Genomic DNA, 57,671 nt, shown 5'->3' on the forward strand with positions numbered 1-57,671 from the left:
ATTACAGCTAAAAGAAATACAATCCCTTTATAAGAACGGGGTGATTTTAAAGAGCGATGTTCTTCGGACAGAACTCGATTTATCCAAAAGGGAAATGACGTTAATAACGATTGAAAACGATATATTAATTGCCACGCAGAAGCTTAATGTTATCATGGGAGTTCCTGATGAAACAATTATTGTTCCTGAAGATACGGATATAAAAGAGGAAAAGAATATCACCTATGATCAGTACCTGGAGCAGGCATTCAGATATTCGTTTGACTATCATATCTCCGGACAGCAGACAGAACTGAGCAAACTTCATCTGAAGGAAGTTAAGGCCAATGTCAGACCGCAAGTAGGTTTATATGGAGAGTTTTATTTTGCAAACCCACAGATTTTTCTTTATCCGTATAATCCCAACTGGTATTCGTTAGGAATTATCGGTTTGAAAGCTTCATTTTCTCTTTCTTCTCTTTATCACAATACTCAGAAAACAGAGGCCGCGAAGCTCGAGTTAGAAAAAGAAGAAATCGCACATAAAAATACTGAAGATAAAATCCGTCAGGATGTAAAAGAGGCTTATTTAAGATATACTGAAGCTCTGGAGCAGATAAAGCTGGCAGAAATTAATGTTTCTCAGGCAAAAGAAAATGCAAGGATTATTAAAAATACTTACTTCAGCCAAACCTCTCTTATTACTGATCTTTTAGATGCCAATATTCAGCTTCTTCAGACCCGGTTTGAACTCGAAAGTTCAAAAATTATAGCTCAGAACAAATATTACTTATTACAAAACGTTACAGGAACTTTATAATACAATGAAAAAGAAATATACCGCCACCGATAAGCTTATCACAAAAATCACTGGTTGGATTACCATACTTGTAGTCCTGATATTAGCAGTTTGGGGAGGAGTAAGCCTCTTTAATTATTACAAATATGAGCAAACTAACGATGCACAGGTTCAGGAATATGTAAATCCTGTAATTGCCAGAGCGGGAGGTTTTATTGTAGCTGTAAAATTTGAAGAAAATCAGAATGTAAAAAAAGGTGATACACTTTTAGTTATAGATAACAGAGAATATATTTTGCAGCAGGAACAGACCAGAGCCCAGCTTATAAAAGCACGGGCTCAGTTGAAAGTTCTTGAAAGTACTATTCATACGATGAGTAAAGAATCTTCGGCATCCAGAGAGCAGATTATGGCAAACAGTGCCAAGGTAAAAAAGCAGGAACTGGATTATAACCGGTACAAAAAACTTTATGATGAAGAATCTGCGACAAGACAGAAATTGGAAGATGTTGAAGCAACATTGGAAGTGAACAAAAGTGATTATAAGTCTTCGCAGGATGCTTATGCAGCTTCTGTTTCGAAAATAGATGACGTAAGAGCAGAAAAAGAAGTTGTAAAGGCGGAAATTGTAAGATTGGAAGCTTTGCTTGGAAGACATAAACTGGAAACCAGTTATACTGTTGTTACGGCTCCTTATAACGGAAGAATGGGGAAACGAAGCGTAGAGGTAGGACAGATGATAGATGCGGGGGAGCCTTTGGCTTTTATCGTCAATGACCAAACTGATAAATGGGTGGTTGCCAATTATAAAGAAACTCAGATTAGCGGAATGCATATTGGGGACAAGGTGAAGATCATTGCGGATTCCTATCCGGATAAAGAATTTAAAGGAACTATTATATCGCTTTCTCCGGCTACAGGCTCTAGTTTTTCTTTATTACCGCCGGATAATTCTACAGGTAACTATGTAAAGATTGTTCAGCGTATACCTGTGAGAATTAGAATCGACGGACAGAGATCTGAAACAGAGATCTTAAAAGTGGGAATGAATGTGAATGTATATGCTCCAAAAAAGCACAGTAATGGTTAGAAGGAAAATTCCTTTTTTTAAAAGCTGGGCACCGGACTGGTTTGTGAAGTTTTTTCTTTTTCTGATGACACTTCCGGGGATTGCAATTTTCTTTTTGCCTCTAACCAATATTGAAGCAGCACGTGGATATTACGGATGTGAAACAGGGGATATTCAGTTTTCCGTGATTTTGTTTTATGCAGGTTATGTAGGGTTTTATAGTCTTGAAAGAAGGTTCTTTAGTTTTTTGGCAGCCAGAGAATATCTTTTATTATTTGTAAGCCTGCAAATATTCAATTCTCTCATCTGTTATCTTACCCATGATATTTATATTCTTTTTCCTGTTCGGTTTATTCAAGGTGTTTTGTTTGCCTGTAATGTAAATCTATCTCTTACCTTATTCTTTTCAAGGCTTAGCAGTGAGCGGGGAAGAGAAATCAGCTTTTCAATTTTTTTCGGGCTTTTAATTTGTGCTGTACCCGTCAATAATCTTTTAACAGCAGGAATAATAGACGCTTATAATTTTAATATTATCTATAAAGGGGCCATATTCTCCTATGTACCTTGCCTTATTTTTCTGGCATTTGCCATGAATCATTACCGGAGTGGCAAGAGATTTCCTCTTTATAAATTAGACATTCAGAGCTTTATGTTGCTCAGTGGGTGTCTTGTACTCTTTGGTTATATTATGATTTTTGGACAGGAATATTACTGGCTGGAAGATCAGAGAATTCTTCTGAGCGTTGTAGGGATTTTTATACTTTCAATATTAATGCTTATCCGCTTTAGGGCGATGAAGCATCCCTATATTGATCTCAGAGTTTTTAAGTACAGAAACTTTACTATAGGTCTTGTATTTCTATTTATTCTCTATATCTGCAGGTTTGCTTCGGGAATTACCAATACCTATTTTACTGCAGCCCTGCATTTTGACCCTTTTTATCTTTCTTATATCAATATATTTAACCTTCTGGGTATTGTTGCTGGTGTTATTTTGGCCTGCTGTATGGTTATAAAGAAGGTCGGAATACGCTATATCTGGTTTTTAGGTTTTTCATTGCTCCTTATTTTTCATGTAGTGATGTATTTTTCATTTGATATCGAGGCTAATCCTTTTAATTATTTTATGCCTTTGGCGCTTCAGGGGCTGGGAGTGGGAATACTAATGGTACCCACTATTATTTATATTATATCTGCTGTTCCTTTTTTTATAGGTCATTCAGCTGCAGCTACAGCCCTTACCATACGCTATCTGGGATTTTGCACCAGCATTGCTGTCATTAATTTTTTTCAGCTTCTCGGAAAAAGCAGGCATTATAATGCTTTTCAGGATCACCTGACTGTATTGGATCCAACGGTAAAAAGTATTTTGAGTAAACAGGCAGGGGGACTAAGTGCTAAAGGGATGAATAAAGATCAAATCATAAAAGCATCCGATAAATTACTGTTAAAGAAAGTAGAAACGCAGAGCCTTTTAAGATTTAGTATGGATTATTATGAAATGATGAGTTGGCTCCTTTTTGCCACGCTTCTATTAATCCTTCTTTTTCCTTATTTAAATAAAACTATTCTGCATCTGAAATCCAGAAGACTTTCTCCGGCTTAAATTCTATGAAGGCTACAACGAATATTTCTGAAGAGGCAACGAATATTGACAGAACTGTTTCAAATATTAATTCCCATACTTGTGAAAGATAATAATTGGTCAAATTTGAAATGTAAAAAAAATGTGAAATATATTCCTCATCTAGTTATATTCCTATTCACCAAATCCTTAATTTTAACTAGAAAAGCAAAGGGAGGCTAATGGCCTCCCTTTCTTTTTTACTTAAGGGACTTCTGAAAAAAATATATTATAGATATAGCATATAAAATTACTTTTTCAGAATGATTCGTATTTAAATTATCACAAGACTTACTTATCTTGGTCTAACTAAAATCAACAAATGCCAGATTGTTTAAAATTTAGAATTCTATCTATAGTATCTGCTCTATTATTTATAGTTAGCTGCAATAAAAAGACTAAAGAACAAGTAACGGTAAGTGCATCAAATACAGATAAGAATTTTATCAGTTTTGCTATAAAAACAGATGTTGCTCCACGACAAAAGAAAGAAAAACTCTTTAAAAATCTCGATAGTATAACTAATGGTCTTGGTGCAAAAGACAAAGCCTTGTACCATAGCTATATGAAATATGTCCTTAGTAAAAAAGACAGCTCAGATTACTATTTAAATAAAGTAGACACTGTTGGAAGATCACAAGACATAAGAGATTTGGTAGATCTCTGTAGTTTCAAAGATGGATTTAAGTCGGATGCAATCGGACCCAAGATTACGGAAGCCATTTTTAGAAAGATTAATAGTGAAGAAAAGAGGAAAAGCCCTCTTCTTTTTAAATATTATGATCTAATGGCTCAGGCATTTTATATCAATAAGAATATGGCGAAATCAACCGAGTTTTTTAAGCTTAGTTTTGAGAATAACCCGGAAAAAAATATGGCTTCTGAGAAACTGAAATACTATGAAGTCTTATTTCTGTATGCCATGGAAAGCTCTGATATAAAGGAGATGGAGGTTAACCAGAAGATAGCAGAGGATATAGCCAGAATGAACAAAAATGAATATGAGCTTTCCAGAACCATGGATTATAAAGCTATTATTTATGGGCTCAAGAAAATGCCGGATAGTGGTGTCTATTATTCTAAGAAATCCTTTGATTATCTGGAATCTATTGACAGATTAAATCCTGTGGCCTTTATTAATCTTGCCATAAATTATAAGGGAAATAAGGAATTTGATAACGCCATAAAGTATAGTGATGAGGGTATAAAATGGTCCGTGAAAAATAAGGATTCAAGTGGAATGGCAGAATTTTATGCTGTTTTATCTGATGCCTATAAAGGGAAAGGTGATTACAAGAGTTCCTTAAAATATATTGATACATATTATAAGCTGAAGCTGAAGAATATCAATGATATACAAAGAGATAAAGTTTATGAGATTGAACAAAAATTTAAATCTGAAAACAAAGATTTAACGATTAACAGTCTAAAGACTAAAAATAAGCTTAATAACAGGATTATACTACAGCAGAAATGGCTGATGTTTATTCTCGGGGCTACATTCTTACTGGTAGGATTTGTTCTTTACAACTTTCTTAAAAGAAAAAATTTGCAATCCCGGACAGAGAGGCTTTTAGTAGAAAATGACAAACTAAAACTCGAACAAAAGACTTTCCAACTAAAAATAAGTCCGCATTTTATATTCAATACCGTAAGTAACCTCCAGGGATTAATTAGCGAAAAAGAGACGACTAAGTCCATTAGCTATCTCACCAAATTTGCCAGACTGATGCGGAATATCCTGGAATATGAAAAAGAAGATTTTATTTCTATAGAAGATGAGATCAGACTTCTGGAAGATTACATGCAGCTCCAGCAAATGCGTTTTAAAACAAGCTTTGAATATAGCATAACAGTAGATAACAATATAGAGCTTTACCTTCAATTAATTCCCCCTATGCTCTTGCAACCTTTTGTTGAAAATTCCATCATACATGGGTTTGGTAATATTGATTATATAGGAAAAATTAATATTATATTTGAAAATAAGACGGATTATATGGAAATCATCATCGAAGACAATGGCAGAGGAAAAGCAGCCCAATACACAGATGTAAACAAACAGTCTTTGTCGACATCAATTACCGAACAAAGACTGAATGTTCTTTTTCCCAAAACCAATTCTTTTGTTAAAACCAGTGCTATAGATAATGGTTTTAGAGTAGAGATTAATATTCCAATTTTAACAGAAGACTAATGAGAGTATACGTACTTGAAGATGAAGAGAATATCCGTAATTATATATTGAGTATTCTTAGAGAAATTCCAGATATTGAAGTTGTTGGGTATACAGATCAGGTTAAAACAGCACTTGAAGAAATTCCAAAACTGGAGCCGCACTTAATTTTGGCAGATATTCAGCTAAAAGATACGATAAGCTTTAGATTGTTTGATACACTTGATATAGAGAAGTATAAAGTTATTTTTATCACTGCTTTTAGTCATTATTCTATTCAGGCACTCAATTTAGGAGCAATAGGTTACTTGCTAAAACCTATAGCAGACGACGAATTAAAGGCTGTAATCCAAAAAGTTATTGATAAAAACGAAGCCTATTTAGTTCAGCAGTCTCAGCTTCAGTTGGCTAATAACTATATTGAAAAGCCCAAAGAAGTAAACAGAATTGTTTTAAAAAACCGCGATTATCTTCAAATTATACTTTGTGATGATATTGTATACTGTGAAGGAGATAAGGGTTATACAACATTTTTTCTGAACAATGAACCGGGAGTTTTGGTTTCTAAAGTTTTGAAAGAGTATGAAACTTTATTATCTCCTGCCCATTTCATAAGATGTCACCAATCTTATCTTGTGAATATGAACTATGTTACCCGATACTTTAAAGAAGGCTATTTACAATTAAAAACAGGAATTAAAATTCCTGTATCAGCAAGAAAGAAAGACGATGTCCTGAAGTATTTAGAACAGTATCTATAACTTTTATATACAGCAAAAACTACCTATGATGGTAGTTTTTTATTTTTATAACATAATCTTATCGGGGTTGCTGCTGCGTAACACAGTGTACCATACCACCATTGGCAAAGAGATTTCGACAATCGATTCCGACAACCTTTTTGTCCGGATACAGTTGTTGGATGATGTTGTTTGCAACTGCATCATTAGGGTCGTTATAATTGGGTACCAATACCCGGTTGTTGGCAATATAATAGTTGATATAGGATGCACGTCCAACTTTCTTTCCATAGGTAGTTGTTACTTCATTTTTGGTTAAAGGGACTTTTACAAACCGATAAGCCGAACCATTTTTTCCTGTAGCATTGTACAGACTATTAATATCATTATCAGGAACCTGCCAGTAAGAAAGGTCATTAGAATTCATTGTAATAATAGTAGACGAATTGGCAAATCTGGCAAATCCATCAATATGCATGTCGGTAATATCAAGGCCAGCTTTCCCTTCCAGCCATATAAATTTTGTAACACCCAAATTCTTTGTAAATATTTCTTCTGCCTGCTGCTGAGACATTCCGGGATTTCTGTTGCTATTAAGAATAGAGCTTTTACAAGCCATTAATACTCCGTTTCCGTCAATTTCAACACTTCCGCCTTCGTTTACCATTACCGAGTTGAGGTCAATTTTCGGAACATTAGTATCTGTAGCAATTTTGGAAGGAACAGCGTCACAATTGTTGTACTGAGCCTTTTTACCCCAGCTGTTAAAACCCCAGTCCTGAATAAATAGTTTACCATTGTTATCTTTTACATAAATAGGTCCGTTGTCTCTTACCCAGAAATCATCTGTTGGATAGATTTTAAAATCTATGTTGCTTAGTGATATTCCGGCATCATTCAATAGTGCGGTTATACGATCCTTTTCTGTATTGTCATAAGCGATAATATGAACTTTCTCACTCTGCACCAACTCTTTGGTCATGGCTATCCATGCAGGATCAAGGCGGTCGCGGTAAGTAGGTCCATATTGATATTCGTGTGGCCACTGAAGCCATGTTCCTTCATGCGGAGCGGATTCTTCAGGCATTTTATAGAGAACAGTAGACGGATCGGGAGTACCTGATGGCTTATCGGTCTTCTCATCGCGGCTGCATGATAACAGAATAAAGGGTAGTAATAAGGGTACTAATTTTCTTCTTTGCATAATTGATCTTTTTTTGACAGGGCAAAATTAGATCGCTAAATATTGTCAGACTTGTCCAAAACGGACAACTTTTCTGTACAGTTTTAATTTCGGAGATTTTATCCTGTACAAGCGATGTGTAAGTGTAATTGGTTGATTTAAAGTTTATAATTGAATCTTGTATCCAGAATCATGCATTGAATTATTTGGTAACTTTGAATATAAAACCATCAAAAATATTAAAAATGAAAAGCGATCTTTTTTTTGATTTTTCTATAGATAAGGAAAACAATACTATTGTTATCAAGCGTGAATTCAATGCGAAGTTGGAGCAAGTGTGGCAAGCCTGGACAAAAACGGAATTCCTGGACAGATGGTGGGCTCCAAAACCTTATAGGGTTGAGACAAAGACTTTAAATTTTGCTGAAGGAGGAATATGGCTATATGCTATGGTAAGTCCAGAGAATGAAAAACTATGGTGTAAGGCTGACTATCAGAAAATAGAATTCAAAAAGCTTATCGAGTGGAAGGATGCTTTTTGTGATGAAAACGGAAATGAAAATACTGAAAAACCACGTTCTGACTGGAGTATTAATTTTTCTACAGATGACCATCTTACAACGCTGCATATAATTCTTAAGCATGATAGCTATAAAGATGTAGAAACCATGTTGGAGATGGGCTTTAAAGAAGGTTTTACTATGTGTATGGGAAACCTTGATGAATTATTACTGGAAGTAAACAAGTAAAGATTTTATGATAAAACTAAAAAGCTCCTCAAAATAGAGGAGCTTAAATTTTTATGCTTCGTTAATTAGCGGAATTACTTTTTTACCGATCAGTTCTATTGATTTATAAACCTGTTCTTGTGTAAGCCCCGGATTATCCATCTGGAAAGTAAATCTTGAAATACCTCCCAATGCTTTACTATGACGAAGTATTTTTGCTGCTACTTCTTCAGGACTTCCTACGACATAGGCTCCGGTTAATCCGGCTTGTGCCTCGAACTGAGATCGGGTAGGTATAGGCCATCCTCGTTCTTTACCTATTTTGCCCATCATCTCCTGATATCCGGGGAAGTATTCATCTTTTGCCTGAGCTGTATCTTCTGCGACATAACCCAGAGAGTGTAATCCTACTTTTAGTTTTTCACGGGGATGTCCTGCTTTTTCTCCTGCCTCGTAATATAGATCAATCAAAGGTCTGAAATTATGAGTCTCACCTCCGATAACAGCAACCATTAACGGAAGTCCAAGTTTTCCTGCACGTATAAAAGATTCTGGCGTACCGCCAACACCAATCCACACCGGAAGAGATTCCTGATATGGACGAGGATATATAGGCTGTTCGTGTAAAGGTGCGCGAAACTTACCTTTCCACGATACTGTTTCGTTGTCTCGAATAGCCAGTAATAATTCTATTTTTTCTTCAAAAAGATGATCATAATCCTGAAGATTAAGCCCGAATAAGGGATATGCATCAATAAAAGAACCTCTGCCAGCAACAATCTCTGCCCGGCCTTTTGATATAAGGTCAAGAGTAGCATATTCCTGAAAAACTCTTACAGGATCAGCAGCACTTAGTACCGTAACTGCACTGGTAAGCTTAATGTTTCGAGTACGAGCGGCAGCCGCTGCAAGAATAACAGCCGGAGCTTCATCTAAGAACTCTTTTCGGTGGTGTTCCCCAAGTCCAAAGACATGAAGTCCCATTTTGTCAGCATGTTCAATTTTACTAAGCAAAGCTTCTATGGCTTCTATGTTTTGCTGAGGATTTAAAGCCCCTTCATAAGCACCGGTTGCAATAAAGCTGTCTATTCCTATTTCCATAATGTGTATTGTTTTTGGGAATTTCTAATACAAATATCGCGTGTTTAGCTTTGGTTTTCCTTGATATAGGATAAGAAATAGAATCCCCAAAAAGAATAACGTATTAAAAAATATTAGGCTGAAATCTGAGATTTAAAGCTTTTGATTTTATTATTTAATTCTTCCAACATTTCAGTATTAATCACGCCATTCTCCAGATCGAAGTTTTCATAAAATTTTGGAAGCGAGAAATTTTCCATAACAAGAGCTCCAAACTGTGGAAAGAAGGTTTTTGCTGTATTCATTACATTTCCACCACCATAACCACCGGGAGAAGTACTCATCAGTAACATAGGTTTGTTTTGAAAAATCTTCACATTTATTCTTGACGACCAGTCGAAGACATTCTTAAAGGCTGCGCTATAAGACCTGTTGTGCTCGGCCAGTGAGCAGATAATAATATCACTCTCTTCAATTTGTTTTAGAAAACCGTGTGCCTGATCAGGAAAGCCTTGTTTCTCAAGATCTACTGAAAATACGGGCATAGAATAATCATTAAGGTCAATCAGGTTAATCTCATGATCCTGAAAACTCTTTAAAACAAATTTCACTAATTCTCGGTTAATAGAAGTGGAAGAGGTACTTCCTGCAAATGCTAATATTTTCATATTGTTTGTTTTTCTGTTTTAAAATTAAGACATAAACTATAAGGTGTGGAAGATTATTTGAAAACTTATCTTTATGGACAACTTAATTAAATATAAGAAATATTACATTAGTTTTTTTACAGTTGTAATGTAATATCATCTGTAATTGGATAATCTGAAAAATTAAAAAACTATTATACTAGTTTATAAAGAAAGAAAATATAGTGTACTTATAATCAGGTGTTCTGTACAGCTTAGCTTGTTTATAAACTTATATAGTAACTATTTAAATATTTTGCTGAAAACCAAAATGTCTTTGTAGTATTTTTACCTGCAAAACTTTTTACATTTTATTATTTATAACAGATTTATCTCTAAAATAGTATAAATGTAAAAATCTGAACTTCATTTAGCACTCAACATTCCACTTTACAAAACTATTGTGTGTAACTTTTGCTTTTTTAATTTCCCCTTACAATCTTTTCAGATAGTAAAAGAATCTCTTTATTTATGATGTCAGCATTTTCTTTTTTGGTAATGATAGTACCATGGCTTGCATTCATAATAATTTGTTTTCCGTTGGAAGAGAGCTCTTTTAGTTCTTTTTGCATATCAAACCATAATTGAACCTGTTTTTCAGGGTCAATTCCATCTTTTCTGTATTTCTCTTTTTGGGATTCTTTATACTGTTCTGTAGCAGTAAATACCATAACCGGTAATGAACCTAAATCCTTTGTCTTATTTGCTCGCTGCAATACTCTGTTGGTTACTTCATTTTCTCGTAAAAACATACGATAAACATCTCCTGAATTGGACATTAATGATCTTGAACGGCTGTATAATTCTTTTGGTAAACCATCACCTTGATATACTGGCTTACCAATGGTATTATCATAAATACCCAAAATACCTAAATCTGCAAATACAGATCCTATTTTTAAAAGCTTTGCTTGTCGTTTAGGAATCAATTCTTTTTGAGATAATCGTTTCCATTGTTCAGGATGGCTTGAGTCTATGAAAACGATTCCTTCAACTTCATTTGGATAAAGATCTCTGAATATCCTGCTGTAAGGTCCTCCCATAGAATGACCTACCAGAATGTAAGGTGGTTTTTCACCAATTTTTTTTAATAATTCATGAAGCTGATGTGCATAAAATTCAGGAGATATACTATCTCTATTACTCGATTCGCTAAACCATTTTCCATCTCTGTCATAGCGTATAACTCTTGTTTTATTTTTCAAACCCTCTGCCAGCCAGTGCAACATATCTGTGTTACTTTGTGCTCCTGCTTCAATAATAACAGTAGGTAAAGATTTCTTTTCACCTTCTGCCCTTACATGAATATTAGTACCATTAATATTAACTAATTTGCCCGGTGGAATTGGTTTTGGTGCAAATAACCGGTAGCACAGCCCCGAGAACAATAATAATATTAGAACTCCTAATATAAGCTTACCAGTAAACTTAAATATTTTTAAAATTAATTTCATATATAACATCTTAGGGCCGGACAAACGATGGAGGGAATTCAGAAGATGAATTTTTCAACTAAAAAAGTTTTCTGTCATTGTCTAAATTATCGGTCAAAGTTTTTTAGCGTGTATATTTGTAATAATACTACTAACAGGCAAATTTAAGCTTTGTGTTAATATAATTTGAGTTTAAATGTATATAAATGTAAAATAATTAATATTTAACAATTTAGTCATAATTATATTTAAGAAATTTAGAAAGAATTTCAGATGGTATTTTGCTTTTTATTCAGAATTTTAGATTGGCAAATACAATAATAATATATTTATTAATATGCTTTACAACTCAGAGCTTGTTATAAAATAATACTAAAGATCATCATCCAGTTTACGCATGAGCTTGCGCATAATGTAATGATGCTGATTCACCTTTTTATATTCTGTAGAAAGCAAAATTGCAGCAATGCCAATGCTAATAAAATATAGAGCTGTGATAAAGTTAATTGGGATACCAGCTGAGGCAGGATTTAAAATTAGTAATGCTGAGAAAATAATTCCTGCAGCACTCCATGTGGCAATACGTCCCCAATGATAATGTTCATGTCTTTTCAAGTCTATTGCTGTTCCCAGCATGGTGATTGAACGTAATAAAGCAGTTAGACCAATAATAAGGATAGATGATTTTCCGGAATAAATTGTTAAATAAATTCCCAAATCCAAGATCAGCATTCCGTAAATCAGATACCAACCCCAGCCGTTAATTATTCTTCGGTTTTGAAAAGAAAATATAAGACGAAGCAGTCCCGCAATAATAAAAACTATTCCATAAAACAGAATGTACTGAGCATAGTTTGACTGCGGTATTATAAATAAAAATACTCCCGTTATTACAGAGAGAATGCCTGCTATTACAGGAAAATACCAATCTTTCAGAGAGCCTCTGATAGTGGTGTTAAAAGAATCATTCATGTTATTTTAATCAAGTGCGTTTATTGCAATGCAAATAACGGACAAAAGTGTTTGGAGGAGAGTTAATTAATGATTAATTATGAAACTTTAAGACCTATTTATTTTTTTTTAAAATATTCCTGACAAGTTATTTTTATTTTACAGATTATTAATGAAATACTGAGTTATAATTAGCTTTTGTTAGAATTTCTTTTATAAGTTAGGCTGTAGATTAAAAACGCTCCGGTGGTGTTGGTAATTTCACTAAAAGAAAGGGATCTTATCATCATTTGTGTTTACCGGAGCGTATAATTTAATAGATAGTAGTTTAGAGTGAATTTTATTTCACAAGACAAAAGTAATGTTCCAAAAATGACAGATCGAAAAAATAATCTTTTGATTTTTATCAGAGATACATACGATTTCTTACGAAAATATTGAAAACAACATAAGTTACTGATAAACAGTGTTGTTTATTTGTAAATAGTACTTTGACTGTATTGTGATAGCTGATATGAAATGACTTTTTAAAAAAATATGAGTAACCGAAAAGAGAATGTTAACTTATTTCATATCAATAAGACAAAATGATAATTACATATCACATGTTGCTTCATCAGTGTCTGATGAATTTTTTTCTTCGGTAAAGGAAGAGTTATTGGGAAAAGAGCCTGTTTTAGAATAAAGTGGATCTGTTTTTTCCTTTTGTTTTAAAAAGATAACATTTAATTTGGGTGGTAAATAACCCTTTTTAGTTTTTTTATCAGATAAGGATTCTTCAGGGGCAGGTTCGGAAGGATTGGTATTAGTTGTATCCATAATTTGATCTTATTTTATTGGTTATTCGGGCTCTATTTTATATATGATCTACTTTAATTCCCTACTCAGTATTTTTATTGATTTGTAATGTTTGTTAAGCTTTTTAAACTCCGATACAAGTAATATATAGCTGAGTGCGATCATAATAAATACTCCTCCAATAATGAAGCTTGTTGGAATCAAATCAAATACCGAATGAGCAATGAGTATAATTGAAAAGAGAATAGCTAAACCGCTTGATCTGGCTGGTATTGCCCAATGAACCGAATCATGATTTCTAAGATCTGTTGCCAGGCTTAATAATAAAAAGCCTTGACATAAAGAAATAAGTCCTAATATGGAAGTCGTATAATTTTCATGAGTGTATGGATAAGATATGGTGATAATTATTGCTATAGACAAAGTATAATATAGATACCAATTCCAAGCTTTTATACTTTTGCTGTTTTGCAGGAAAAATAAAGCTTCAATAATTGATGATAAGCTAAAAGCGATTCCTAATGGTATATAAATAGATTTGTATGATATTATAAAACTTAAAATTGCAGCTGTTATAAATATAAAACTATTTAATATCAGTAGTGTAGAACCTTTTACAGTAGATCTTATTGATATATTAAGAGAGTGTAAATTCATATAATTATTTTAGAAATAAATAACCAGTTCGTTTCATATATATTGACAAAATCCTGTTAATTCTTAATGGAAGAATTATTTTATAAAAAGAGCGGGGAAACCCCGCTCTCCAACTGTTTCCAGTTTTCACAAACAAATAACAAATAAATGATGATCATGTTATTTTCTTTAATTCCCTTTATTGTATAATAATGGCTAATAGTATTGTTCTTCTCATTCAGTATTTGAATTGTATTGCTATCATAGTTTCTGATTGAGTTTTAATAATTTATAGTAATATTTATTTTCTGTTTGTAAAAGTATATATCATTATAACGGAAGGAAATAGCACGAATCTGTCATTTTTAATATTAAGTTGTCGATATTATTTAAGCCGGAAGTATACAATTGTTTATACTAAAGGCTATAAGCTCTGTAGAAGTTTTTGTCTTTGTTTTTTTTCTCAGGTTACGTTTATGGTTTTCAACTGTATGATAAGATATAAACAAATGCTCTGCTATTTTTGGACTGTTCAGTCCCTGAGCCATTAGCCTCAATATTTCTTTTTCGCGTTGTGTAACATAAGGTTTGGATTCATCCTGCTTTGTATTATTTGAGGTCATGTGTTTAGAATATTGAATTTCTTTACCCTCATCATCTAATATTGAAAGCAATGGCATCTCATTTATTGGAAAATGGGATAGATCATAAATAACAATTAATGAGCTTTGTATCTGGTTGTATTTATTAAAACATTGTTTAGGAGCCTGAATGAGCACCCAACGATAATTGTTTTCATGATTAAGCATTCGGACATAAAAATTAAAACGCAGATTATTTTTCTCCGATTTACGCATATTCTTATATATTCTTGCTGAAGAGACTAAAGCAGAAAGCAGGTATTGAGCATCTTCCGGATGTATCAAATCTATAAAATGCTGTATGTGCTGGTTATTTAACTCTTTTTGATTATATGGAGTATGAAGCTCTATATTAGAACTTACAACTTTTGTTTCCATATTGATGCAATCAACTATAAACCAGAAATAATGACCAACAGCAAAGTTTTTAATGCTTTCTGTAATACCGGAATACATTACAGAGCTGTCTTTTTCATCTGCTTTATTGTAGATTGAAAAATACTCATGGAATTGTTCTGTAGTGATAGGTATAATCTTTTTCTCAGCCATAATTTTTTATTTTATCTGTTACTTATACTTACTTATTTGTAAATGAACATTCATTAATCAGCTTCATTTTAATTAAACTGCCCCGTTAACTGTTCTTTATGCTAAAACTATTATGGGGGACCATTTCATCAGGTGTGTTCTGATTCGGGGCAGTTATGCAATTATTTAATTTTGATTAAAATGGATGTTATATTGATATACAACAAGCAATTTTGTTTGATGGGACAAAAGTATCATGGCATGAGCATGCGATTCCACAAATGCTTATTCTGATTTGTTTCGGAGTAGCATTCGTTTTCTTACGAAAAAGTTAAAACCACATAAAAAGCTATGTTTTATGTGGTTTTTTGTTAAAATATTTTTAAAGACTATTTTTATTTATCTATTAACCAGATGTAAATATTTTCTTCAGATGTTATATTCAATTTTTTCCTGATCCGGTGTTTTTTGCTCTCCACTGCACCCACGGAAGTCTTTTTAATAATAGCTATTTTTTTTGTATCAAAGTTTAGCTTCATCATAGCACAATATTCCAGATCGGATTGTGTAAGTCTCGGATTAATATTTAAAAGTTTTTGATTGAAATCCGGAAATATCTCCTGAAATTTTAAATAAAATGCAGTATTGTTGTTTTCTGCAAGTTCTATAACGTGATCTAGTTTTTTGTGATCTTCATAGCCTCCATAGTCTAATTCAGTATTGTAATCGATAACTGAACCGGATATTTTTTGCTTTTTAAAACGCTTGTAAATTGTATAGATGACAATTATTGATAAAATAATAAATGGCACTATATAATACCAGTTGATGGGATTCTCCCATATCTTATCAGGTACTTTAGTTTCAAGCTCTTTCTTTAATATATAGCTGTTGGTTTGTTTTTCTGCTTTAGAAAGGCTGTCACTTAGTTTTTTATTCTGAGCCAGATAATAGGATTCATTTTTATAGTCTTGTAATTCATGATAGCTTTCAGCGAGAAGAGAATACATCAGTTTCTGGTCATATACCAATTTATAGGATTTTGTAAGATCAAGTGCTATCTTAAAGTGTTCTGCCGCTTTGGAAAAATTTTTTCTTTTTGTTTCCATTTCTCCAAGAAGAACATTGCGGGTTAAAGGCCAGGTAGACTCTGTGCTCTCATTAATTTTATCTCCTTCAGCAAGATATGCTTCGGCTTTATTTAACTCCCCCCAATCTGTATAAGCTGATATAAGACTTTGAAGGCTTTTGGTCATAATGTAAGCTTTTTGTTTGTAATCCGGAGAAATCTGGCAGGCTTCTTTATAGGCACTTTGAATATAGAATTCTGTTTCTTTTTTATCTAATGGCGCATTGCGATCGCGTTCGTATAGAAGTCTGATAAGAAAATAGGTGAGAGATTTATTGTAATGTTTGATATTGTTATCTTCAGGTGGAGCCTTGTCTGCTGCATCAAGAGCTTCCTTAAAAGTACGGATTGCTTTGTCGAAATAACCCAGCTTAGAAAGAGCCGCCCCTTTTGCTATTAGTAAATTCGATTTGTCGATTGTATATTTTTTATTATTTCCGGCAAGTGCTATACCTTCATCGGCTTTTGCCAGAGCCATTTTTGTATTCCCTGTATTAGTATAGATCTCAGTCATATAGCTTAATGCATCTATTTGACCATCTATGTAATTTATTTCCCGGGATTTGTAATAAACTTCTGTGGAAACTTTCAGTATTTTATCTGTTTCTTTTTTTACATAAGGATTGTTTGCCTTGGATTTTATTGTACTGAAAAGACTGTCTATTTCTTTCTCTTTTTTACTCTGAGCAGAAATAGAGATATATAAAGAGGCTAAAAATAATAATAACAGTTTGCTTTGCATATTTAAAGGTTGCTTGTTGGTTGCATTATCAATTTTCGGTGTTTTTTGTTGAATAAATTTTTATATTTAATTATTATGTAATAAAAGGCTTTTACAGAAATAGAAAATATGAGATTATTCCTGTTGTTTTGAAATGGCTAAACTATAAACTTGACATTGAATTCTCTATTTTATTTTCTTACGATTTCTTGCGATTTCATGCTAAAGCATACAATTTGTGAGTTTTATATATTGTGTTTAGTTTTTAATGAATGCTTCTTTATGGGCATAAAAAGCAGCACATTTAATTTTACTTAAAAATATTGCTACTATAATTTTGTGACTTTGTAAAAGAACCGTTAATTTTTATTCCTCTTTAATGAGTTTGAGATTAGTTTCGCCCAATTGTTCTGCAATCCATTTTTTTAGTTTGTCTTCGTCTGTTTTTTTGTCAGCTTTATAAAGCAATACAGTTGATGTACTAACGGAGTCATTGGAATAATAATTGTTCATTTTCCCCAATGATACTTCAGAAATTTCAGGAAATAATATTCCAATTTCCTTAATAAGCTTTGGATTTTCAATTTTATATTTCTTCAATTCAGAACTTAGTGCATTCAATTGTAAATCTTTTTCGGAAAGATTAGCATTTTGCCTGTTAATTTCAGACAAAATTTCAGTTTTAAGATCTGAGGTATTTTGTTTTATAACAAGTTTTGTATTGTTTAATCCGTAGTCTGCAAGATCTTTGTTCAGTGTATTGATTTCTATACTGTCAAATTTTTTAGACAAAAAAGCCAGCTCTATACTTTTGGGATTAGAGTTATAGCTGATTTTCTTATATATAGCTATATAGCCATTATTGTAGAATTTATCCTTGAGAAAACGTTCTGCATTCTGAGAGAATTTCTTTTCACTCAGTAGATTATATGCGAGATAGGAGCTGGGGATAATCATTAGTAGCATAAGTACTGTAATGGTGATTCTTAGTTTTTTATCAAAAGCAGAATTTCCAGATGTTACCGGACTATACTTCATATACTTAATGATAAGAAAAGTAGAAATGCCTATAAAAAAACAGTTGATACTATAAAGATACAGCGCTCCTGCTAAAAATTTTAAATTTAAAGTTGCGAGCCCAAACCCTGCTGTACATAAAGGCGGCATAAGAGCCGTTGCTATAGCAACACCCGGAATAGGATTTCCTTTTTCTGCTCTTGTAATGGAAACAGCACCAACAATGCCTCCAAAGAATGCAATGAGTACATCATAAATAGTGGGAGAGGTTCTGGCTAAAAGCTCAGATTGTACCTCTTTAAAGGGGCTCAAGTAGAAATATATAGAGGAAACAAAAAGACTTACTCCGGTTGCAATGATAAGATTTTTAAAAGATTTCTTCAGCAAAATAAAATCATAAGTAGCAAGGGCGAAGCCTGCGCCTACAATAGGTCCCATAAGCGGCGAGATAAGCATAGCACCAATAATAACGGCTGTTGAATTTACATTCAGTCCAATAGAAGCAATCAGAATAGCACAGGCTAATATCCAGAGATTGGCACCTCTGAATGAAATGTTTTTGAGTACACCCTCCTGAACTTTTGTACGGTCTTCTTCTCCGTGATGAAGACCAAATAAATTACTGAAATATTTCATGTTATGTTTTGATAACAAAATAATGAAATATTTACTTAAGAATGTAGTTACAAACTCTTTTTAACAGGGATATTGTCATATAAATGAGTATTGCAGAAAAATCTTTATTTCGGTATTTATTTTATATTAAATTTCATTTATGTGCTTTTATTTTATGAATGTGTGAATAAATTATGTTATATTTAACCGAAAATTAATTAAATTCTACCAAATCATGAAAACAAAACTATTCAAACCCTTATTGGGCGCATTTTTGCTTGCCTTTATGTTAAACTCCTGTAAAAGGGATATAACCTCCGAAGGGGAAACGAATCCTCAGGCCAGGGCCGGGATTACAACTACAACGATTACGAATGCTTGGCGTAACAATCCTTACAAACTTAATGTCATCTATTTTGTACCCAACGATATAGATACTATTCCTAACTACCGTAAAAGACTTAGCAACATCATGCTTCAGTTGCAAAAATTTTATGGAGACAATCTGCAAAGAGCAGGTTATGGTTATACCTCTTTTGGGCTGGATCTTTTATCAGATACTCAGGTAAATATTATTACGATTAAGGGAACAAAAGGTAATGCTTCCTATCCCTATGATGGTGGCGGAGGAGTTGTGCTGGATGAAGTAAGACAATATTTTACACAAAATCCTACACAAAAAAAGAGTGACCATAACCTCATTATTATGCCTTCTTATAATTCAGATCCTAATAATCCGGGCGGACCTCCGTTTTATGGGTTAGGAAGAGATTGCTTTGCGCTGGATTATCCCGGAATGGATACCGACAAGTTAGGAGTGCCCGGAGCAACAGGAGATCTGGCTACAAAATGGATTGGTGGCCTTGCCCATGAACTTGGACATGGACTGAATGCTCCTCACAACAAAGAACATAAAACAGATAAACCTACTCTGGGGACTGCATTAATGGGAGCCGGAAACTATTCGTATGGAAAAACTCCTACTTATATTACCAATGCAACATCAGCACTATTTTCACTTTCCCAGACATTTGCAACAACAACGAGAAGCGACTGGTATGCTTCTGTGCAGAATAACCTGGTAAAGCTGAAAGGTGAGGTTAAGGACAATAAGATTATTATCAGCGGTAAATATACTTCAAGTTTACCGGTGAAAATCGTAAATGTGTATCATGATCCTTTTCCTGCTGGTGGTAATAAAGATTATGATGCTTTGGCGTGGGATACACGCCCGACAGGTGGGGATTCATTCTCTATAGAATGTCCGCTGGATGATTTTTATACATTATCCGGGCAGTATGAATTGAAGCTTAATTTCTATCATGAAAATGGAACACTTGTAACCTACAAATACCAATATGAGTTTGTAAACGGGGTACCAAATATCTCAGTAATCAATACAAAAGACTTACTGGACAGAACAGGATGGCAGGCTCTTTCTGCAGACAGTCAGGAAACCAGTGACGGTATAATCGCAAACATTCTGGATGGTAACTCGGCAACGGTATGGCATACCAAGTGGAGAGGAGGTGAAGCGCCACTCCCGCACCAGTTTGTTGTTGATATGGGAACTGCAACTACAGTTAATGGATTTGCTTTTGCTAACCGAAGCAATTTAAACGGTGCTATGAAGGATATCGAAATTTTCAAAAGCAATGATAATTCTAACTGGACAAGTATAGGTACATTCTCACTAAAAGCGCAGCAAAGCTGGCAATATGTAGATCTGACGCAGGCTCAGTCTATGAGGTATGTAAAAGTGAAAGTAACTTCTACAAACGGCGGATTTCAGTATGCACATCTGGCAGAATTTGCAGCTTATTAATCTGATGTATTCATTTTTAAATAAACTAAAACCTCCCATTTTGGGAGGTTTTTATTCTTCAGAAAGATCTTATATTATAGGTGGATACCTCCTGAAACTTCTATTCTCTGGCCATTAACCCATTTTGACTCATCAGAGCAAAGGAAAGCAACCACCGGACCTATGTCATCCGGAAGACCGACTCTGCCCAAAGCAGTTCCGCCTGCAATATTTTTATTGATTTCAGCATTATCCCGTACAGCACCGCCACCAAAATCTGTTTCAATAGCACCCGGGGCTACAGCATTTACTCTTATTTTTCTGTTACCCAGCTCCATTGCCCAGTATCTGGTCATGGTTTCCATAGCAGATTTTAATCCTGCATATACAGAATAGCCAATCATGGAAAATCGGGTAAGTCCAGTCCCTATATTTACAATCCCTCCGCCATCATTCATAAAATTTATGGCACTCTGAACAAGAAAATAAGGGCTTTTAAGATGAATATTCATAAGAGTGTCAAATGATTTTTCGTCTGTATGTCCCAAAAGAGTTGGAAGGCCTATTCCGGCATTATTTACCCAATAATCGATTTTATGACCATCGAATTTATCATTAAGCACACTGGATAACTGATCAAAGAAAAGATCGAAACTGCTTTGTCTTTCTACATTAAGCTGAATTGCTGCAGCTTTTCTGCCTAGTGCCTCAACTTCTTTTATAACCTCGTTGGCCTCATCTTCTTTACTGTTGAATGTAAAGATAATGTCTTTTCCTCCCTTAGCCAGGTTAAGTACCATATCTCTTCCTAGTCCGCGGTTTCCACCGGTTACGACTGCTATTTTACTCATAATTAATGTTTTTATTGATTCGACTATCAAAGTTATTATAAAATAAATCATCAAAAAATGGGTGACAGTTAGTTTTAACTATGTATCGTATTTAAAATATTTATATAAGTGTAGCTAATCTTATAAATTAGATCAGATAGGGTTTTCGGAAATTCAGGATATTGTTTATTAATAATTTCATGTTATGTTAAATGACTATCCTACACATATCATACATTTATTATTTTTCAAATTCTTTATTTGCGTTATTCTATATTTTTGATGTGAAAAATAAAGTGAGAGCTGTTTTTCAGAAGTAAAAAAACTAACCAATCAAAAATATTAATAATATGAATTTTCAAATTAAAAGAATACTATTGGGTATTATTGCAATAGTGATGCTTGGATTTATGTTTAACTGTTCAAGTGATCTGAGAGAAGAATCGGTTGTCAGTGACAAAAAAGCATTAGCTTTAAATGCAGCTGTAGGAGGAAGTGCAGAGTTCGCAAATCTGATAGCTTATAAAAACAGTCCGCACCAGCTTCATGGAGCTTATTACAGAACATGGCGGGATATAGCAACGGAATCAACAAATAAAACTGCAATGACCGCTTTACCGGACAGTCTCGATTTCGTTATGGTTTTTAATGCTGATACGCCGCCATCCAGTGCATATTGGCAGACACTAAAAAACACTTATATTCCTTATCTCCATGCCAGAGGAACAAAAGTTATTTATACATTAGGAATTGATGGAATCAAGTCAAGTTTTAATAATAATAAATATTCTCGTGATAAAAATGGATACGCTCAGTTTGCAAAAGATGTAATGAGAGATTATGTTGATCTTTATAATTATGACGGAATAGATATTGACTTTGAAACCAGCTTTCCTAATCAGCAGGAAATAAATCTTTTACAGGGAGTTTATAATGCGTTGTCAGTTTATTTAGGGCCTCAGTCCGGAACTTCTAAATGGTTGATTTTGGATACTAATCAAAGTCATAAATCTTATTTTACAAGTCTTTATCCAAAAATTAATTATTTATTTTTACAGGTATACGGCCAGAGTACATCGTCTATTCAGAATTACTATACAGCTTATAATGGTGGAGGACTTACTTCGAATAAAATATTACCTGGTTTTTCTTTTAGAGAAGAAAGAGGATCAAATTGGGGAGATGTTAGTTATCCTGATGTAAACTCTGATTACTGCTATAAAATGGCAAAATGGAATCCAACACAGGGTCAAAAAGGCGGAACTTTTTCTTATGCTGTGGACAGAGACTTTAGTGGAAGTTATACAGATAATCTTGTGACGCCGGATTATCACGTGACCAGGAAAATTATCTCTATACTTAATCCATTACTGACAAGCTCTGCCATTACTTCCGGAGCTACATATCAGTTGGTTTCAGCGGTAAATAATACAAGTGTTTTGGATGTGGAAGGCGGAGCAACGGCTAACAGTACAAAAACATTACTCTGGGGCAATGCTGGTTCTGATAATCAGAAGTGGATTATTACCAGTACAGGAAATGGCTATTATAGGCTGTCTCCTAAACATGCTCCTAATCTGGCGTTAGATGTTGCAGGAGGAGCGGCAAGTAATGGTACACAGGTACAGATTTATCAGAGTAATGGAACCAATGCTCAGAAATGGAAAATAACCAGTGTTGGTAATGGTTATTTTACACTTTCTCCGGCGAATGCTGCTTCATCTAATCTTGATGTGAACGAAGGCAGCTCTTCAAATGGGACTAAAATACAGATTTATACTGCTAACAGTGGTAATGCTCAGAAGTGGAAACTGGTGAAATTATAGCAGTCATCATAGCTAGATTCCGGTATCAAGAAATCATGGGCATATCTTTTTACCGTCTTTTCCTTTAATGCTATCTAGCCTCTGATAAGAAAATCCTATAAAGTTTTGTTTTCCACTTATATATAGTACTGCACCGGGTTCAGGATCTGGGGCAGTACTGCATTTATATCCTGTTTCCGTATTGGCAGCCGCGTAAACCCAGAAAACTTCTTTTTTTCTGTTACTAAGCTTCATATTCCAGTAACGATGCCAATAATATTTCCCCCTGGTAGATCCAGTGCTGGTAACTTCTGCAGTATAATGAGCTTCTTTTTGTGGCAAATAGTAGGCAGCAGTACATATAATCTGGTTAATAATCCACCAGGTAGCTCCTACAAAAAGGAAGACAGCCAAAACGGATATTATTTTTTCATACAACGGTTCAGGTTTTTGTTTCAATTCTTCAATCAGGGATTTTATTCTGATTTTGTTGCTATGAAATAATACTACAATGAAAAACAATATTATAAGAGTATTAATACTGTAAATAACCAGATAATTCTTATTCCATAATAATCTTCTCTGCCATACGCTGTCGGATCCCATAAATAAAGTAAACATAACGAGTGGTAGTGCCCATGACATTGTAAACTTATTAGGAGACCGGAAAAGAGATAAAATAAATACAATAAGGGTGAGGCAAAAATAAATTAGCAGCATTACTGTAAGCTTCATTTTCTCCGGAATAGAAGGAATTATAAAACTAAGTCCGAAGAGAAGCAGTGCTACAAGAGAAGGAATAATCCCCATGAGTATTTCTCTTTTGTTATTTTTTTTCTCAGTGATTTGCGGCTGTATTTTCTTTTTCATCTCTCGCAATTTATCCAGACGTCAGGATTTTTTAATTTTATATTTTCGGCAGCAAATACTGATTGAACTTCCTGAGTAAAGTTGAATGTATATTCTGCATGCTCTTCTGTATCTATTTGTAATCTGTATTTAAATGAAACGCCCGGGATTTTTATTGTTTTGGTACTGATACGTATAATCTGTTGATATGGGATTGTCTTATTGCCAAATGTTCTTAGGATTGTAAATCCGTCTTTTACAAATAGGTAAGGCGGAATACCAGCCCAGACACGGACAATTTTTGAGATATAAAGCTGATACAATATTATATATTCTTTATCCAGATTTCTTAAAATAACAATAAATGTTTTGAACCTTTTGTAGGTAATATAAATGAGTGGGCCTATAGCCAGTAATAATATTGCCTGAATAGATAATACAGTGGAAAGAATATACGGAATAAAAGAAGGTTTTGTGATGTTTCTATTCGTGTAAGCTATATGAAAATTGTAGATAAAGAAAAATAAAATGCCACAGTCTAATCCAATGAGAGCAATGTAAATAGTATTTCTAAACTGTTTTAGCTTTTTAATTTCTGTCTGTCTGAAATCTTCATAAGAAATTTGCGAAGTCAAATGCTGATGTTTTTTGTTGCTGTCAAATATAATAAAAGCTATTGATTATTCATTTTTCAGAGAAATATTATTTTGGAGATGAGAGATGTAAATAAAAAACTTGTCCGAATTTACAATGCTAAATATAAATTCGGACAAGATTAAAGTTTACTTAATATGAGGCTAATCTTTCTTAATCTGATTCATAATCTCCACAAAGTTATCTTCGTTCGGTGATGGTGCATTCATATTGTAGATTTTGCCTTCAGGGTCCAGAATAATAAATCTCGGGATTCCCTGTATACCGTATTCCATAACAAACTTATTAGAATCAGCCAGATGCCATTGCAGTGTTTTTGATGGTTTGGTTTTTAAGAAATTTTTCCATCTTTGCTGATCCTGATCTACACTAATAGAGATGAATTTGATATTCTGATAATATTTGTAGCTCCTTTCTCTGGCTTCAAATGCAGGACGTATTTCCAGACAAGGCTGGCACCAGGTAGCCCATAAGTCGATAATGACATATTTTCCACGGAACTGAGAAAGTTTTTGAGCTTTCCCGGCATGATCCGTAAAGCTGAGATCCGGGAATAGCATACCTTTCTGGCTCTGATTTAGTGCCGTTAATTTGTTTTTAAGATATTGCTTTACCTCCTTATCTTCTATATAGCCAATTTCAGAACGGAACAGGTTATTTCGCGAAGCACTATCAGATTTTAGTTCCAGCGATTTGTAAAGTTGTGTGCCCACAAGTCTGTCTTTTTCTATTCCGGCCGGCAGGGCATTGAGTTTATTAAAAATAAGGCTGTCATTGCCCTCAGCATTAGCTTGTCCTGCCATCAGCTGATTCAGTCTGTAATCCAGATAATTGTCGTTTTTCTTCAGAAGACGTACCGGATTTTTTACCGTATTCTGCAATTCATTCATGAGTTCCTCCGGAGCCGCAGCAGCATCGGATATTTTTCTGTAATTCTCGATATTACTAATGAATTTTATGGCTAAAAGCTGTTTCCTGTATTCTTTAAATTCATTGGAAAGACCAAAGTTTTCGGATGTGGAGAATTTGCTAAGGTACTTCTTACTGTCATCCCATTCCTTTTGTATTTTGTTATAGAATTCCTGTGGATTTTTAAATTCTTTATTGTCCAGTTGATATTGGAAGTTTCCGGCAAAATCTTCTTCTGTATCAAGATAATTTTGTTCTGCTTTTCGGTTGCTTTTTACATAGCTTAGCATTTTTGTGGCATTCAGACGGAAGAATAAATCAAACCAGTCTCCTTTACCAAATACTAATGGATATTTCTTATTTCCGAATTCCAGAACATATTCATCCATTGGGAGATTTTCTTTTGTTTCCCATTTAAACTGATTGTTTGTAACAGGTATTGCTGCTATTTTTTTATGAAAATCTTTTGTGAAAACACGTACAGAATCTATTTTCACATCAGTTTCAAATTTCCCGGTAATGCTTGTAAGCGCCGGATTAACTTTAGGAATAACAGGTTTTGTCATTGTAAAAAAAATACCTCCAAAAATGATGACAGCAAAAATGCTTATAAAAAGAGATTTTTTGTCACTGATAAAAGCACTGTGAAAGCCTTTTTTTGCATACCAGAAATATCCGGCAATAAGAAAAACCAGCATCCAGAATAAGCTCAGATATTCTGAATAAGAAACAAGATGATTAAGGCTTCTTACATTATTGTTTTTACTCATAATGTAGAAAACATTATATGGCGAATATTCTATGTTTATCCTTTGAACCAGAGAGAAAATATTAAGAATAAGACCTAAAATACCCAATAAGAAAGGCCAAATAAATCCGGAAATTATAACAGAGATCATAAGCTGTAAGGCGATAATCCCTAATGCTGATACCATAATCCTGAACAGAGTTTCGGCTGACCATATAAAATTAAGGTCTAATATTTTAGCCGGATCGGGATATATATAATATTGGGCGACAGCAACAAGAGCTGTCACCAACAAAAAGCTTACCGCACAGATAAAAGACATAATAACCAGGTTGATATACTTGGCCATATAAATGTTCAGCTTGCTTACAGGCTGGGTCTCCATCAGCAGCCATCCGCCATTTTTGTGATCGGTTTGGGCAATTCTGTTTGCTGAAATAATAATATACAGCAAAAAGAAAAACATAACAAAACCTTTTAAAGAGTCTTGTATAGCCGTTTCAATAACCGGATATTTTAGCGTAGCCGCGTCAGGATTATGATCCCGGAAAAAGTCTGAGATAAATCCTAAAACTGGCATAACGGCACCTATGGCTATAGCAAGGTATACCAATCCTAAACCTTTGGTTTTTAACCATTCTACTTGTGTTGCAATCAATAGTTTTTTCATCGGTTTAGTTTTTAGTTAATTCTATAAACCAGTCTTCAAGACCAGTATTACTCTTTAATTCAAATATTTCGGCTTGTTGAGAAACGAGAAGGCTGTTTAGCGCTATCACTTCTTCCTTACTGCCTACAGCACATTCCAAGGTATTTTCATTAATGATTTTTGGATTGTATACAGATGGTATCTTATCTATAAACTGATGTGCATTGTTGATACCGACTTTTACACTGCTATATTGGTAAAGCGTATTCAACTCTTCCTTACTTCCCATAAATTTTATTTCACCATGAGAAATAATAGCCAGGTGTGTAATCATTTTTTCGATTTCCTGAAGCAGGTGGCTGGATATGAAAATAGTGATTCCTTTCTCACGATTTAGCTTCAGAAGCAGTTCCCGGATCTCTATCATTCCGTTAGGATCCAGTCCGTTTACAGGTTCATCCAGAATCAAAAGCTCAGGATTTCCTAATAGAGACATGGCAATGGCAAGCCGTTGCTTCATTCCCAGAGAATATTTTTTCATTTTAATATTCCGCGTATCCCATAATCCCACAAGATGTAAAACCTCTTCGGCATTTTGTTTGGGAAGTTGTCTTAGCTGTGAAAGAACCATAAGGTTGTCCCAGCCTGATAGATGATCGTAGAATGCGGGATAGTCTATAAGCGAGCCAATTTTATTGAACCCATCGGGATAAAATGTGTCCAGATTTTCACCGAAAAGTTTAATGGTTTTATTGGTGTCCGTAAGTGCCCCAATAATAAATCTCATAGTTGTTGATTTCCCGGCACCGTTTGCGCCAAGAAATCCAAAAATGCTTCCCTTCGGGACGTTAATGGTCAGATCCTTTAATATGGGTTTCCCTTTATTGAAAGAGAAGCTTAAATCTTTAATATCAATTGTGTTCTCCATAGCTTATAATGTGATTTCTTTTATTTTATCAGTCTTGGGTAAAACAGAATTGTTACAAAAAAATCAAAATCAATAATCTAATGTGGAGATATAAAAATGCAGAAAACCCCTTATTAAAAGGGATTTGTGAGGTTCAATGAAAAAAAGCTTTCTCAGAAGCTGTCATGTAGCTTGGGCGAAACATATGGATTGATATAGCATTGATAGCTAAAAAAAATCCTTCGATAGTTCGTCAGGCTCACTACTGGCTCTGCTCAGGATGACAAAGTGAAATACTTTTTACTTCTGAGAAAGCTTCAATATTAATAAAAGAAACTGAATGCTCCTTACTATTCATTCATTCGGTACCCTAATGCACCGGTTGGACATTTTTCAATCTGATTTTTTAATTCTTCAACACTAGCCTCTGCAGGCGTAATCCATGGTTTATCTTTTGGGTGATATACCCTTGGTAGTGTTTTCACACATACTCCGGCATGTTTACACTTTGAGGGAGTCCATAGAACTGTAATCCCTTTGTTTTCTGAATATTCTTTCGTTTCCATCTTATATGTTACTTATTGTTCAGTTATAAAGTTAAACTAAAAAGTAGAAATAATAAAATCCGGATTAATGCAAAACCGTGAAATGCAGAAATAGATATCAGATTGAGCTTTTCTGAATGGGTATCGTTGATTTAGTATATACAGTGTATAAACCTCACAGGTTTCTAAAACCTATGTGGTTCGATTATCAATTATTTAAAGTCAAAACTATTTGTCATATTTATGGATGTCAATTTTAAATTAACAATATCTCTGAAAGAAATAAGTCGAAATCTAATCTATTTACAGGGAGTCTCTTTTCTCCACTGACTTTATCCATTTCAGCAATTCCTGCTTCTGCGGTTCAGATAACTTCGCATTCTGATGAAGTATCAGGTAGGAGGGAAGTGGCATTTTATTGTTTTCTATCTGCTCTCTGATGGCACTTAGTTTATTTCTTTTTTTACGGCTGCTGTAATTGCCCCATTCATTAAAGTTCAGTTCCTGTTTCCCGTTGCGAATGTGTTTTTCCAGAAGATAACCTATGGGCTGAACATAAGAATAAAAAGGATAATGGGTATTGTTGCTGTGGCAGTCGTAGCACGAATTCAGCATTGTACGCTGTATACTGATAGGTGCCTTATATACCTGCATGAAATCAGAAGAAGGAGCCTGTCCTTTATCTGTATTCCGGATAGGCTGAAAAAACTGAAGAACCAGCAAAAGAATAATTCCTGCAAGGAATATTTTTTTGATTGCTTTCATTATTTTACAATTCTTTTTTTACAGATCCACAATCAGACATTTTTGATCCGTAATAGGGATTTATAATTTCTTTCTTCTCACTGATCCATACTGCACCTTTTTGTTTGTTATACATAGGGCAAAAATCCACATAAAGCTTTAGTCCTCCCGTACCGAAATTATCAGTGAGATCATTGATATCTCTGCTTAACAGCGCGAAATGTTCTCTTTGGTGTTCTACATTTCCGGCATTGGCACCAATATGTTCGGCATTTTCACGGATACTCTCATAAATATCAATAAATACTGCTTTTTTTTCCTTATCCAATGCATCTGTATTGGTAGTTTCCAGAGTTTCAAATAGTTTTTTTCCGGCTTCGGCGGTAGCTTTTCCATCGTCTTTTGCCAGTGCATTTTTTATCTCCAGATAATTGCTGATAATCTCTTTTACAGAAATCGAATTTTCAGTTTGCTTTTTTGTTTCTGTTTTATCTTCGGCACTTTGCGGCACATTGTTTTCTGGTTTTGTTTTTTTGTCAGCACAGGCTATTAAGCTCAGCCCTATAAGTGCTGTTATGATAATGTTTCTCATTTCAGAGTATGTTTTTTAGATTAATTATTTGTACCTGTTGTATTGGGCTGAAATATTATATTCAGAAGTAAACAGGTATATTGATTCGTAGTTGTCTGATTAAGCAAAGCGAGATTGCATCACTTTTTATGATGTAAATATGCTCCGGACAAAATACAATTTGGGCTATACGTAATGGAACGGACTTATTTTAGGTGTAAGCCAGATAAAAAGAAATCCTTTAGAAATAGTGTATTCAGGATTAATGAAAGATGACCTGTTATAGTACATCGTTTTTTCAAAACTGAAATTTTGTGAATCAGGAAGAAGGGTAGTGGTACAGCAGCTAAGACATTTACATTGCTCTGTACAGCTCTGGCGATCCCGTTGGGAGTTACACCCCTCACAACCATTGCAATACTCTTTTTCCGATAATCCGGTTTTATAACCCGCTTCCGATACAGGAACTATATTTATGTCACAGGCAGAAAATTGCCCGGGAATAAATAGAAATCCTAACAGGATTATGATTATGAATCGGTATTGTAACATATTAACAATAACAAATTTAAAAATTTATTTTAATTGCAAGTGCTTTATTATTTTTTCTAATAAAAAACGGACAACCCCAAAAGGATTGCCCGCAAGAAAAACTGCCGATAAAGGCCGTAGTATTATGATAAGACCCGGTATTTTTACCGGATTAATTTAAACAGCTTCCGATTAGTATAGTAACAATCTAAAAATTAATAGATGCTCCTCTGGACAATATCTTTCCGTTGGCATCTACCAGTATAATGGTGGGACCGCCTATAACGCTATAGTTTTTGAAGTTAATGCCTGCTTTGCCTTTATAATCGCAATAAGTATCTTTCCATGGAAAAGTCCTGGCCCTGTTAGTGAAGTCTTTTTCTTCCTTATCAGCAGAAATTGCAATAACACGAACTCCCTGATTAGCGAGTTTCTCATAATTTCTTGTAAGCTCCCTTAGCTGCTGGTCGCATGTAATACAGTCAACAGACTGGTAGAAAAATAAAAGTGTCTGCTGAAAAGCTTTATCGGCGATTTTTATTATTTTAGTTTTATTACCGGTACCCTCATTAGGCAGTATAAGATCCGAAGCCTGCGAACCTAATACACCTTTTGTATAGGAGGTCAGATACCCGTTGTAGCCGGATATTTTCCCGGAGGACTTTATGATGGGAACCAGAGCAGCGATGTATTCGTCCTGTCCCTGCATAGCCAGTGTTTTGGCAATTTCTTCTGCCAAAGCGGTATATAGTTTCGGAGATTTTATCCTGCCCGTTGCTTTCTGAAAATCTTCTGCAAAAAGATTTGGATTTTTAATCTCTCTTAGATGAGTACCCAGCCAGATATTGACAATCTCATTCCATTGCCCGGATGTATAGAGCATTTGCCAGTCCAGTTCGTTGGTAATGTATTCGTAGGTAGCCTTGGTAATATCTTTTGGGTCTTCGGAAAGTACCGGAGCGATGTCATTATTAATATTTGTAATCTGGATATACTGACTGATGTCTTCAGACGTGGATTTCATATTTTTCTGAAAGTTATTGTAGGCAAGGATCTCTTTTTGGTAATCCCGTTTGGTATCCTGATAACTGGCATCAGTAGGCTTAAGAGTATCTAGTTTTCTTTGCAAAGTATAATAACGGGTCAGGATAGCGCCTTCCTCAGAAAGCAGTTCTCCCATTTCACTTTGGGCTGCATTGTCGGTATCAATGATATATTTTTTTTCGGTTGTTGCCGGATCTAATGTAATACTTGAAGAGAAATCTTTACCTGCAATATACAGATCCAGTCCGCCACCCTCTGCGGAGTCATCTATCAGCCAGCGTGCGAAACCTTTGTAGGGGGCATACTCCTTGGGAATATGAAGTGTAAATTTGCCATTGGCAGGGACTCTGGCCTGGGATAAAGTTTTCTCTTCTCCTCCCTGGGAAATTATAAAAATGTAGCTGTGTCCTGCATATACAGGAGCATTGATTTTTATATTCTGGGCTTTGAAAATGCTGAAAATAAATAGGAAGCTAATTAAAAATTTCGTATTCATACACTATATTGTTATGCTAATTGTATTATGCTTGTTTTAAAAAAATTATTCATTTAAGAGAGGTTCAAGTCCTTTATAAAATAATGTGTTGTATCTATTGTAATTTATTTGCTTACAAAGCTGTTTAATAAAGCATCTATATATGGGATTAGGAAACCTTATAGGTTTTTAAAACCTATAAGGTTGAAATCCTTTATAAAATGATAAATAAAAATCTGTTCATCAACTATTTTATGTGTTATATCTATTGTAATTTATTTTCTTACAGACATTTCTTATTATAAAGCTTTTTAATAAAGCATCTATAGATGGGATTAGGAAACCTTATAGGTTTTTAAAACCTATAAGGTTAAAATCCTTTATAAAATGATAAATAAAAATCTGTTCATCAACTATTTTATGTGTTATATCTATTGTAATTTATTTTCTTACAGACATTTCTTATTATAAAGCTTTTTAATAAAGCATCTATAGATGGGATTCGGAAACCTTATAGGTTTTTAAAACCTATAAGGTTAAAATCCTTTATAAAATGATAAATAGAAATCTGTTCATCAACTATTTTATGTGTTATATCTATTGTAATTTATTTTCTTACAAACATTTCCTACTATATATGTACAATTAGAAATAACCGGTTCTGCGATTTTACATTTGAAGATTACTTTGCAATATTTTATCAATATAGTCTTTCCAGGGTTTCAAACCTAGGAAAGACTGAAGAACTCTGTTTAGATTATACTTTTCTTATACCAAAAAGCCAGATGTAATCTGGCCCTTTGGATTTATTGATACAAATTAAGATTTGAAAATATGTGCTTATGGATACAAAAATCAAAATTTTGAAGTAACCCGATACCAGCAAATGTATTTGGATTTCAACTCTCAATTTACATTTTTTATGGAGTAGGAGCATCAACTTTTATACAACGAACACTATTCAACATATTTCCAGTTGGAACAGGAGTGACTGTGATAGGATTAAGAGGGAGATCAACATTATTATTAATCAGTACATAGTATGCTCCATCGATAAGTGTTTTATCAGAAGTCCAATAAGCTCCCGATGGAACTCCAACTCCAATATTATCTCCAGTTTGATTATTATTAAGTTTAATAAAATATCTAAATCCTGCTAATGGAATACGCAATTTCAAGTTTTTCCCACTTTTACTTCTAAATTCAAAGGCTTGTTGGAAAAAGGGAATATTAAAACCACCTATAAAAGTAGAATTATTACTGTCAGTAGTACCAGATCCTGCGTATGCTCCATATTTTACAATATCATTACCACCAGATTTTAGTCCCAGCCATTCACTTCTGGTAGGAACTCTGTATCCATTACTACAGGGATTGTTCTCCCCTCCGTCCGTTACATTATCCCAATATCTGTTATTTACACCAGGACTTGTCATTAAACCTGAACCTGTTGAATTATATTCCTGAAAGGGATAATTTTTATTTCCTGAATTAGCCTGGTCGTCCACCATCGATAATCCCTGATTAGGTTTTACACCCCATGCATATTTTCCACCGGCTGCCGACTTAAGGATAACTGCTTGGGGATAAGTATTAACTGTAAAAATATCGGTTTTAAATGGATCATTAGTTCCGTCTGAGGTTCTGTCTGCACCTAAATTATAACAGTCAAATATTCTGTCTACACCATTTACACTGGCACCACATTTACCTTCAACAATATTTAAGTTGGTTTTGTATCCTGGTTTTATAATAAATTTACCCGTTACAGGCCTTGCACCTGTTGCAGTTGTTGCGATTGTTGCACTAAATGTTCCGACTGGAAGGACTCCAGCTGTTCTTTCCAAGCCTCCGTTTATCCTGACCGGAGCAAAAGTTGCATCCCCTGTTGTACCACTAATTGTAGCACTACCAAGATCTACATCACCAGTTACAGAGCCACTAGTGGCTACGTAACCTTCTTGTGTTATAACACCTGTATTCAGTGCCACAGTACCCTGAGCAAAATTGCCACCTATTTTTGCACCGGTTATACCTGTAATATTATTTGTAAAATTAACACTGGTAACCACCTGAGTGGTTTTGTGTTGCAATCTGATCGTGAAAGGATTTACGCCCATATCTCCGTTAGGTTTGAACTCTTTATATTTTCTGTACATAAAGTCCAGCTGAAGATCTGTAGCTGGCGTTAGATAATCGTAAGTAATGCTGGGAGCATGTCCTGGTAAAGTAGGTGTTCCGTTGGAATATACCACAAGATCATAGAGAGCATTGTGGGTCAATTGTAATTCAGTACCATCAGTCGACTTTAGAGTTCCGTCTGTCTGTACAAGATAATCTTTTTGTGCCTGTATATCAGTAGTACTCCCTGCAGTGTAAGCAACAATTCGTACCCTTGCTCCGGGTTTAAGGGGAAGGGGAGAGATATTCCCATCAGGAATAGTTGGTCCACTAGCAGCTACTGCATTGGATTTTGTATGAGTTGGGGAATTTTCTGTAACAGCTTCTATAGAGATAAATGTACTGGGATCTATCATTGTAGTACTTTGCATTCTGATGTTGTCTGCTGCTACATTCATTCTGTTGGCAGATGCCTGTGGCTGCGGATTACCAGTCTGGCTTCCATATTCCACGCCATCCAGTTTTACAGAAATAGTTACGGGACCTCCTGTTGCCAAAGTATTTTCTGTATCATTGGTACGACAGGAAGTGGTCCATAGAAATGAGGTTACGGCTGCTAAAGTTGTAATTCTTTGTATCGATTGTTTCATTTTTTCGTTCATTTATGTATTTGGAATTGTTTAGTAAATAACCGGTACTTCTTGTGTATCTTCATGTTCCCATTCAGTTTGCGTGTTATCGGGTTTTGGAGCTACAATAACCGAATTGGCGGCGATACCATATTCCATTTCTATTAAATCCATCGTTACGGTAGGAGGCAGGTATTCCTTTTTAGAATTGTCTTTGTTGGTCTCATTTTTTTCCATCATTTTGTTTAATTTTAATATGTTAAAAAGTTACATTTCATATCCTTCCGAAAAGCAATTGTTTCCGGTAGTTCGTTATAATTAATTAATCAGATTTTGCCCAATAGTATATGGGGTAGAATACTTGTTTAGCTAAATAAACAAGCTTTGTACATAGTTTTTTTTATCATCATTTTGTATATGTTTTCATGCATTGCAATAAATGCCGGATGCAGTTTATAATTTTGTGTTTTTGGGACCTGTGCTTATTTCACTTTTCAGTGAATGAATAACGCGTGTTAGTCTTGGTACAAAGATGAAATATTGAGATAATAAAAAAAATGACAGATATGTGTCATTTTTTTTGATATTGTTTTTTAATTATTTATAGCATACAATATTTTATTTAGGGATAGCCAGTTTTCTTACTCTTTTATAGAATAAATTGACTTTTTTAAATTCTGATGAGAGCAAGATTGAAGAAATCCCTGTGGACATAAATACAGCTGTAATAATTGGCCCTGCAGAATTATCCGGGGATGATGAGCCTGCCAATAAAATAACCGAAAATAATATCCCTGCCATACTTACTAAAGCTATCTTTCCCCATTTTTGATGTTCATGTCTTTTTAGATCTATCGCTGTACCCGTTAGTATAATGGATCTTAGAAGAGAAACAAATCCAATATAAAAGACAACAGAATCGCCTGTATAGAAAAACAGGTAAATAGCCATACCTAGAATAAGTATTCCGTATACCATATACCACCCCCAGCCATTGATGGCTTTACGATTGCGTAAAGTGAATAATAATATGGTAAGTCCAGATGTTATAATGGTAAGTCCGGAGACTATTTTAAAACTCATATAACTGTCAGCGTATAAAGAGAAAATCCAGATACTGGCAATAATATAAATAATACCATTTATTAATGGAAGGTACCAGCCTTTTAAAGGCATTTTTATTGTTGTATTGAAAGAAGCAGACATTCTATAATAAAGTTTAACCGAAATTAAATAGCTGTTACATAAAAATGGGTAAACCCATAGGTTTACCCGAAAACTGTTAACTAACAAAAAATATGATCTAATTAACGAATCCGGTACTCTGCCGAAAGAGATTAACAGTTTTAAGTAAAAAGTGATTAATTGATTTAAAAAAATGAGTGTTTTCAGAAAAAAACCGGGCGGAGAATGATGATGATGAGTCCGCCCGACAACCTTATGGTTTCACAAACAAATGATTTTGATTTTTTTATCCCAAGTGTGTATTTCTGAGAATCTATTGTTTATTTATTTTACGGGAATGTAATTTTTATTCAGTATCAATGTACAGTTTAACCCGTATAATTCTATATCCTGCAATTGCTGAAGCAGGTTTTGCTTCTGGGTATTTATTCTTTTCATTATTTGTATTTGTTACGTGCAAAGGTATAGGATGGAGATGTACAACGAAATAACAGATATGTGTCATTTTTTATAACTATTTTTTTAATGAACATCAATCATAAAGGCAGCTATTATAGCTGCCCGTGAAAAAAACTGTAAACAGTTATATAAACAAATAGGTATTACTGATTTAGAATCCTGATTATATATCAGCTTTATATTCGATATAATAGCCTAAACCATGAATTCAAAATTAGGTTTTATTACCATGCTATTAAATAGCATATATGTGTCATTTTGCGGTCAAATTACCAATTGATAACCCACAATAACATTATTTATATATGATGTTATTTACTTTTATAAAAAATTTCCGTGAAAAAGATCAAACCGATAAATTCTGATAAGTTTTTTACTTCAATATCTGTTAAAAATGATAGTAAAGAAATATTATATTATGATTATTTCCAAAGTACAATAGAACAAATCCGTAATTATACAATAGGACCATATTTTTGGATCATTTCAAATAATTCCAAAATGAAGATTGAATCTATTAGTGATGCTGTAGAGCAACTGACCCCTTATACGAAGGAAGAATGGATGGCTTCTGCTCCTCAATTTTTTATTGAAGCATTTCACCCTGAAGACAGAGCCTACCTGATGGCTGCGTTTGCATTTGCTGTCAAAATGAGACTTGGAATGGATGAAGAAAGAAGAAAGCATCTCAGAATTAATTTCTATGCAAGAATGCTGGATGTGGATTGTAACTACAGATGGATTCTTTTGAATTCCCCAAAGATTTACATAAATGAAATGAACGAAATAGAAGCTTCTTTAACTGTTATTTATGATTTGTCACATTTGAATATTTTCAATTTTCCTCTTCTTACGGCAATGGATCAAAGTAATCGAAAAGTTCAGTATTATAAACATTTTGACAGGGAAATAAAGAAAGTTGGCGAAGAATTATCAGCACCGGTTATTACCAAACGTGAAAAAGAAATTTTAAGTCTTATGATCCGTGGGTTTAATACACCTCAGATTTCACAGCAATTATTTATATCCTATTATACTGTGGAAAATCATAAACGTAACCTTAGAAAGAAAACCCAAACCAAAACATCCTCCGAACTTATTGCCTTTATAATTAAATATAACCTGTTATTTATTTAATTATGTAGTATTTGTATTGAAATAAACCCATTATTATTACATCTCTTATAAAATTTGATCGGTATTTTTTACTGAAAAAATGACACATATCTGTCATTTCATGCCTTTTATAGCTTCAATACTATTGCAGGACAAACACTTGTATGAAAAGAATACCTGCAATTAATATCCAGCACTTTGTGGAGGGTATTAGAATAAATGATGGAAATAATATAAATGATAATAAAGATTATTTTTCTTATTTCTCGGATGCTATTGATAGGGCAAAGAATTTTGCAATAGGTCCGTTTTTTTGGTTTATTCCAAACAATTATCAGTTAAAAATCAAATGGGTAAGTAATAATGCCGGCATGCTTACACCTTACAGTAATGAGGAATGGTACAACAAAGGGCCTGAGTTTTTTGCCGATCAGCTGCATCCGGACGATCGGGATTATGTTTTGTCAGCCTGCATTTTTATTTATAAGATTTTTGCAGACACCAAAACGATAAATAAAGAAAATTTTGTATTTAATATATACGCCCGGTTTCTGGACAGGCATAAGGAATACAGATGGAGGGTTATACAAGTCGCAAAGATCTATATGAATGAACAGAATCAAATAGAAAGTGCATTGCATATTATCTATGACCTGTCGCATTTACAGATCAAAAACATGCCTTTACTTTCACTGGTAGATATAAATAATAACCATGTTCAGTATTTTAAAAGCTTTGAAGAAAGTATTGAGCCTGAGTATGTTGATATACCAGTAATAACCAAGCGCGAAAAAGAAATTCTCCAGTTAATGGCACAGGGAGATAATACCCCTATAATTGCCCAAAAACTATTTATATCTTATCACACAGTACAAAATCATAAAAGGAATCTGAGGAAGAAAACGAATACTAAAACATCTTCGGAGCTTATTGCTTATGTGATTAAATACAATATATTATTTATCTCCTGATATAGTATTGATATATAGTATTCATTTATTTTTTTTTGATACAATAATTAATCTGATTCAGGAATGTTGTAATGCCTTTTTATAAACCTGCAATGCACGTTGTCTTGCTACATCATGCTGTATTATAGGAGGCATTATATTTTGTTGAAAGCCCGGATTCCATTTTTTTATATATTGTAAATCTTTGTCAAATTTCTGCGTTTGGGCTGTTGGATTAAAAATCCTGAAATAAGGTGCTGCATCACAACCACAACCCGCTGCCCATTGCCAATTGCCATTATTGGCGGACAAATCATAATCGAGAAGTTTTTCCGCAAAATAAGCTTCACCCCAACGCCAGTCAATAAGCAGATGTTTGCATAGGAAGCTCGCAACAATCATTCGTACTCGGTTGTGCATGAAGCCTGTAGAGTTGAGCTGCCGCATACCGGCATCTACTATCGGATAGCCGGTTTCGCCTTTGCACCAAAGCTGGAATTCTTCTTCATTATTGCGCCATTCAATATAATCGTACTGAGTTTTAAAGCTTTGGTGAACAACCTGAGGGAAATGATAAAGAATCTGCATAAAGAACTCCCTCCAGATAAGTTCTGACAGCCATGTATCGTTATGTTTAACCGCAAAAGAAACACATTCTCGTATCGAAATAGTGCCGAACCTTAAAGCGATGCCTAAGTGAGACGTTTTATCTAAAGCCGGAAAATCTCTATACAAGCTGTAATCTTTTACAATTTCAAGATCGGGTTCGGGCTTTTGGAATACAAAATCTGTTTTTTTGAAACCAATATCTGATAAAGCTGTAATTTCCTGTGGGACAGCTTTATAAAGACTGTTTAAATCTGTTTTTGCTGCTGTATAATGTTCCGGCTGAAGCTCGCTTCGCCATTTTTTAGCATAAGGTGTGTAAATAGTGTAGGGAAGGCCATCTGTTTTTACAATTTCAGACTGATCGAAAATAACCTGATCTTTGAAATCGTAAAATCGAATTGCATGTTGTTCTAAAAATGTTTTTACAGCCTTATCTCTTTTTATTGCCAGAGGCTCATAATCTCGATTGCAGTATACAGCTTGTACCTGATATTGTGTTATAATTTTTTTAAAAACTTCTAAAGGCTTTCCATGGTATACCTGAAGAGTTGAATTGTATTTATGAAGTGTATCGTTAATTGATATTAATGCCTGATGTATATAATCGACGCGACGATCACAGGGATCATTTAACTGATCGAGAATCTCTCTGTCAAAAATAAATATAGGAATTACCGGTAAACCAGAAGCTAAAGCCTGTTGTAATCCCTTATTGTCTTCTGTACGTAAATCTCTTCGAAACCAGTAAATAACAATTTTATTTTCCATTTGCAAAAGGATTATTTTTATCCTGCTTCACCCATATTAATTTTGAGGTATCATAACCAATTGATTGAGCTTTTTTCAGGTATTCTTCCTTAATATTCTCAGGTATTGATTTTTCACGCGAAAGTATCCATAGGTATTTCAGATTTTGTCCTGCAACCAAAGCATATTTGTAATCTTTATCCAGGGCAATAACATTGTAACCCGCGTAAAAAGGTTTGAAAAAACTCACCTTCAGCGCAGCAGTTGTTTTATCGTTTCTGAATTTAGCACTGCCAATTGCAGATTTCCATTCTTTTGTTTCGGTATTGTAACCGCTGTTTAGAACTTTAATTTCTCCGTTATCTTTAAAGCTGTAGTGTGCCGTTACATTGTCTAGATTCTTTTCAAACTTATAGTCGAATCTTGCAATCTCATACCAGGTACCGAGATACCGATTTGCATCAAAACTTTCAATAGGCTTAGCATTTTTTGGAATATTGGAACAAGATGATAGGAATGCCAGTATGGTAAGCGTAAGAGCTGTACCGAGTATAATTTTATTTTTCATTTTATACTGCTTTATAGTTATTTTCAGAAACTTTGTCCAGAAGTTCAGATGATTCTATATTCTGAGTAAATATGGGATGGTGAAATTCATTGAGTTTATTTAATAATTCAATCAATTTCATTTTCTCTTTATATGTAAGATTTCCTGCCACAATTTGTGTAGCCTGACGTATTTTTTCCATTTGAGCATCCAAAGCATGTAATCCTTCTGGTGTAATTCGAATAATTTTGCTTCTCTTATCCGTTTCAGAGTCTGATTGTTCTATCCAACCCTGTTGAAGAAGTCTGTTGATAATTTGAATTCCGGCAGGCTTTTCCTGAATGTTCTTTTTAATAAGCTCCATTTTTGTCATACCACCAAAAGCCCTGAGGTTAATGAGATATATAAATTCTTCCTGCGTAGAGAAAGCAGAACCAAATATTGCGGATTTGGAATAAGTTTTGGCATAACGGTTCATATGTACCAGCAACGTGCTGATTACACTTTCCGGCGTCCTTTTATTCTCTTTTCCTTCCCAATAAGGTTCGGTAAAAGACTCTTCTTCTGTTACCTGATTTGCAATCCAGCTCTTAAAGCTTTCAATATTGTGATCGTACTGATTTGTTTTTTGTATTTCAGTTTCAAATTGCTCAATAAGTTTTATAGTATCTTTTATTAGTGTATAATCCATGGTAAAAGAATATTTAATAGTATTCAAATATACTAATTATTCACCATTAAAGTATATTTTTGTGCTTTTTAATTTTATTGTTTTATATAAAAACACACCTATAAGGACAGATCTATGAAAAAGGCTGTATTCAGATGACTAAGCTAAATACGCCTGACTTTAGCTTAGAAGTTATCATATTGATTTTATCAAGACATATTCATTTACAAATCCTTCAGCTATTCAGCATAATAATAAAGCTGTTTAAACTTTTTTATTAAACCACAAAAGCCACAAAAGCTTTATTTTAAATACTTTAGTGTTTTTTTAAGTTTAAATACTTTGCACATAGAAGTTCATATAAACTTTTAAAAATTTTTGATTTTTATTCTTTTTTGAGAACTTTTATCATATCTAACATCTGTACAGGTAGCTTTTGTTTCTTTTGATATTATGCTTAAAATGAGTTTTAAGCATAATTATTTATACTTTTAATGTCCTGCTAAAAAGTTTAAATAAGTTTAATGTAAAATACATTTGAATTTGATGACTGATGGATACAAAAAAGGAAAGCATTGCTTTCCCTTTATGAATATTGAGTTAAATCAGTTTTAGTGGTAGAACCAATTATCAGGAATTGGTTGAGGTTCAGAATTATTGACACTATAATAAAGCTTCAACGTAAATCCGCCTCCGGCTTCAATAAAGTCTATATCTATCGGATGATAGCCAGCTTCCAGAGCAATTTGTCCGCTTTTCATAACCGGTGCATGCTGGCCATCGTTATCGACAACCAATTGTTCTGCAATTTTTAAAACTCCACCGTCATCACATGTAAAGTAGAAATTATAAATTCCTTTTTCCGGAACACGAATCATTCCTTTTATTTTTGTTCCAAAGGCCGGCATTTTTATAGTATCACTCAGTTTTACATTAGAGATAATCTCATTCTTTACAACTTCACCCTTAATGCCTTTTGTATTTGGAAATACACCAGAGTAGAATGTTGCATTTAATCCCGGAGCAACTGATTTTGTTTTTACAGCCGGATACCATTTGCTTTGTTTAACCTGTACCTGATACAATTCGCTTTTGGCTCCCGAGGAAGAGATTGTTGCAAACCGGATTTTAGCAGGCTCGCGGATGATTAACGAATTTTGTAATACAGGGCTGGAAGCAGTCGGTAACGAGCCATCCTGTGTATAATGTATTTTGCTTGTGGCTAAAGGGTTATTTACTTTTAATACAGATTGTCCATCTACAATAACCTGTTCATCGGCAAAGCCAGTAAGGTCTGGCATCCGGTAACGGTAATCTTTTTTATCCCATAGATTGTAATGTTGAATTACCCGCTGCTGGTAAGATGAATACAGATCTTTGTCTGTCCATACTCTTTCTGCAAGAGCTGTTAAACGGGGAAGTATCATAAATTCCAGTCGTTCACGCGACGGAATCATTTCTGACCACATATTGGCCTGTGCTCCCTGAATAAGATGGTGCTTCTCCTGAGGTATATCGGCAGGAATCACCTTCATGTTATAAACGCTTTCTAGTGAACTACTGTTGGGTAAGTAATCGAAGTATAGCGGATTTGTAGGAGACATAATCAAAGGGTGATTGCGATTTACAGCTTCCAGAGGAGCATTCTTTTTCCAGCCACGCCAGTACATAACAGTCATGTTTGGATCAGACGGACCATCCAGTATTTCGTCCCAGCCAATAGCTGTTTTCCCTTTTGATTGGATAAAATTATTCACACGTTTTACAAAATAGCTTTGAAGATCATGCAGAGAGTTTAGCTTTTCTTTCTGCATTAGTTTCTGACAAAGAACAGATTTGCTCCAGCTGGTTTGTTCCACTTCATCGGCTCCGATATGAATATAACGGGAAGGAAATAAATCCATAACCTCTTTTAGTACATTCTGAATAAATTGATAAGAACTTTCTTTGGCTGGATTAATGGGAACTGAAAACTGTTTTCCCCATCCTGAGGTAATACCGTCCAGTAAAAGTTCGGGATATGCAGCCGTAGCAATCATCATATGTCCGGGCATATCAATTTCCGGAATGATCTCAATATTTTGTGAGGCTGCATAGGCTACAATGTCTTTAATATCCTTCTGGGTATAGTAGCCACCATATTGTTGCTTTCCGTTTATAGTTCGTAGGTGCTCTTTAGGCAGCTCAAAGTCCGGATTTTCTTTTGCTTTCTCCAGGCAGGCAAGATCTTGATTGTTGAATTCACGCCATGCTCCCTGTTCTGTTAGTTTTGGATATTTTTTTATTTCAATGCGCCATCCCTGGTCATCGGTAAGATGTAGGTGCAGTTTGTTGAACTTGTATGATGCTAATAAGTCTATGAATTTGTATAAATATTCTTTGGAAAAGAAATGTCTTGCAACATCCAGTTCTGCACCGCGCCAACTGTAAGCAGGGCTGTCCTGTATAGACAGTGTCGGAAGTTGTGTGTTACCAGAAAGCTGGTAGAGCTGCTGTAACGTTTGTAAAGCGTATAAAGCACCTGCTTCAGCGGAAGCAGATATTTCAATTTTATTATTGGTAATCTGTAGTTTATAGGCTTCCGGTTTTAGATCAGACTGAATTTTTATCCGAAGATCTGCCTGTGCAGAATTGCCTTTTTTACGGATAACTGATGTGCTGAAAAGCGATTGGCTGATAAAACGCTCTGCTCGTTTCCATGATTGTTTTGCTTCTACTGAATAGGTAATTGTATTGTTTTTCAGAGAAAAGCTTCCGGTCGTTTGTTCCAACTTTGCCGGATAGGGAATAAGAGCCGGAACCTGTAATTCTTGCCCTGAAAAGAGCAAAGAACCTATAACACAGGTGAAAATTGTGGAAAGTATTTTCATGTTTGAATTAGTTTTTCCCAAAAATAGGACTTTTTTCTGTTTTATTCAATGTTATAATTTGCCGTCTTTTATATAAGAACTTATATTTATTTTAATGATTTTCAGTTGTTTATGTGTTTTGTACTTTTTCTTTTTATTATATTTGATTACTAATTTTTAAAATGTTTAATATGAAAATATAGTATAAATACTCTGAATGAGTATTTGTATAAAATGTCTGATGCAAAGAAGAGACTTTATTCACCGAGCTGAATGGGTCTCTTTGTTTATTAATAGAATGAATATAATTAATGTTGACAAAGTATTGTAGCATTTAGTAATTTAGCCGGCAAAGTATTTATAATCAGCGGATGGATATAAACCTTTTAATTCTTTTACTGACAGCAGGAGGACTAATTCTATTGTCCTTTCTTTTGCTTAGTAATGCTATCAGGGTAAACGGGAAACCTAATTTTTATTTCGGAATATGTTTACTCATTTGGTCAAGTTTCTTTTGGGACGATTTGCTATTGGGTGATTTATTACAAAATCAGATCGTTTATATAATTACTCGGTTTATTCAGTTTTTAGCACCATTAGTTTTTTATCAGAGTGTTCATTTTTACTCCAATCCATATTATAAATATAAAATAAAAGATACCGGGCATCTGATATTGGCCTTCTTGTTTTTGATATTGTTGTGCAGTGAATCAATAATAAATCCTCGGCAATTCCATATTATATACCTTACTTTGGTTCTGGGGAATGCATTGTTTTATACAGGATTATCCTATCTGAAAATCCTAAAACATCGGAAGAATATTGAATCTTTTGCTTCCAATAAAGAGAATATAGACCTTAGTTGGATTACCTGGATTATTTACGCTACTATTGCAGCATCACTTGCCACAGCTTTTTATAATGTGTTTTCTGGTGAAAGATCATTGAATATTTATATCAGCTTTTTCTTTATGCTTGTAGTCTATATTGTTGCTTATTATACTGTTCAGCAGAAAGAAATCTATCCGAAAGGATTAGAGGCAAGGGATATTGAAACAGAGTTTTCTGAAGTTACTTCTGGTACAAGAAGCAAGCTGATGGATGATGCAGAGCTTGAAGACCTTAAGGTAAAGCTTACAATTCTTATGGAGACTGCTAAACCTTATCTGGAAAGTGAACTGAATTTAGTTAAGCTTGCTTCAAAAATAGATGTTTCTGCGCATCAGCTTTCTTATGTGCTTAATCAAGGTTTTGATGAGAATTTCTTTCATTTTGTCAATAAATACAGAGTTAAAAAGGCAGAAGAGCTATTAACAAGTCCTGCTTACAAACAATATACAATATTGGCGATAGGATATGAAGCAGGGTTTAATTCGAAAACATCATTTAATAATGCGTTTAAAAAAATAACTTCTTTTACACCTACAGAATACCGGAAAAAACGTTCAGATTTATAAAAGTGTTCATTTTTATTGTTGTAAATCAGTGCGTTAATTAATTTGTCTGATTTTGTTCCGATTGATAAAACGGAGCATTTCCACCTATCACTTCATCTACTTTTGTGCTATAATATTTAGAGTATGAAAGATTCGTATGCTGTAATTACAGGAGCTAGTCAGGGGCTGGGAAAAGCTTTTGCTGAAGAATTGGCTAAAGAAAAGAATAACCTGATCCTTGTGAGCCTGCCGGGACAAAACCTAAAGGAGTTTGTAGAAGAGCTGGAATCACAGTATTGTATAAAAGTATGTTATCATGAAACTGATCTTAGCTTAAGAGATAATGTACTGGCTTTGACAGAATGGATTAATTCAGAATTTAATATTGATTTACTCATTAACAATGCTGGTATCGGAGGTTCCGGAAAATTTACCGATGTCTCCGGAAGTTACATCGAAAAAATTATTCAGCTCAACGTATTGGCTATTGCATTGTTAACCCATCAGTTGTTACCTAATTTGCAAAAAAGCCCCAAAGCATATATACTCAATGTTTCCAGCCTTGCCGCTTTTTCACCCATGGGTTACAAAACCGTATATCCTGCGTCTAAAGCTTTCGTTCATTCATTTTCCAGAGGTTTGTATCAGGAATTAAAGGATACCAATGTATTCGTAAGTGTTGTAAACCCCGGACCTATGAAAACAAATGCAGAGGTAAGCCGTAGAATAGAGGAGCAGGGCTTTTGGGCAAGAATTACAAGTCTGGATCCGCATAGAGTTGCCCGCTATTGTATCCGTCAGCTAAAAAAGCGCGATACCGTAATTATGGTAAATCACTTTAGCTGGTTATTATTGAGAATTCTTCCTATATGGTTAAAAATGCCTGTGCTGACAAGTAAAATGAAAAGAGAAATTAATGTTATCACTACATAAGGTTGCTCAACATTTTGAGTTATTTAAGCTCTAGCTTCATCATAATATCTGTTTGTTCATCGTTGCCTAATTTGAAAATATGTTTGCCAAATTTCTGATGTAGATCGCTGATGATTTGTATTTTCATAATTATATAATTAAATGCTGAATATTTTTACCAGATTACATTATCCGAATATTCTTCATCTCTATATTTGTCAAAATCTCTCAATTTTACCAAACTTCTGCTGATTGCATTAAATATCCATATAGAAGAGTTTTCAGACCAGGGATCAATTAAAATTTCATATTCATCGTCCATTGCTTTTCGTATGTCATAGATATCTTTTAAATTTTCAAATATTATTGATTTGCCATCTACCCATAAAATGAGTTCATAGCCACCAATAATACAGTATTTATTATCAATACTTATTACACCACAGCAAGGATCTCCATACATTTCATCTATAAAAATAAATTCATTGTTAGCTTTTTTTACCAGATATATTTTTTCATAAGTATGAACTAATAATAATTCTGTTGTTTCATCTAATACAATAAAATTTTTAAATTTTTCAGGCATAATAGCTTCTTTTTTACCTATTACCGAATAAGATTTTGTATAACAATAGAGTTATTTTTATCAGTATTTTTCGACATGAGTAAATTTAGTATTTCTTTATAGAGTTCTTGCTGTTTTGAGGTAGGATCATTCAAGGGTTTTATTTGCTTTACCATATCATTAGAATAGGCAATGATAATATTAAGAGATATTCCATCAATTGCTGGCAGATCCTTGTTTTCAAAATCTTCTTTCTGGAAATCATTCAGAATCTTTTTTATCCTTTGCATATCTTTTTCTTCGATTGAAGTTTTGAATGGAGTTGGTTTTGGGTACATTGCTAAATATTGCTGGTATTTAATTTCTTTCTCCTGATTATGCTCTCTATTTTTATATGGAGGTGGTTCTGGTAGAAAAGCATTTGGCGAATAGAATAAGATATACTTGTCTTTCAAATTAACAGTTGTTTCTACATGCTGATGAAATGTAGGATAATACCCAACTGTAATTAATATTGGAGCAGAAGCTTCTTTTGTCTTCTCACTGAATTTATTATCACAGGATAATAAAAATAGAAAAGTAGAAAAAATAAATAAATTTTTTTTCATAGTAGTAGAGTCGCCACTAAATATAGACAATATTTTAGGTTTGATTAATAATAAAAACAGCCAAAAGAAAAACTTTTAGCTGTATTATATTAACGTTTGGTATTCATATACTTTTGGGTAAGCCATCTTCTTACCGGAATGTCATAATATTTCAGGAGTAACCAGGCAACTACAATACTCATAGTCAGGATCCCAACACCTACAGGCCAAGCCTGATCCAGAGTTACCTTGTTATTTACAACCCAGGCATAATAAACATAAAGAACAGGGAAGTGGGTGATGTATAATGGATAAGAAATATCTCCCAAAAAGTTGCAGATCTTTGTCGCTACTTTTCCTTTGATACTTCCACTGGCACCTAAAAACAAGATAAGAGGAAATATGAATATAATAATAACAGCTTCATAAGCTCCATTCATCCATAGTTGCTCTTTTCCACCTATTCTTGGCATTGCCAGAACAGCTATCAGTAATATACTGCATAGTAGAAAACCATTTTTCAGAGACATCGGCTTGAATATACGGTATAATAATAATCCTGCCAGAAACGGATACAGAAGTCTCGTGAAGCCTATTGTGAGTTGTTCACCGGTAAGTGACCAGCCGCCAATAATATCTCCTTGCGGACTTGTAATGGTATAATAAGCCAGAAATGCTCCGGATAACAAAACCAGTATACTGAGAACAGTTGTAGATGCTTTTCTTAAAAAAAGTGCATACAGAATATTGCCTACATATTCATAAAATAATGACCACGCAGGTCCGTTTAGCGGGTGCATCTCGCCCCAACCATGAATATCCAGAGACAACGGAACAGGTATAAGTGTGTAGCCAATAAGCATTACTAATATTAACTTCCATACGGGAGTTTCTCCAACAATAGGGAAGAGCACAGCTGATTCGCTGAAATAGAAAAATATCCCGCCAAGAGTCATCCCTGCAATAATTAAAGGATGCAGTCGGATCAGTCTTCTTTTGAAAAACTGACCAACAGTCATTTTGTTCCAGCGGTCATCATAAGCATGGGCAATTACAAAACCAGATAAGAGAAAGAAAAAGTCTACAGCAAGGTAACCGTGGTTGATCATTAGTTTTGTATGGTCACCACCGGCAAATATTTCCAGAATATGGAGCATAACGACCATAATAGCGGCAACTCCGCGAAGGCCATCCAGAATTTCATAGTGTTTTTTGGAATCAGAAAAAGTAGTGTTACTCATCAGTATTTCAGTTTGTTAAATGGATTATTAGTATGGTATCAAATATCTAAAATTATTTTATGATAAACAATAGGCTTTTTATATAATAAGTTGATAATTTATTGTTTGTATATGTTATTATTTTTAATTATTTAGGTGATGAATTTGTTATTTTAATAAAATGATATTATAATCTGACATAAAAAGCCCTCCAAAGAGGGCTTTTAGAATTGTATATTTTATTCGTTAGAATTTGTAACCGAAGCCCATATTCAGATATACATTGTGCATACTAAATGAGATCGCGTCAAAGTCTTTATTCAGAAGTCCATTGATTCCGTAAGAGAATTCAGGGAATAAAACAAAATGTTTGTTCATAGACCATTCTGCTCCCAGTTGCAATCCCCATTGGAATTTACGTACTTCATTCGAGAAGTCATAGGTTGCAGTACTCCCTTCAGAGAATGTAATTTTTGGCCCTGTAGGTGTATTCTGACGCAGGTAGCCATCGGAAACATAACCATCAAAGTTTTTGTCAATAAGACCGGAGAAATAAAGTCCACCATAAAGGTTCCATTTATCAGACAGGCGATAGACCGCAGAAACAGGTACTGTGATATAGGAATTTTTTACAGTGGTTTGTACTTTACCGGTATAGTATCCGCGTACTTTTGAATTGTCCTGTTTTATTTCTGTAAGATAATTCTTTACTTCTGCTTTGGTTTTCATTCCTTTCCCTTCTACACGAACACCTAAACGGATACCCCATTTCTTGTCTTCAGAAATCCATTTTGTAGCATTAGCTTCAAGGCCTAAAGCCAGGGTTGGGTTATAACTTTCTATTTTGCGGATTTCGCGTGGCATACCTAGTGGTGTACTACCACCAATGCTATAGTTTGCGCGGATCTGATAATCAATATCAGTATTGAAAAAATTGGGCTTTGCCGTAGAGATATTGGCTTCTGCTTGTTGTGCAGAAATAATACTGCTGGTTCCCAGTGATAATAATATGGTTAATAATGCTCTTTTCATGTGATAATTCTGATTCTGTTAAGATTAGAAAACTTTAGTTATTACTCCGTTACGACATTTACTTCGTCGATCCACAAAGCACTTCCTACGGCTCCGTTAAACAAATCACCTTCTAAGCTTGATGAAAATACAATCGTGTACATGTATTCCTTGTTTTTATCAAAAGCTTTTCCGTTTACATTCTCAAAAGGAATTTCGAACGCTGTCCACTTATCTGTTTCAATTCTTTTATCTGCTTTTATTCTCGCCACACTTACCATTCGTACATCTTTGAAAGAATGATCACCACTCAGGTAATTATTTTTATCCGATTTCTCAAATAAAATAGCATAGGCATCCCAAGTGTCTTTTGTAAGTTTGGTTCCGGTTTTACTGTTCACTACAAAATTGTCTCCGGCCTTGTATTTAAAATAACCTTTAATAGCCTTTGGCGCGGTTTTGAAGTTGTAAGGTATTCCGAAAAGAGTTGACTTAATTGCTGGAACGGTCAGTTTAAATGTTCCAAGGAATAGGTTTCCTGCAGCCAGTGGCGAACCAAACATGCCACCTAGAGGTCCGGTGCTTTTTGTCTGCATTTTTACTCCTTTTCCAATATAACCATCTGGTATCTGAGCTGTAGGGTAGAAGGCCGGAGTAAGTGTCTCACCATCTTCCAGTAGTGTTTCAGCCAGAATGTTATAACCCTCATTTGCTGTTGCCCAATCATACTTTTTCTGTCCATTAGCCTGGTAGTCGAAAAATCTATGGAAATGACCCTCAGGTCCGTCCGTATCAATAACTTCTGCATTTTCAAAAGGGTAATAGCGTCTTTCTGAGTCATCGATAACAAATGATACTGTATATTCCTTTTTCCATGCACCATCTTCTGACGTCACTGTATATTTCTGAGGTGTGTTGAAATCCAGTTTTGTTCCGCTTGCAGGTTTTATACTGGCACCCGGTGTTAAGGTGAATTCCGGAGAAAAATGGAAATCGGTGGTGTATTCCCTTAATCTGAATGTAATTGTATTATCAGTGATAATAGGTTGGATTTGTAAGATCTCTGTAGAGTTTGCTATTGTTGCGGTTTCTATATCGGCTTCCATATTCTGAGCCTGCTCCCGGATACAGGAGGCTAATAACACACCTGTAGCCAATAGTAATAAATAGATAAAGTTTTTGACTCTCATCATTATAATATAAGATTAATTAACAGATTAATATATGATATGGATCGGAAGTATTGGGTTAAAAATACTTTCCGGATGACTGAAAAGAATGTCACAGCCGTAATTGTAAGCAAAGATACTGTAAAAAAATGAAGTGCCTTTCCGTTTTGCCAAAAATAATAAAGCTGCTCCGGTGTGGAGCAGCTTTATTGAAAATAGATTTTTAACCCGTTAAAGATTAAAAATTCATTTTTTATTACTTAACAATCTGGATATCAATAGCTGCAAATCCTTTCATTGTTCTTTCTTTTTCGAAAGATACTTTGTTGCCTTTTTTTACCGGCTCTTTACAGTTATTGATGTGGAAGAAGATATTCTCTTTGCTTTTGTCTTCTGTGATGAAGCCATAGCCTTTTTCACTAAGGAATGTAATAATCCCGGTTTTTACAGCTTCTTCTGCTTCTATAGGAGCAGCACCCAGCTGTATGTCATCCAGATTAATCTCCAGTGGAGCGTTGTCTTCCGGCGGAGTCATAGTGATCTGACCATTGGCATCTACATATGCCATCATCTCGTCCAGACTCTTGCCTTTGTTATTAGTTGATTTACGCTCTTCGCGTCTTTTTGCTTTTTCCTGTTGTTTTTGTGCTTTTTTCTTGTTGTTTTCCTTTTTAGAGAAAGAATCTGCCATATATTGTTTTAGTTTATTTAGTTATGATCTGGGTTATGTTATAATCTATATCTGTTACTGTTTTGTGAGGCTTTGCTCACGAATATTGCATGTCCATCCAGAGATGTACCATTCAGCTTTCTAATTGCCGTTTCTGCTTCTTCAGGATTGGGCATCAGCACATATCCATAGCCTAGAGAATCACCGGAGTAAGACTCTTTAATGATGTCTACAGCAGTTATAAAGCCAAAAGAATTAAAATGTTTTTCCAATTGTTGCTCGGTTGTCTGAGGATTCAGTTTACCAACTAATATATTCATAATTATTGAATTATAGGTTAAAAAAAATACGGCAACTGAAAAAAAGCGAAAACTGAGAAAAAAATATAAATATTCTAAACTATTACAGAAATAGCATAGGCAAAAGCCCTGTTCATATTGTCATATGATTATGCAAATATACGAAAAATATATTTAATAGCATTAAATTTATTTGCTTAAAAAGTTGATTGAAAAGATTATAGCATAAAACTCTTAAATAAATATGATCAATTTAGAGTTTGGACAACTGTAGACTGGGGTGTATTGATAATAGTAGTTCTATTAAAGGAGGATGGCTCCTGTCCTTGCTTAAGAGAGACAAGCTTTCCAGATTTAAAGGTTAAAATATTTGTGATTTCACCACTTCCTGCAACATAAAGGAATTCTTTATAAAATAAAGTTTCTTCAATTGCTCCGGTTTCTTTATCTTGTTCAAATGAAGATTTGTAAGGCTTTCCAAACTTTGCCAGAACCTGTTCTTTTGTCATTCCTATGCTTAGGGATTCCGAAGAAAACTTGCTCCTTGTTGAACATGAGCTCATAAATAACGCAAACAGAATTGAAGATATAAACCAAATAATTTTATTTTTCATCATTGATGTATTTTATTAGTTTTAATATACTAAAAATGAGTGTTATGTTTTGATAGTCTGTCTATTATTTTTTAAGGTAGAAAGCACTGATAGGAAGTTATGTGCAAATATGTATTTCAGAATAGGAATAATAAAAAAACATCTTTCCAATAAAGAAAGATGCTTTTATTATAGATGAAAGAATGTATTATGAAAATAACATCCAATCACTTTTATTGCTTGTGTCTTCCAGAGCAGATATGTTTTCATGGTGCTCTATGGAAGCGATAAGATTTCTGATTTCCTGTCTTACCATTTGTATACAGTTATCTGTAAGTTCCTGGCTGAATCCGGAATCATTAAGCTCTAACAGGTCATTTATGATAATTACACGAGCAACGATTTTGCCAAGATCTATCATTTTACGCTGAGAAATAGGTGTACTAATGCTGATATTCAAGTCTTTACTGTATACTGTAGCAGCATTTTTAGTCGTTTCGTTAATGCTTAAATACTGACCCAGATTTTCTGTTTTCTTTTTCTTCATATCCTTTAAGATTCCTTCAGCAATCTGAGTGTAAAGCATTTCGTTAGAACCTTCAAAAATCTGGAACGGACGGCTGTCCATAATACCACGTCCGCCAATATGGCTCATGCGGTAACCTTTAGCTCCGGATAGCTGTACATAGAGCTGAGCAGCTTCCTGCATCATATCTGTTACTAAAGCTTTCATACTGTTTGCATGAATACCGCTTCCGGATACATCATGATCTATACCACTTACCTTAGTACTTTTTGCACACATTGCAGAGCAAAGTGTAAAGAAAGATTGCATTTTGGAAAGCTGAAACTGTACCTGATCGAAACACAAAAGATTTCCTGTACCTACCTGTCTTTCCTGACAGTGCTTGGATGCTTCTTCCATCATGCGTTTCAAAAAGCCCATACCCATTCCCGGGAACTGAAGTCTGCTTCTGTGAAGAATATCCAGCATCATTTTCAGTCCCGTAGATTCAGGGATTAGTTTATTCTGCTGTGGTACTTTTATATCGATTTTATTCAACCCGTAAGGAATCATATACAATCCCGGATTGTCATAGTATTCGACTACCTCTATATTCTGATCTGGTTGATGTGTATTGGCTATAAAAAAGTCAACATCTCTTGCAAGAGCGCCTTCTGCATTTATATTCCTGGAAGTGACTAACCAGTAATCGGCCATTCCTGTAAGGCCTTGCCAGTGTTTTGTTCCTTTTATATGGTATTTTTCACCTTCCAGCTTATTCTGGGTTTTCATGTTCAGAGCATCACTGCCATAATCAGGTTCTGTAATCATAAGCCCGCCCATAGCGCCATATTCTAAAAAATGCTTAAAGATATCAGCTTTTGCCAGTGCGTTTCCATACTTAGCCAATGGCTCCAGGAAAAGGGCAATGTTGATTCCAAATGTTAAGGAAAGGGGAAGTGATTCGTAAGATGCTGCTGAAAGTATTCCAAGACATTCCTTTACTTTAGTTCCTCTTCCGCCAAATTCCTCAGGGATAGCAACTGATAAAGGCTTTAAGTTCATAATGGTTTTCCATACATGTGGAGGAAGACCTCTGGATAAACTTAGCTGGTTTATGCAGTCTTTTTTGAAAAGTTGAGAAATTGAATCTTTAAAGTGAGTTAAAAATTCGGAAAACGGAATTCCGGTAAGGGCTGTTGCCGATGGATTCATACATTATTAAATTAGTGCTGTACGCCATCTACACAACGATAAAAAGAAAATAGAGCGGATGGCACCCAACTTAATAATCTAAATAGCAGCCCTATATAATCTAAATAAAATATTCTTCTTTGTAAAAAGAACCATTTGTCACAAAGTACGTTTAAAAAAAAAACTCTTGCAAGTATTTATAATATAAATAGTAAAGGTCGTTTCTAAATAAGTGTTTAATATTTGGAATTCCTTGTTTTCTATATGTTTATCCAGACTGTTTTATATTTATTTTTTTTAAATATTTAGTCCAAAATACCCTTTAATCGTTCAATTTCCTCTTGAATATGCTGTTTTTCGGCTCCGGATTTCACCAGTTTTATTGCTTCAGAATAATAATGTATTGCTTTGGATATTTCCGTATCAGCGTGTAAAAATCCCAATAGTTCATAATAATAACTACTTTCTGTTTTTTCATCTTTCTGAAGCTCTTCAAGTGCCTTATCTTTTCCATAAACTCTTGAGAAAGCATAAAGCCTGTTGAGAGCTGTAACAGGCGATTTTTCAATACAAACAAGTTGATTATACAGTTCTAATATTTGCGGCCATTTTTTTTCTTTTCCAACAGTGGTGTGCCAATAAGCAATAGCTGCTTCCAGGTGATATTTGGAAACTTCATTTCCTGTACAAGCCTTTACAAGATAGTAATTTCCTTTGTCGATAAGAGATTGATCCCAAAGACTTGTGTCCTGATTGTCAAAGAGGATCATCTTTCCGTATGAGTCCGTTCTTGCTTCCAGCCTGGAGCTTTGGAAACACATCAGGGCTAATAGTGCATTGGCCTGCGGAGTATTGGTAATAGTAGCTTCTGTAAGTATCAGGCTAAGTCTTATCGCTTCCAGACATAAGTCTTTCCGGATATAGTATTGGTTGCTTTTAGAAAAATAGCCTTCACTGAATAAAAGATATAAGGTTTTTAAAACTGTGTTAAGTCTGGATTTTATTTCAGTTTCACTTAAGAGAATGATCTGAAAATTCGTGTTTCTAAGGTTTTCCCGAGCTCTTGTCAATCTCTTTTTTATGGTTTCCGGTTTACTGAGCAGAGCGTTAGCAATTTCTGCAATACTGAAGCCGCATAATACTTGCAATGCCAGACATATTTGAGATTCAGTGGGTATTGCAGGATCGCATACGGCAAATATCATGGCCAGTTGGCTATCCGTAATATATTGTCCAATAGCTTCTGTTTCTTGCACTACTTCACTGTGTGTTGTTCTGAAAATTTCCTGAAGCTTTTCTTCGGCAATACTGATATGTTTGTTATAATCTTTAGCTTTATTTTTAGCCACAGTATAAAGCCACGCACTGGGATTTTCTGGTATTCCGTGAAGAGCCCAGTATTCCGAGGCTTTTAAAAATGTATCGCTGGTAAGGTCTTCAGCTATTTCAATATGTTGAATGCCAAAAAGACGGCATAATACAGCCGTCATTTTAGCATATTCCTGTCGGAATAGATGGGGAAGTATATCTTTAGCCGATTGTTGTTTCACAATTAATTGCGCGCTAAAACTTCACGTACTTCTATGCTTCCGCCTATTTTGAAGATAGGATTTCCTTTAGCCATTTCAACAGCTTCTTCAATGTTCTCAGCTCTTACGACAATATATCCGCTTATAAACTCCTTGATTTCGGTATATGGGCCATCGCTTATAACATTATCAGACTTTACTGTTTTGGCACTTCCCGGCACAGGTAATAGGGTATTCCCTTTATCTGCCAGTTTATTTTGAGCAACAATACCTGCCAGCCAGTTCATGCGCTCCTGCATTTGCTCCCGAGAAGGGCGGAAGTCATTGATATCTGTAAGTCTGAAAATTAATGTAAATTCTTTCACGCCTGCTTTATTTATAGGTTTTGTATAATCCTTTTGTAATCGTCCGTACTGTAATTATTCTCTATGGTTCCTTCAACCCTAAATGTACGAATATCTGTGATTCCTGTATAAGCCTGGAAAACAGCTTTTATATAGGATTCTATATAATCATTTTCCCGCATAGTGTCCGATAATTTACCTCCCGAGGCAATTGCCAGATATATTTTTTTATTATGGAGAAGGCCAACTCTGGCACCTGTATTATCGAAACTGTAAGTAATACCCGGGCGTATAAGCAGATCTATCCATGCTTTAAGCGGAGCCGAAATACCAAAATTATGCATAGGAGTACCTATTACGATAATATCGGCATTCTTGACTTCACTAAATATGGTATCAGAATGCTTTAGAAGCCTGTCCGATTTCTCATTATATTCTGTGGGAAATTTATAAAGCTCCGGAATTAGTATTTCGTCAATAAATTGCGGAAATTCCTTTGTAAGATTTCTTTCTGTAATATTTACATTAGGATCTGTACTCATTAATTTTTCTATGATAGCAGAGCTTAGCTTGTAACTGTAAGACTCTTGTCCTCTCGCACTGGAGATAATGTGCAGTATATTTTTCATTAGGTAAAATTTTTAAATTCATTAGCATAACGATTGAAATAACTGCAGGGGGACATTATCTGTAAAAAAATACCTCCGCTATAGAGGTATTATAAGTTGAAATAATTAAATTGTTAATACTTTGTCATATATAAGGTTATTTAGTTTCCAGATATCACTATTTTGTTAGTGATACAATATTACAACAAGGTTTTGAATTATACAACTATTTTTTTAGTTATATTGAAGATTGTACTAAAATGCCCGAATCGAATGTATAAACACTATTTGTATGGCTTAAAATAATAACCCTGTCAATGTTTTAAACCTTGACAGGGCAGTATATGCTTTATTTTAATTCTAATCCCATTCTTTTTACCTGTTGCAGCCATTTCTTTCGACTGGCTTCAGGAGAGTTTCGGATAATTCCGATATAAGTAACTTTTACCGGAGATATACCACAGAATTGTAAAGTTGATTTCCGAAGCTGATTAACGCTTGGCCTTCCATACATGAGCCTGTAATACCAGCCTGGCTGATCCAGGGTTGTGATAATTCGGGCTGTTTTACCTTTTAGGAGTTTGTCCCACAATATCGAATTGTCACGGTATTTATAAGCCATTCCCGGAAGAAACAAACGGTCGATAAAACCTTTGGTGATTGCAGGAAGACCTCCCCACCAGACGGGATGAATCCATACCAAATGCTCTGCCCATTGAATAATTTCCCATGCCTTTAAAAGATCTGGCTCCAGCTCTGTTCTTTTACTGTAACCACCTTCCAGATTAGGGTTGAACTCAAGTTCTGCAATGTTTATTTCTTGTATAGTAGCTCCCGTTTGCAAGGCCCCTTCTTTATAGGCTTTTACCAAGCCTGTATTAAAAGATGCTGCATAGGGATGTCCGTTGATAATTGCGATGCGTTTCATAAGATTGATTTGTGCAAAGCTATGAACAGGACTTAGAGCAATAATAGGACATATGTCTAAAAAGAAATCTGCTTTCTGATGCGGCTCAGGTGGCGCTGGGTTATTCCCAGATAAGAGGCAAGATATTGTAAGGGGATTTCCCGTACCAATTCCGGATGATTGTTCAGAAGGGAAGTGTAGCGATATAGAGCTGTTTCTTTCTGAAGCTGAAATACCCGGTTTTCAAGTTCCAGGTATTGTTGCTCAGCTATTATTTTCAGAAACATTGTCCATTTGGGATTTTGAGCTTCCAGTTCGTCTATTGTACTTTTTTGTATAACGAGTAAGGTTGCGGGGATAATCGCCTGCATACTTTCGGTACTAGGGTTTCCGGTTATAAAAGAAGAGTAGGCCGCCAGCATATCTTTAGGAAAGCGGAAGCAATAGGTTGTATCATTACCGTCAGCGGAAGTGTAATAGGATCTGAAAATCCCGGATTCTATAAAAGCAACTTCACTATTTTTTTCATGCTCCCTTACAAAGAAATCACCCTTATCCAGTTTTTTGCTTTCGAACAACCGGACTGCTGTGGCAATTTCCTCAGAAGTAAAAATATTGAAGCTGCTAAAATATTCTGTAATC

52 protein-coding genes (2 of these 52 only partly in view) are annotated in these 57,671 nt (G+C 34.5%); 12 read left to right on the top strand and 40 right to left on the bottom strand.

What is annotated here, in order from left to right; all coding sequences use genetic code 11:
- The 5 genes from BAZ10_RS17820 to BAZ10_RS17840 form a co-directional block, all read left to right on the top strand.
- Positions 1–799 carry the 3' portion of a TolC family protein gene (locus BAZ10_RS17820; RefSeq protein ID WP_078773188.1) on the top strand. Its footprint begins 524 nt before the window's first position, so the window shows 799 of its 1,323 coding nt (coding positions 525–1,323); its start codon lies off the left edge, out of view; it ends in the stop codon at positions 797–799.
- A gap of 4 nt (positions 800–803) precedes the next feature.
- Positions 804–1,868: an HlyD family secretion protein gene (locus BAZ10_RS17825; protein WP_078773189.1), complete on the top strand. Its 1,065-nt coding sequence runs from the start codon at positions 804–806 to the stop codon at positions 1,866–1,868.
- Positions 1,861–3,453 (top strand): efflux MFS transporter permease, encoded by a 1,593-nt coding sequence (locus BAZ10_RS17830; protein WP_078773360.1) that lies wholly within the window; start codon positions 1,861–1,863, stop codon positions 3,451–3,453. Before BAZ10_RS17825 ends, BAZ10_RS17830 begins: the two co-directional genes overlap by 8 nt.
- 340 nt (positions 3,454–3,793) lie before the next feature.
- On the top strand, positions 3,794–5,668 hold the full coding sequence (locus BAZ10_RS17835) for a sensor histidine kinase (protein ID WP_078773190.1): 1,875 nt from the start codon (positions 3,794–3,796) through the stop codon (positions 5,666–5,668).
- A complete protein-coding gene (locus BAZ10_RS17840) occupies positions 5,668–6,408 on the top strand; it encodes a LytR/AlgR family response regulator transcription factor (RefSeq protein WP_078773191.1) in 741 nt (246 codons plus the stop codon). Before BAZ10_RS17835 ends, BAZ10_RS17840 begins: the two co-directional genes overlap by 1 nt.
- A 58-nt stretch (positions 6,409–6,466) precedes the next feature.
- Here BAZ10_RS17840 and BAZ10_RS17845 read toward each other — a convergent pair whose 3' ends face one another.
- On the bottom strand, positions 6,467–7,591 hold the full coding sequence (locus BAZ10_RS17845; protein ID WP_078773192.1) for an agmatine deiminase family protein: 1,125 nt from the start codon (positions 7,589–7,591) through the stop codon (positions 6,467–6,469).
- A 224-nt stretch (positions 7,592–7,815) separates the two neighbouring features.
- Here BAZ10_RS17845 and BAZ10_RS17850 point away from each other — a divergent pair, with 224 nt between their 5' ends.
- Complete coding sequence (locus BAZ10_RS17850) at positions 7,816–8,319, top strand: SRPBCC family protein (protein ID WP_078773193.1); 504 nt, start codon at positions 7,816–7,818, stop codon at positions 8,317–8,319.
- A gap of 51 nt (positions 8,320–8,370) precedes the next feature.
- Here the strand turns inward: BAZ10_RS17850 and BAZ10_RS17855 are convergent, their stop codons facing one another.
- The 9 genes from BAZ10_RS17855 to BAZ10_RS17895 form a co-directional block, all read right to left on the bottom strand.
- Positions 8,371–9,399, bottom strand: a complete 1,029-nt coding sequence (locus BAZ10_RS17855; RefSeq protein WP_078773194.1) for an Atu2307/SP_0267 family LLM class monooxygenase — start codon at positions 9,397–9,399, stop codon at positions 8,371–8,373.
- A 113-nt stretch (positions 9,400–9,512) separates the two neighbouring features.
- A complete protein-coding gene (locus tag BAZ10_RS17860; RefSeq protein ID WP_078773195.1) occupies positions 9,513–10,046 on the bottom strand; it encodes an NADPH-dependent FMN reductase in 534 nt (177 codons plus the stop codon).
- A 440-nt stretch (positions 10,047–10,486) separates the two neighbouring features.
- Positions 10,487–11,518 (bottom strand): alpha/beta fold hydrolase, encoded by a 1,032-nt coding sequence (locus tag BAZ10_RS17865; RefSeq protein ID WP_078773196.1) that lies wholly within the window; start codon positions 11,516–11,518, stop codon positions 10,487–10,489.
- 351 nt (positions 11,519–11,869) lie between these two features.
- Positions 11,870–12,469, bottom strand: a complete 600-nt coding sequence (locus BAZ10_RS17870; protein WP_078773197.1) for an HdeD family acid-resistance protein — start codon at positions 12,467–12,469, stop codon at positions 11,870–11,872.
- A gap of 573 nt (positions 12,470–13,042) precedes the next feature.
- Positions 13,043–13,267: a hypothetical protein gene (locus BAZ10_RS17875; RefSeq protein ID WP_078773198.1), complete on the bottom strand. Its 225-nt coding sequence runs from the start codon at positions 13,265–13,267 to the stop codon at positions 13,043–13,045.
- Positions 13,268–13,315: 48 nt separating this feature from the next.
- On the bottom strand, positions 13,316–13,903 hold the full coding sequence (locus BAZ10_RS17880; RefSeq protein ID WP_245803864.1) for a hypothetical protein: 588 nt from the start codon (positions 13,901–13,903) through the stop codon (positions 13,316–13,318).
- Between the two features lie 368 nt (positions 13,904–14,271).
- Positions 14,272–15,072: a LuxR family transcriptional regulator gene (locus tag BAZ10_RS17885; RefSeq protein ID WP_078773199.1), complete on the bottom strand. Its 801-nt coding sequence runs from the start codon at positions 15,070–15,072 to the stop codon at positions 14,272–14,274.
- 374 nt (positions 15,073–15,446) lie between these two features.
- The gene (locus tag BAZ10_RS17890) at positions 15,447–16,922 is read right to left on the bottom strand and encodes a tetratricopeptide repeat protein (RefSeq protein WP_078773200.1); all 1,476 of its coding nucleotides are present in this window, start codon (positions 16,920–16,922) and stop codon (positions 15,447–15,449) included.
- Positions 16,923–17,267: 345 nt separating this feature from the next.
- Entirely contained in the window at positions 17,268–18,554 is a 1,287-nt protein-coding gene (locus tag BAZ10_RS17895; RefSeq protein ID WP_078773201.1) for a DUF389 domain-containing protein, read from the bottom strand.
- A gap of 214 nt (positions 18,555–18,768) precedes the next feature.
- On the opposite strand from BAZ10_RS17895, the gene BAZ10_RS17900 reads away from it, so the two are divergent.
- A complete protein-coding gene (locus BAZ10_RS17900; protein WP_078773202.1) occupies positions 18,769–20,358 on the top strand; it encodes a discoidin domain-containing protein in 1,590 nt (529 codons plus the stop codon).
- Positions 20,359–20,432: 74 nt separating this feature from the next.
- Here the strand turns inward: BAZ10_RS17900 and BAZ10_RS17905 are convergent, their stop codons facing one another.
- Complete coding sequence (locus BAZ10_RS17905) at positions 20,433–21,188, bottom strand: SDR family NAD(P)-dependent oxidoreductase (RefSeq protein WP_078773203.1); 756 nt, start codon at positions 21,186–21,188, stop codon at positions 20,433–20,435.
- Between the two features lie 329 nt (positions 21,189–21,517).
- Here BAZ10_RS17905 and BAZ10_RS17910 point away from each other — a divergent pair, with 329 nt between their 5' ends.
- Complete coding sequence (locus tag BAZ10_RS17910) at positions 21,518–22,993, top strand: glycoside hydrolase family 18 (protein WP_078773204.1); 1,476 nt, start codon at positions 21,518–21,520, stop codon at positions 22,991–22,993.
- Between the two features lie 33 nt (positions 22,994–23,026).
- Here the strand turns inward: BAZ10_RS17910 and BAZ10_RS17915 are convergent, their stop codons facing one another.
- From BAZ10_RS17915 to BAZ10_RS17970, 11 genes are all read right to left on the bottom strand, one after another.
- The gene (locus BAZ10_RS17915; RefSeq protein WP_078773205.1) at positions 23,027–23,842 is read right to left on the bottom strand and encodes a hypothetical protein; all 816 of its coding nucleotides are present in this window, start codon (positions 23,840–23,842) and stop codon (positions 23,027–23,029) included.
- Positions 23,839–24,456: a hypothetical protein gene (locus BAZ10_RS17920; protein ID WP_078773206.1), complete on the bottom strand. Its 618-nt coding sequence runs from the start codon at positions 24,454–24,456 to the stop codon at positions 23,839–23,841. The genes BAZ10_RS17915 and BAZ10_RS17920 overlap by 4 nt, the downstream gene beginning before the upstream one ends.
- A gap of 162 nt (positions 24,457–24,618) precedes the next feature.
- Positions 24,619–26,802, bottom strand: a complete 2,184-nt coding sequence (locus BAZ10_RS17925) for a thioredoxin-like domain-containing protein (RefSeq protein WP_078773207.1) — start codon at positions 26,800–26,802, stop codon at positions 24,619–24,621.
- Between the two features lie 4 nt (positions 26,803–26,806).
- Entirely contained in the window at positions 26,807–27,709 is a 903-nt protein-coding gene (locus BAZ10_RS17930) for an ABC transporter ATP-binding protein (protein WP_078773208.1), read from the bottom strand.
- A gap of 329 nt (positions 27,710–28,038) precedes the next feature.
- Positions 28,039–28,254, bottom strand: a complete 216-nt coding sequence (locus BAZ10_RS17935) for a (4Fe-4S)-binding protein (protein ID WP_078773209.1) — start codon at positions 28,252–28,254, stop codon at positions 28,039–28,041.
- A gap of 282 nt (positions 28,255–28,536) precedes the next feature.
- Entirely contained in the window at positions 28,537–28,998 is a 462-nt protein-coding gene (locus tag BAZ10_RS17940; protein WP_165690107.1) for a heme-binding domain-containing protein, read from the bottom strand.
- 4 nt (positions 28,999–29,002) lie between these two features.
- Positions 29,003–29,569, bottom strand: coding sequence for a DUF3347 domain-containing protein (locus tag BAZ10_RS17945; RefSeq protein ID WP_078773211.1), 567 nt, complete (start codon positions 29,567–29,569; stop codon positions 29,003–29,005).
- 718 nt (positions 29,570–30,287) lie between these two features.
- Complete coding sequence (locus BAZ10_RS17955) at positions 30,288–31,619, bottom strand: peroxiredoxin family protein (RefSeq protein WP_078773213.1); 1,332 nt, start codon at positions 31,617–31,619, stop codon at positions 30,288–30,290.
- 899 nt (positions 31,620–32,518) lie between these two features.
- On the bottom strand, positions 32,519–34,369 hold the full coding sequence (locus BAZ10_RS17960) for a fibrobacter succinogenes major paralogous domain-containing protein (RefSeq protein WP_131828799.1): 1,851 nt from the start codon (positions 34,367–34,369) through the stop codon (positions 32,519–32,521).
- Positions 34,370–34,399: 30 nt separating this feature from the next.
- A complete protein-coding gene (locus BAZ10_RS17965; RefSeq protein WP_078773215.1) occupies positions 34,400–34,588 on the bottom strand; it encodes a hypothetical protein in 189 nt (62 codons plus the stop codon).
- Positions 34,589–34,966: 378 nt separating this feature from the next.
- Positions 34,967–35,554, bottom strand: coding sequence for a hypothetical protein (locus BAZ10_RS17970; protein ID WP_165690108.1), 588 nt, complete (start codon positions 35,552–35,554; stop codon positions 34,967–34,969).
- A 939-nt stretch (positions 35,555–36,493) separates the two neighbouring features.
- Between BAZ10_RS17970 and BAZ10_RS17975 the strand changes: the two genes are divergently transcribed.
- Together BAZ10_RS17975 and BAZ10_RS17980 are read left to right on the top strand one after the other, a co-directional pair.
- Positions 36,494–37,129, top strand: a complete 636-nt coding sequence (locus tag BAZ10_RS17975; protein ID WP_245803865.1) for a LuxR C-terminal-related transcriptional regulator — start codon at positions 36,494–36,496, stop codon at positions 37,127–37,129.
- A gap of 143 nt (positions 37,130–37,272) precedes the next feature.
- A complete protein-coding gene (locus tag BAZ10_RS17980) occupies positions 37,273–38,079 on the top strand; it encodes a LuxR C-terminal-related transcriptional regulator (RefSeq protein WP_078773217.1) in 807 nt (268 codons plus the stop codon).
- A 57-nt stretch (positions 38,080–38,136) separates the two neighbouring features.
- Here BAZ10_RS17980 and BAZ10_RS17985 read toward each other — a convergent pair whose 3' ends face one another.
- From BAZ10_RS17985 to BAZ10_RS18000, 4 genes are all read right to left on the bottom strand, one after another.
- Entirely contained in the window at positions 38,137–39,435 is a 1,299-nt protein-coding gene (locus BAZ10_RS17985) for a cryptochrome/photolyase family protein (protein ID WP_078773218.1), read from the bottom strand.
- On the bottom strand, positions 39,425–39,982 hold the full coding sequence (locus BAZ10_RS17990; protein ID WP_078773219.1) for a lipocalin family protein: 558 nt from the start codon (positions 39,980–39,982) through the stop codon (positions 39,425–39,427). The genes BAZ10_RS17985 and BAZ10_RS17990 overlap by 11 nt, the downstream gene beginning before the upstream one ends.
- Position 39,983: 1 nt before the next feature.
- Entirely contained in the window at positions 39,984–40,652 is a 669-nt protein-coding gene (locus BAZ10_RS17995) for a MarR family winged helix-turn-helix transcriptional regulator (protein ID WP_078773220.1), read from the bottom strand.
- Positions 40,653–41,242: 590 nt separating this feature from the next.
- On the bottom strand, positions 41,243–43,501 hold the full coding sequence (locus BAZ10_RS18000) for a family 20 glycosylhydrolase (protein WP_078773221.1): 2,259 nt from the start codon (positions 43,499–43,501) through the stop codon (positions 41,243–41,245).
- Positions 43,502–43,851: 350 nt separating this feature from the next.
- On the opposite strand from BAZ10_RS18000, the gene BAZ10_RS18005 reads away from it, so the two are divergent.
- The gene (locus tag BAZ10_RS18005; RefSeq protein ID WP_078773222.1) at positions 43,852–44,937 is read left to right on the top strand and encodes a helix-turn-helix domain-containing protein; all 1,086 of its coding nucleotides are present in this window, start codon (positions 43,852–43,854) and stop codon (positions 44,935–44,937) included.
- A gap of 123 nt (positions 44,938–45,060) precedes the next feature.
- A complete protein-coding gene (locus BAZ10_RS18010; RefSeq protein ID WP_078773223.1) occupies positions 45,061–45,849 on the top strand; it encodes an SDR family NAD(P)-dependent oxidoreductase in 789 nt (262 codons plus the stop codon).
- 154 nt (positions 45,850–46,003) lie between these two features.
- On the opposite strand, the gene BAZ10_RS18015 is transcribed toward BAZ10_RS18010, so the two are convergent.
- From BAZ10_RS18015 to BAZ10_RS18080, 14 genes are all read right to left on the bottom strand, one after another.
- Entirely contained in the window at positions 46,004–46,414 is a 411-nt protein-coding gene (locus tag BAZ10_RS18015; RefSeq protein ID WP_078773224.1) for a hypothetical protein, read from the bottom strand.
- A gap of 20 nt (positions 46,415–46,434) precedes the next feature.
- On the bottom strand, positions 46,435–47,001 hold the full coding sequence (locus tag BAZ10_RS18020) for a hypothetical protein (protein WP_078773225.1): 567 nt from the start codon (positions 46,999–47,001) through the stop codon (positions 46,435–46,437).
- 89 nt (positions 47,002–47,090) lie between these two features.
- Entirely contained in the window at positions 47,091–48,221 is a 1,131-nt protein-coding gene (locus tag BAZ10_RS18025; protein WP_078773226.1) for an acyltransferase family protein, read from the bottom strand.
- Between the two features lie 225 nt (positions 48,222–48,446).
- A complete protein-coding gene (locus tag BAZ10_RS18030; RefSeq protein WP_078773227.1) occupies positions 48,447–49,232 on the bottom strand; it encodes a porin family protein in 786 nt (261 codons plus the stop codon).
- Between the two features lie 41 nt (positions 49,233–49,273).
- Entirely contained in the window at positions 49,274–50,401 is a 1,128-nt protein-coding gene (locus tag BAZ10_RS18035; RefSeq protein WP_078773228.1) for a PCMD domain-containing protein, read from the bottom strand.
- A gap of 235 nt (positions 50,402–50,636) precedes the next feature.
- A complete protein-coding gene (locus BAZ10_RS18040; protein ID WP_078721506.1) occupies positions 50,637–51,071 on the bottom strand; it encodes a cold shock domain-containing protein in 435 nt (144 codons plus the stop codon).
- Between the two features lie 38 nt (positions 51,072–51,109).
- A complete protein-coding gene (locus BAZ10_RS18045; protein ID WP_078773229.1) occupies positions 51,110–51,370 on the bottom strand; it encodes an RNA recognition motif domain-containing protein in 261 nt (86 codons plus the stop codon).
- A gap of 227 nt (positions 51,371–51,597) precedes the next feature.
- The gene (locus BAZ10_RS18050; RefSeq protein ID WP_245803866.1) at positions 51,598–51,966 is read right to left on the bottom strand and encodes a DUF2845 domain-containing protein; all 369 of its coding nucleotides are present in this window, start codon (positions 51,964–51,966) and stop codon (positions 51,598–51,600) included.
- Between the two features lie 184 nt (positions 51,967–52,150).
- A complete protein-coding gene (locus BAZ10_RS18055; RefSeq protein ID WP_078773230.1) occupies positions 52,151–53,662 on the bottom strand; it encodes an acyl-CoA dehydrogenase family protein in 1,512 nt (503 codons plus the stop codon).
- 284 nt (positions 53,663–53,946) lie between these two features.
- Entirely contained in the window at positions 53,947–55,191 is a 1,245-nt protein-coding gene (locus BAZ10_RS18060; protein WP_260262934.1) for an RNA polymerase sigma factor, read from the bottom strand.
- A gap of 2 nt (positions 55,192–55,193) precedes the next feature.
- Positions 55,194–55,535 (bottom strand): YciI family protein, encoded by a 342-nt coding sequence (locus BAZ10_RS18065; protein ID WP_078773232.1) that lies wholly within the window; start codon positions 55,533–55,535, stop codon positions 55,194–55,196.
- A gap of 11 nt (positions 55,536–55,546) precedes the next feature.
- Positions 55,547–56,143, bottom strand: a complete 597-nt coding sequence (locus BAZ10_RS18070) for an FMN-dependent NADH-azoreductase (protein ID WP_078773233.1) — start codon at positions 56,141–56,143, stop codon at positions 55,547–55,549.
- A gap of 328 nt (positions 56,144–56,471) precedes the next feature.
- Entirely contained in the window at positions 56,472–57,050 is a 579-nt protein-coding gene (locus BAZ10_RS18075) for an NAD(P)H-dependent oxidoreductase (RefSeq protein ID WP_078773234.1), read from the bottom strand.
- 56 nt (positions 57,051–57,106) lie between these two features.
- Positions 57,107–57,671 carry the 3' portion of a Crp/Fnr family transcriptional regulator gene (locus BAZ10_RS18080; protein ID WP_078773235.1) on the bottom strand. 2 nt of this gene lie beyond the right edge of the window, so 565 of the gene's 567 nt are visible here — the last part of the coding sequence; its start codon straddles the right edge of the window (only 1 of its three bases is visible, at position 57,671); it ends in the stop codon at positions 57,107–57,109.

Source organism: Elizabethkingia occulta (assembly GCF_002023715.1).
Classification (GTDB): Bacteria; Bacteroidota; Bacteroidia; order Flavobacteriales; family Weeksellaceae; genus Elizabethkingia; species Elizabethkingia occulta.

Bases quoted from the DNA above. Each gene is read 5' to 3' on its own strand.
- BAZ10_RS17980 (WP_078773217.1), top strand. From the start codon at position 37,273: ATGAAAAGAATACCTGCAATTAATATCCAGCACTTTGTGGAGGGTATT.
- BAZ10_RS18070 (WP_078773233.1), bottom strand. From the start codon at position 56,143: ATGAAAAATATACTGCACATTATCTCCAGTGCGAGAGGACAAGAGTCT.
- BAZ10_RS17905 (WP_078773203.1), bottom strand. From the start codon at position 21,188: ATGAGTAAAATAGCAGTCGTAACCGGTGGAAACCGCGGACTAGGAAGA.
- BAZ10_RS17895 (WP_078773201.1), bottom strand. From the start codon at position 18,554: ATGAAATATTTCAGTAATTTATTTGGTCTTCATCACGGAGAAGAAGAC.
- BAZ10_RS17925 (WP_078773207.1), bottom strand. From the start codon at position 26,802: ATGAAAAAACTATTGATTGCAACACAAGTAGAATGGTTAAAAACCAAA.
- BAZ10_RS17840 (WP_078773191.1), top strand. From the start codon at position 5,668: ATGAGAGTATACGTACTTGAAGATGAAGAGAATATCCGTAATTATATA.
- BAZ10_RS18000 (WP_078773221.1), bottom strand. From the start codon at position 43,501: ATGAAAATACTTTCCACAATTTTCACCTGTGTTATAGGTTCTTTGCTC.
- BAZ10_RS18030 (WP_078773227.1), bottom strand. From the start codon at position 49,232: ATGAAAAGAGCATTATTAACCATATTATTATCACTGGGAACCAGCAGT.
- BAZ10_RS17850 (WP_078773193.1), top strand. From the start codon at position 7,816: ATGAAAAGCGATCTTTTTTTTGATTTTTCTATAGATAAGGAAAACAAT.
- BAZ10_RS17825 (WP_078773189.1), top strand. From the start codon at position 804: ATGAAAAAGAAATATACCGCCACCGATAAGCTTATCACAAAAATCACT.
- BAZ10_RS18045 (WP_078773229.1), bottom strand. From the start codon at position 51,370: ATGAATATATTAGTTGGTAAACTGAATCCTCAGACAACCGAGCAACAA.
- BAZ10_RS17880 (WP_245803864.1), bottom strand. From the start codon at position 13,903: ATGAATTTACACTCTCTTAATATATCAATAAGATCTACTGTAAAAGGT.
- BAZ10_RS17860 (WP_078773195.1), bottom strand. From the start codon at position 10,046: ATGAAAATATTAGCATTTGCAGGAAGTACCTCTTCCACTTCTATTAAC.
- BAZ10_RS17965 (WP_078773215.1), bottom strand. From the start codon at position 34,588: ATGATGGAAAAAAATGAGACCAACAAAGACAATTCTAAAAAGGAATAC.
- BAZ10_RS17890 (WP_078773200.1), bottom strand. From the start codon at position 16,922: ATGCAAAGCAAACTGTTATTATTATTTTTAGCCTCTTTATATATCTCT.
- BAZ10_RS17945 (WP_078773211.1), bottom strand. From the start codon at position 29,569: ATGAGAAACATTATCATAACAGCACTTATAGGGCTGAGCTTAATAGCC.
- BAZ10_RS18040 (WP_078721506.1), bottom strand. From the start codon at position 51,071: ATGGCAGATTCTTTCTCTAAAAAGGAAAACAACAAGAAAAAAGCACAA.
- BAZ10_RS18020 (WP_078773225.1), bottom strand. From the start codon at position 47,001: ATGAAAAAAAATTTATTTATTTTTTCTACTTTTCTATTTTTATTATCC.
- BAZ10_RS17870 (WP_078773197.1), bottom strand. From the start codon at position 12,469: ATGAATGATTCTTTTAACACCACTATCAGAGGCTCTCTGAAAGATTGG.
- BAZ10_RS17875 (WP_078773198.1), bottom strand. From the start codon at position 13,267: ATGGATACAACTAATACCAATCCTTCCGAACCTGCCCCTGAAGAATCC.
- BAZ10_RS17865 (WP_078773196.1), bottom strand. From the start codon at position 11,518: ATGAAATTAATTTTAAAAATATTTAAGTTTACTGGTAAGCTTATATTA.
- BAZ10_RS17910 (WP_078773204.1), top strand. From the start codon at position 21,518: ATGAATTTTCAAATTAAAAGAATACTATTGGGTATTATTGCAATAGTG.
- BAZ10_RS18025 (WP_078773226.1), bottom strand. From the start codon at position 48,221: ATGAGTAACACTACTTTTTCTGATTCCAAAAAACACTATGAAATTCTG.
- BAZ10_RS17915 (WP_078773205.1), bottom strand. From the start codon at position 23,842: ATGAAAAAGAAAATACAGCCGCAAATCACTGAGAAAAAAAATAACAAA.
- BAZ10_RS17855 (WP_078773194.1), bottom strand. From the start codon at position 9,399: ATGGAAATAGGAATAGACAGCTTTATTGCAACCGGTGCTTATGAAGGG.
- BAZ10_RS17930 (WP_078773208.1), bottom strand. From the start codon at position 27,709: ATGGAGAACACAATTGATATTAAAGATTTAAGCTTCTCTTTCAATAAA.
- BAZ10_RS17845 (WP_078773192.1), bottom strand. From the start codon at position 7,591: ATGCAAAGAAGAAAATTAGTACCCTTATTACTACCCTTTATTCTGTTA.
- BAZ10_RS17985 (WP_078773218.1), bottom strand. From the start codon at position 39,435: ATGGAAAATAAAATTGTTATTTACTGGTTTCGAAGAGATTTACGTACA.
- BAZ10_RS17975 (WP_245803865.1), top strand. From the start codon at position 36,494: ATGAAGATTGAATCTATTAGTGATGCTGTAGAGCAACTGACCCCTTAT.
- BAZ10_RS17940 (WP_165690107.1), bottom strand. From the start codon at position 28,998: ATGAAAGCAATCAAAAAAATATTCCTTGCAGGAATTATTCTTTTGCTG.
- BAZ10_RS17970 (WP_165690108.1), bottom strand. From the start codon at position 35,554: ATGTCTGCTTCTTTCAATACAACAATAAAAATGCCTTTAAAAGGCTGG.
- BAZ10_RS17900 (WP_078773202.1), top strand. From the start codon at position 18,769: ATGAAAACAAAACTATTCAAACCCTTATTGGGCGCATTTTTGCTTGCC.
- BAZ10_RS17960 (WP_131828799.1), bottom strand. From the start codon at position 34,369: ATGAAACAATCGATACAAAGAATTACAACTTTAGCAGCCGTAACCTCA.
- BAZ10_RS18035 (WP_078773228.1), bottom strand. From the start codon at position 50,401: ATGAGAGTCAAAAACTTTATCTATTTATTACTATTGGCTACAGGTGTG.
- BAZ10_RS18010 (WP_078773223.1), top strand. From the start codon at position 45,061: ATGAAAGATTCGTATGCTGTAATTACAGGAGCTAGTCAGGGGCTGGGA.
- BAZ10_RS17955 (WP_078773213.1), bottom strand. From the start codon at position 31,619: ATGAATACGAAATTTTTAATTAGCTTCCTATTTATTTTCAGCATTTTC.
- BAZ10_RS17885 (WP_078773199.1), bottom strand. From the start codon at position 15,072: ATGGCTGAGAAAAAGATTATACCTATCACTACAGAACAATTCCATGAG.
- BAZ10_RS17935 (WP_078773209.1), bottom strand. From the start codon at position 28,254: ATGGAAACGAAAGAATATTCAGAAAACAAAGGGATTACAGTTCTATGG.
- BAZ10_RS18050 (WP_245803866.1), bottom strand. From the start codon at position 51,966: ATGATGAAAAATAAAATTATTTGGTTTATATCTTCAATTCTGTTTGCG.
- BAZ10_RS18005 (WP_078773222.1), top strand. From the start codon at position 43,852: ATGGATATAAACCTTTTAATTCTTTTACTGACAGCAGGAGGACTAATT.
- BAZ10_RS17995 (WP_078773220.1), bottom strand. From the start codon at position 40,652: ATGGATTATACACTAATAAAAGATACTATAAAACTTATTGAGCAATTT.
- BAZ10_RS18075 (WP_078773234.1), bottom strand. From the start codon at position 57,050: ATGAAACGCATCGCAATTATCAACGGACATCCCTATGCAGCATCTTTT.
- BAZ10_RS18015 (WP_078773224.1), bottom strand. From the start codon at position 46,414: ATGCCTGAAAAATTTAAAAATTTTATTGTATTAGATGAAACAACAGAA.
- BAZ10_RS17835 (WP_078773190.1), top strand. From the start codon at position 3,794: ATGCCAGATTGTTTAAAATTTAGAATTCTATCTATAGTATCTGCTCTA.
- BAZ10_RS17990 (WP_078773219.1), bottom strand. From the start codon at position 39,982: ATGAAAAATAAAATTATACTCGGTACAGCTCTTACGCTTACCATACTG.
- BAZ10_RS18055 (WP_078773230.1), bottom strand. From the start codon at position 53,662: ATGAATCCATCGGCAACAGCCCTTACCGGAATTCCGTTTTCCGAATTT.
- BAZ10_RS17830 (WP_078773360.1), top strand. From the start codon at position 1,861: ATGGTTAGAAGGAAAATTCCTTTTTTTAAAAGCTGGGCACCGGACTGG.